This is a genomic window from Novosphingobium ovatum, from assembly GCF_009909235.1.
Classification (GTDB): domain Bacteria; phylum Pseudomonadota; class Alphaproteobacteria; order Sphingomonadales; family Sphingomonadaceae; genus Novosphingobium; species Novosphingobium ovatum.
Window position 1 is genome coordinate 344,691 of record NZ_JAAAPO010000002.1, and the last position, 57,671, is coordinate 402,361.

General features: G+C 63.9%; 50 protein-coding genes (2 of these 50 cut by a window edge). 38 read left to right on the top strand and 12 right to left on the bottom strand.

Annotation, left to right across the window (positions count from 1 at the left end; all coding sequences use genetic code 11):
- The 3 genes from GTZ99_RS05775 to GTZ99_RS05785 all read right to left on the bottom strand — a co-directional run.
- A protein-coding gene (locus GTZ99_RS05775; protein WP_320076642.1) for an alpha/beta hydrolase family protein crosses the window boundary here: on the bottom strand, positions 1 to 186 show its 5' portion. It extends 552 nt beyond the left edge of the window; 186 of the gene's 738 nt are visible here — the first part of the coding sequence; its start codon is at positions 184 to 186; the stop codon falls past the left edge of the window.
- 8 nt (positions 187 to 194) lie between these two features.
- Complete coding sequence (locus GTZ99_RS05780) at positions 195 to 455, bottom strand: acyl carrier protein (RefSeq protein ID WP_161717327.1); 261 nt, start codon at positions 453 to 455, stop codon at positions 195 to 197.
- A 72-nt stretch (positions 456 to 527) separates the two neighbouring features.
- Positions 528 to 1,523, bottom strand: coding sequence for a GNAT family N-acetyltransferase (locus GTZ99_RS05785; RefSeq protein ID WP_227711126.1), 996 nt, complete (start codon positions 1,521 to 1,523; stop codon positions 528 to 530).
- 92 nt (positions 1,524 to 1,615) lie between these two features.
- Between GTZ99_RS05785 and GTZ99_RS05790 the strand changes: the two genes are divergently transcribed.
- The 13 genes from GTZ99_RS05790 to GTZ99_RS05850 all read left to right on the top strand — a co-directional run bounded on the left by GTZ99_RS05790 (position 1,616) and on the right by GTZ99_RS05850 (position 19,797).
- Positions 1,616 to 3,220: an acyl-CoA ligase (AMP-forming), exosortase A system-associated gene (locus GTZ99_RS05790; protein ID WP_161717329.1), complete on the top strand. Its 1,605-nt coding sequence runs from the start codon at positions 1,616 to 1,618 to the stop codon at positions 3,218 to 3,220.
- Positions 3,217 to 4,473 (top strand): pyridoxal-dependent decarboxylase, exosortase A system-associated, encoded by a 1,257-nt coding sequence (locus GTZ99_RS05795; RefSeq protein WP_161717330.1) that lies wholly within the window; start codon positions 3,217 to 3,219, stop codon positions 4,471 to 4,473. The genes GTZ99_RS05790 and GTZ99_RS05795 overlap by 4 nt, the downstream gene beginning before the upstream one ends.
- A 452-nt stretch (positions 4,474 to 4,925) precedes the next feature.
- Complete coding sequence (locus tag GTZ99_RS05800) at positions 4,926 to 5,570, top strand: XrtA/PEP-CTERM system exopolysaccharide export protein (RefSeq protein WP_161717331.1); 645 nt, start codon at positions 4,926 to 4,928, stop codon at positions 5,568 to 5,570.
- Positions 5,571 to 5,591: 21 nt separating this feature from the next.
- Positions 5,592 to 7,121 (top strand): XrtA system polysaccharide chain length determinant, encoded by a 1,530-nt coding sequence (locus GTZ99_RS05805; RefSeq protein ID WP_161717332.1) that lies wholly within the window; start codon positions 5,592 to 5,594, stop codon positions 7,119 to 7,121.
- Positions 7,122 to 7,131: 10 nt separating this feature from the next.
- Positions 7,132 to 8,274, top strand: a complete 1,143-nt coding sequence (locus GTZ99_RS05810; protein WP_227711127.1) for a P-loop NTPase family protein — start codon at positions 7,132 to 7,134, stop codon at positions 8,272 to 8,274.
- A gap of 14 nt (positions 8,275 to 8,288) precedes the next feature.
- Entirely contained in the window at positions 8,289 to 10,349 is a 2,061-nt protein-coding gene (locus tag GTZ99_RS05815) for a preprotein translocase subunit YajC (RefSeq protein WP_161717333.1), read from the top strand.
- Positions 10,350 to 10,371: 22 nt separating this feature from the next.
- On the top strand, positions 10,372 to 11,562 hold the full coding sequence (locus GTZ99_RS05820) for an XrtA/PEP-CTERM system-associated ATPase (RefSeq protein ID WP_161717334.1): 1,191 nt from the start codon (positions 10,372 to 10,374) through the stop codon (positions 11,560 to 11,562).
- Between the two features lie 198 nt (positions 11,563 to 11,760).
- Entirely contained in the window at positions 11,761 to 12,606 is an 846-nt protein-coding gene (locus GTZ99_RS05825) for an XrtA system polysaccharide deacetylase (protein WP_227711173.1), read from the top strand.
- The gene (locus GTZ99_RS05830; protein ID WP_227711128.1) at positions 12,603 to 13,703 is read left to right on the top strand and encodes a FemAB family XrtA/PEP-CTERM system-associated protein; all 1,101 of its coding nucleotides are present in this window, start codon (positions 12,603 to 12,605) and stop codon (positions 13,701 to 13,703) included. The genes GTZ99_RS05825 and GTZ99_RS05830 overlap by 4 nt, the downstream gene beginning before the upstream one ends.
- On the top strand, positions 13,700 to 14,941 hold the full coding sequence (locus GTZ99_RS05835) for a TIGR03087 family PEP-CTERM/XrtA system glycosyltransferase (RefSeq protein ID WP_161717335.1): 1,242 nt from the start codon (positions 13,700 to 13,702) through the stop codon (positions 14,939 to 14,941). Before GTZ99_RS05830 ends, GTZ99_RS05835 begins: the two co-directional genes overlap by 4 nt.
- Entirely contained in the window at positions 14,934 to 16,541 is a 1,608-nt protein-coding gene (gene xrtA, locus GTZ99_RS05840; protein WP_227711129.1) for an exosortase A, read from the top strand. The genes GTZ99_RS05835 and xrtA overlap by 8 nt, the downstream gene beginning before the upstream one ends.
- Before the next feature lie 2 nt (positions 16,542 to 16,543).
- Entirely contained in the window at positions 16,544 to 18,454 is a 1,911-nt protein-coding gene (locus tag GTZ99_RS05845) for an XrtA/PEP-CTERM system amidotransferase (protein ID WP_161717336.1), read from the top strand.
- A 380-nt stretch (positions 18,455 to 18,834) separates the two neighbouring features.
- Entirely contained in the window at positions 18,835 to 19,797 is a 963-nt protein-coding gene (locus GTZ99_RS05850; protein ID WP_227711130.1) for a crotonase/enoyl-CoA hydratase family protein, read from the top strand.
- Positions 19,798 to 19,848: 51 nt separating this feature from the next.
- Here GTZ99_RS05850 and GTZ99_RS05855 read toward each other — a convergent pair whose 3' ends face one another.
- The 5 genes from GTZ99_RS05855 to GTZ99_RS05875 all read right to left on the bottom strand — a co-directional run bounded on the left by GTZ99_RS05855 (position 19,849) and on the right by GTZ99_RS05875 (position 25,131).
- Positions 19,849 to 20,169 (bottom strand): YbjQ family protein, encoded by a 321-nt coding sequence (locus GTZ99_RS05855; protein ID WP_161717337.1) that lies wholly within the window; start codon positions 20,167 to 20,169, stop codon positions 19,849 to 19,851.
- A gap of 47 nt (positions 20,170 to 20,216) precedes the next feature.
- Complete coding sequence (gene zapE / locus GTZ99_RS05860) at positions 20,217 to 21,341, bottom strand: cell division protein ZapE (RefSeq protein ID WP_161717338.1); 1,125 nt, start codon at positions 21,339 to 21,341, stop codon at positions 20,217 to 20,219.
- Positions 21,342 to 21,573: 232 nt separating this feature from the next.
- Positions 21,574 to 22,002: a hypothetical protein gene (locus tag GTZ99_RS05865; protein ID WP_161717339.1), complete on the bottom strand. Its 429-nt coding sequence runs from the start codon at positions 22,000 to 22,002 to the stop codon at positions 21,574 to 21,576.
- Between the two features lie 513 nt (positions 22,003 to 22,515).
- The gene (locus GTZ99_RS05870) at positions 22,516 to 23,298 is read right to left on the bottom strand and encodes a succinate dehydrogenase iron-sulfur subunit (protein ID WP_161717340.1); all 783 of its coding nucleotides are present in this window, start codon (positions 23,296 to 23,298) and stop codon (positions 22,516 to 22,518) included.
- Positions 23,299 to 23,643: 345 nt separating this feature from the next.
- Positions 23,644 to 25,131, bottom strand: a complete 1,488-nt coding sequence (locus GTZ99_RS05875; protein ID WP_161717341.1) for a carotenoid oxygenase family protein — start codon at positions 25,129 to 25,131, stop codon at positions 23,644 to 23,646.
- Positions 25,132 to 25,241: 110 nt separating this feature from the next.
- Between GTZ99_RS05875 and GTZ99_RS05880 the strand changes: the two genes are divergently transcribed.
- Positions 25,242 to 25,886 (top strand): hypothetical protein, encoded by a 645-nt coding sequence (locus GTZ99_RS05880; protein ID WP_161717342.1) that lies wholly within the window; start codon positions 25,242 to 25,244, stop codon positions 25,884 to 25,886.
- 80 nt (positions 25,887 to 25,966) lie between these two features.
- Here the strand turns inward: GTZ99_RS05880 and GTZ99_RS05885 are convergent, their stop codons facing one another.
- Entirely contained in the window at positions 25,967 to 28,771 is a 2,805-nt protein-coding gene (locus tag GTZ99_RS05885) for an Rne/Rng family ribonuclease (RefSeq protein ID WP_161717343.1), read from the bottom strand.
- Positions 28,772 to 29,617: 846 nt separating this feature from the next.
- On the opposite strand from GTZ99_RS05885, the gene GTZ99_RS05890 reads away from it, so the two are divergent.
- From GTZ99_RS05890 to GTZ99_RS05915, 6 genes are all read left to right on the top strand, one after another.
- Complete coding sequence (locus GTZ99_RS05890; protein ID WP_161717344.1) at positions 29,618 to 30,556, top strand: N-acetylmuramoyl-L-alanine amidase family protein; 939 nt, start codon at positions 29,618 to 29,620, stop codon at positions 30,554 to 30,556.
- A gap of 71 nt (positions 30,557 to 30,627) precedes the next feature.
- Positions 30,628 to 33,300, top strand: coding sequence for a penicillin-binding protein 1A (locus GTZ99_RS05895; RefSeq protein WP_406818581.1), 2,673 nt, complete (start codon positions 30,628 to 30,630; stop codon positions 33,298 to 33,300).
- Between the two features lie 72 nt (positions 33,301 to 33,372).
- Complete coding sequence (locus tag GTZ99_RS05900; protein WP_227711131.1) at positions 33,373 to 33,945, top strand: peroxiredoxin; 573 nt, start codon at positions 33,373 to 33,375, stop codon at positions 33,943 to 33,945.
- A gap of 570 nt (positions 33,946 to 34,515) precedes the next feature.
- Positions 34,516 to 35,643 (top strand): peptide chain release factor 2, encoded by a 1,128-nt coding sequence (gene prfB / locus GTZ99_RS05905; RefSeq protein ID WP_161717345.1) that lies wholly within the window; start codon positions 34,516 to 34,518, stop codon positions 35,641 to 35,643.
- Positions 35,644 to 35,764: 121 nt separating this feature from the next.
- On the top strand, positions 35,765 to 36,634 hold the full coding sequence (locus GTZ99_RS16785; protein WP_227711132.1) for a class I SAM-dependent methyltransferase: 870 nt from the start codon (positions 35,765 to 35,767) through the stop codon (positions 36,632 to 36,634).
- Positions 36,635 to 36,652: 18 nt separating this feature from the next.
- A complete protein-coding gene (locus GTZ99_RS05915) occupies positions 36,653 to 38,059 on the top strand; it encodes an NAD(P)H-dependent flavin oxidoreductase (RefSeq protein ID WP_161717346.1) in 1,407 nt (468 codons plus the stop codon).
- A gap of 75 nt (positions 38,060 to 38,134) precedes the next feature.
- Here the strand turns inward: GTZ99_RS05915 and GTZ99_RS05920 are convergent, their stop codons facing one another.
- Together GTZ99_RS05920 and GTZ99_RS05925 are read right to left on the bottom strand one after the other, a co-directional pair.
- A complete protein-coding gene (locus tag GTZ99_RS05920; protein WP_320076643.1) occupies positions 38,135 to 38,833 on the bottom strand; it encodes a pentapeptide repeat-containing protein in 699 nt (232 codons plus the stop codon).
- Positions 38,830 to 39,882 carry a 2-hydroxyacid dehydrogenase gene (locus tag GTZ99_RS05925; RefSeq protein ID WP_320076644.1) on the bottom strand — a complete coding sequence of 351 codons (1,053 nt, stop codon included), beginning with the start codon at positions 39,880 to 39,882 and terminating at the stop codon, positions 38,830 to 38,832. The genes GTZ99_RS05920 and GTZ99_RS05925 overlap by 4 nt, the downstream gene beginning before the upstream one ends.
- Positions 39,883 to 39,987: 105 nt before the next feature.
- Between GTZ99_RS05925 and GTZ99_RS05930 the strand changes: the two genes are divergently transcribed.
- Positions 39,988 to 40,482 (top strand): SH3 domain-containing protein, encoded by a 495-nt coding sequence (locus GTZ99_RS05930; RefSeq protein WP_161717347.1) that lies wholly within the window; start codon positions 39,988 to 39,990, stop codon positions 40,480 to 40,482.
- 48 nt (positions 40,483 to 40,530) lie between these two features.
- Here GTZ99_RS05930 and GTZ99_RS05935 read toward each other — a convergent pair whose 3' ends face one another.
- Positions 40,531 to 41,724, bottom strand: a complete 1,194-nt coding sequence (locus GTZ99_RS05935) for a thiolase family protein (RefSeq protein WP_161717348.1) — start codon at positions 41,722 to 41,724, stop codon at positions 40,531 to 40,533.
- A 301-nt stretch (positions 41,725 to 42,025) separates the two neighbouring features.
- Between GTZ99_RS05935 and ndhC the strand changes: the two genes are divergently transcribed.
- The 17 genes in view from ndhC to GTZ99_RS06020 are tightly spaced (at most 40 nt apart) and all read left to right on the top strand, a layout consistent with a single transcriptional unit that may run on beyond the window.
- Positions 42,026 to 42,400, top strand: coding sequence for an NADH-quinone oxidoreductase subunit A (gene ndhC / locus GTZ99_RS05940; RefSeq protein ID WP_161717349.1), 375 nt, complete (start codon positions 42,026 to 42,028; stop codon positions 42,398 to 42,400).
- A complete protein-coding gene (locus tag GTZ99_RS05945; protein ID WP_227711133.1) occupies positions 42,397 to 42,951 on the top strand; it encodes a NuoB/complex I 20 kDa subunit family protein in 555 nt (184 codons plus the stop codon). The genes ndhC and GTZ99_RS05945 overlap by 4 nt, the downstream gene beginning before the upstream one ends.
- 13 nt (positions 42,952 to 42,964) lie before the next feature.
- A complete protein-coding gene (locus GTZ99_RS05950; RefSeq protein ID WP_161717350.1) occupies positions 42,965 to 43,594 on the top strand; it encodes an NADH-quinone oxidoreductase subunit C in 630 nt (209 codons plus the stop codon).
- Positions 43,595 to 43,599: 5 nt separating this feature from the next.
- Entirely contained in the window at positions 43,600 to 44,805 is a 1,206-nt protein-coding gene (locus GTZ99_RS05955; RefSeq protein WP_161717684.1) for an NADH-quinone oxidoreductase subunit D, read from the top strand.
- Complete coding sequence (locus GTZ99_RS05960) at positions 44,802 to 45,152, top strand: nuclear transport factor 2 family protein (RefSeq protein ID WP_161717351.1); 351 nt, start codon at positions 44,802 to 44,804, stop codon at positions 45,150 to 45,152. The genes GTZ99_RS05955 and GTZ99_RS05960 overlap by 4 nt, the downstream gene beginning before the upstream one ends.
- On the top strand, positions 45,152 to 45,820 hold the full coding sequence (locus GTZ99_RS05965; RefSeq protein ID WP_161717352.1) for a complex I 24 kDa subunit family protein: 669 nt from the start codon (positions 45,152 to 45,154) through the stop codon (positions 45,818 to 45,820). Before GTZ99_RS05960 ends, GTZ99_RS05965 begins: the two co-directional genes overlap by 1 nt.
- Before the next feature lie 3 nt (positions 45,821 to 45,823).
- A complete protein-coding gene (nuoF, locus tag GTZ99_RS05970; protein WP_161717353.1) occupies positions 45,824 to 47,116 on the top strand; it encodes an NADH-quinone oxidoreductase subunit NuoF in 1,293 nt (430 codons plus the stop codon).
- Complete coding sequence (nuoG, locus tag GTZ99_RS05975; RefSeq protein WP_161717354.1) at positions 47,116 to 49,137, top strand: NADH-quinone oxidoreductase subunit NuoG; 2,022 nt, start codon at positions 47,116 to 47,118, stop codon at positions 49,135 to 49,137. Before nuoF ends, nuoG begins: the two co-directional genes overlap by 1 nt.
- Positions 49,134 to 50,183, top strand: a complete 1,050-nt coding sequence (gene nuoH / locus GTZ99_RS05980; protein ID WP_161717355.1) for an NADH-quinone oxidoreductase subunit NuoH — start codon at positions 49,134 to 49,136, stop codon at positions 50,181 to 50,183. The genes nuoG and nuoH overlap by 4 nt, the downstream gene beginning before the upstream one ends.
- Positions 50,180 to 50,668: an NADH-quinone oxidoreductase subunit NuoI gene (nuoI, locus tag GTZ99_RS05985; RefSeq protein ID WP_161717356.1), complete on the top strand. Its 489-nt coding sequence runs from the start codon at positions 50,180 to 50,182 to the stop codon at positions 50,666 to 50,668. The genes nuoH and nuoI overlap by 4 nt, the downstream gene beginning before the upstream one ends.
- A gap of 12 nt (positions 50,669 to 50,680) precedes the next feature.
- Positions 50,681 to 51,298 carry an NADH-quinone oxidoreductase subunit J gene (locus GTZ99_RS05990; protein ID WP_161717357.1) on the top strand — a complete coding sequence of 206 codons (618 nt, stop codon included), beginning with the start codon at positions 50,681 to 50,683 and terminating at the stop codon, positions 51,296 to 51,298.
- Positions 51,299 to 51,310: 12 nt separating this feature from the next.
- A complete protein-coding gene (nuoK, locus tag GTZ99_RS05995; protein WP_161717358.1) occupies positions 51,311 to 51,616 on the top strand; it encodes an NADH-quinone oxidoreductase subunit NuoK in 306 nt (101 codons plus the stop codon).
- Between the two features lie 6 nt (positions 51,617 to 51,622).
- Positions 51,623 to 53,665 (top strand): NADH-quinone oxidoreductase subunit L, encoded by a 2,043-nt coding sequence (gene nuoL, locus GTZ99_RS06000; RefSeq protein WP_161717359.1) that lies wholly within the window; start codon positions 51,623 to 51,625, stop codon positions 53,663 to 53,665.
- A 40-nt stretch (positions 53,666 to 53,705) separates the two neighbouring features.
- Positions 53,706 to 55,292, top strand: coding sequence for an NADH-quinone oxidoreductase subunit M (locus GTZ99_RS06005; RefSeq protein WP_161717360.1), 1,587 nt, complete (start codon positions 53,706 to 53,708; stop codon positions 55,290 to 55,292).
- On the top strand, positions 55,292 to 56,758 hold the full coding sequence (nuoN, locus tag GTZ99_RS06010) for an NADH-quinone oxidoreductase subunit NuoN (protein ID WP_161717361.1): 1,467 nt from the start codon (positions 55,292 to 55,294) through the stop codon (positions 56,756 to 56,758). The genes GTZ99_RS06005 and nuoN overlap by 1 nt, the downstream gene beginning before the upstream one ends.
- A gap of 4 nt (positions 56,759 to 56,762) precedes the next feature.
- Positions 56,763 to 57,473, top strand: a complete 711-nt coding sequence (locus GTZ99_RS06015) for a biotin--[acetyl-CoA-carboxylase] ligase (protein ID WP_161717362.1) — start codon at positions 56,763 to 56,765, stop codon at positions 57,471 to 57,473.
- Positions 57,474 to 57,504: 31 nt separating this feature from the next.
- Positions 57,505 to 57,671, top strand: partial view of a type III pantothenate kinase gene (locus GTZ99_RS06020; protein ID WP_161717363.1) — the beginning only. The gene runs 613 nt beyond the window's last position; only the first 167 of its 780 coding nucleotides appear in the window; it begins with the start codon at positions 57,505 to 57,507; its stop codon lies off the right edge, out of view.

The following is a 57,671-nucleotide window of genomic DNA, read 5'->3' on the forward strand; positions in this document are numbered from 1 at the left end:
CAGGCGGCGCATGCGGTTTGCCTCGTCAAACAGCGCCGGGATCACCAGCACCTGCGCGCCGCGTTCCAGCCCTACCGCTGCCGCCAGCCGCAGCGCCAGTTCATCGCGCGTACCGCCGCCGGGCAAAGGGCAGGGCCAGCTTTCGATCATCTCCAGCGTGGTCGCACCCATCGCCCAATCTTCCACGTTTAAGGTCAGCCGCCGCGCCGCGCCGTGACAAAGGTCAGCAGCGCGCCATAGCTCTCCAGCAGATCGCCATCGACATCCTCGTCATCAATGACGATATCCAGACGGTCCTCGATTTCGGTCAACAGGCCCGCCACCGCCATCGAATCCAGTTCGGGCAAATGGCCAAACAGCCCGGTGTCGGCGGTAAAGCCATCTGCCTGTCCGGGCTTCAGCCCCAGAACGTCGGTCAGGATCTGGCGCAGTTGCGCATCGGTCTCGTTTTGCATAGCCCCTCTTTGGGTATCGGATTGTTGTTGTGCCGCCGGTCGCATATCCGGCGGGCGAACAGGGATTTGGCTCTAGCCCTGCTGCTTCGCCCCCACAAGCCGCTTTGCCCATGATCTGGCGCAATGCACAGCCAGCCGGGGCCATTGGCCGGGTTGGTCCAGTCGCACCATCTCCAGCCGATAGCGGGGGCGCTGCTCCTCCATCCAGTCGCGCTTGTACGGATCATCGCCGGTGCCAAAGTCGACCATGGTCACCCCATCGCCGTCGATCACATGGGCAAACAGTGCCGCCGACAGGCTGGTGCCGGGGGACACAGGCTTGGCGCTTTCGACATAGGCCAGCTTGTGGATGAAGGCGGTGCCGCCCTCGACGCTCCACAATTGCGCCGCCAATGGCGTGCCGGGGGCCACGCCCTCCTGCGTGCCGTCCAGCGCATGGGCCAGCCCCAGCCGCAACCGTCCGGCCGCGCCCTCTGCCCGGGCAAAGTCGCGCAGGAAGGCCATCGCGCCTTCCTCGGGCTTCCAGCTTTGGGCATAGACGGCCTCATATTCGGCCCATGCCGCGTCCGAAAAGGCCGTGTGGATGGTGCAGGCGACCTTCTTGGCCTTGCGCTTCAACGTGGTGCGCAGCGGGCCGGGGCGCGCGGCCAGATAGGTGGCATAGTCGCGCCCGCGCAGATGCAGGATATGGTTGGTGTCATCCACCACCATGCGCACAAGCCAGCCCGCCCCGCGAAAACCTGCGGCAATGGCGCTGGCGCTGCCGTCCTCGTCCGGGACATGGGTCAGGGTGATGCGCCCCGTCCGCCGCGCCAGATCGCGGGCCAGTGCCTGCAACAGCGCCGCCCGGTCGGGCGTGCCGCTCACCACCGGGGCCACGCGGAACGTGTACCAATTGGCCAGCGCCGTCAGTTCCCCCTGACCTTGAGCCAGCGGCAGCGCCAGCGCGCCCGCGCCATTGCGCGCCACGGCCAGCACCGGGCGCATCGCGCAATGGGCCTGCAACCCCGCCCACCAGTCCAGCCGGTCAAACGGCGCGCCCGCCGGCGCGGACAGCCATCCGGCCAAATCCTTATCGCCTTGGACTTCGTTAAGGTCGGCATGGTAGGTGAGCGAAATCAAGGCAGAGACTTTCTGTGCATTGGGGTGCGATTTTAAACATGTGTGCAGCAACTGTTGCTCAACCACTCGACCATCTGACCCAGCGGGGCGATGGTGAAGCGCCAGCTTTGGTGCTGCGTTCAGGTGTGCTTACCTATAATGACTTAAGGATGCGTGTCGGTGCGCTGGCCGCGTGGCTGGTGGCACAACTGGGCACAGACCGCGTGGCGGTGCCGGCGGCCGGTGGCGCCCATGCGATGGCCGGGCCGCGCGTCGCCACCTGGGCGGCCAAGGGCGAGGTGACATGCCTGATGCCTTTGGCCACGGCGCGGGCAGGGGCTGTGCATGTGCCGGTGAACCCTTTGCTGAAACGCGCACAGGTAGGTCATATTCTGGCTGACAGCGGCGCGGTGTTGCTGATCGCCACGGCGGCGCGTCTTGCCTCGCTGGAGCCGGGCGATATCCCGGATGGCTGCGCCGTTATGTCCGAGGAAGAGGCATTGACCGCCGCCTCCGCGTTTGCGCCGATCGGGCCGTCCGATGCCGATCCCGCGCATCTGGCTGCGATCCTCTACACCAGCGGCTCGACGGGTAAGCCCAAGGGGGTGATGCTGTCGCACGCCAACATGTGGCTGGGGGCGGAAAGTGTCGCCACCTATCTGGGGCTGGGGCCGGATGACCGGGCGCTGGCGGTGTTGCCGCTCTCGTTTGACTATGGGCAGAACCAGTTGCTCTCGCACTGGTATGCCGGGGGCAGCGCGGTGCCGCTGGATTATCTGACCCCGCGCGACGTGGTCAAGGCGATCGACCGCCATGATGTGACCACGCTGGCCTGCGTGCCGCCGCTGTGGGTGCAATTGGCCGAACTGGAATGGCCCGATGCGGTCGCGGCCAAACTGCGCCGCCTGACCAACAGCGGCGGGGCGCTGACGGTGGATCTGGTCCATCGCTTGCGCGGTGCTTTCCCGCAGGCGCGGCTGTTTGCCATGTATGGCCTGACCGAGGCGTTCCGTTCGACCTATCTGGACCCCGCCCTGATCGACACCCACCCCACCAGCATGGGCAAGGCGATTCCCTATGCCGAAATTCTGGTGGTGAATGACGATGGCGCCATCGCGGCCGACGATCAGGAGGGCGAACTGGTCCACACCGGGCCGCTGGTGGCGCATGGCTATTGGCAGGACGAGGTCCGCACCGCCGAACGCTACAAGCCCGCGCCCGATGGCAGCCATTATGGCGGCATGGCGGTGTGGAGCGGCGACCGGGTGCGGCGCGATGCGCAGGGGTTGTTGTATTTTGTCGGGCGGCGCGATGCCATGATCAAATCGGCGGGCAACCGTATCAGCCCGCAAGAGGTCGAGGACGCGGCCATCGCCACCGGATTGGTCGCCGAAGCGGTGGCGCTGGGCCTGCCGGACGCGCGGCTGGGCCATGCGGTGCATCTGGTGGTGCGGGCGGCCCCTGGCGTGGATGGCGCGGCGGACAATCTGCCCAAGCGGTTGAAGGCGGATCTGCCCAATTTTATGCAACCATCTGTGATCCATTGGAAAAGCACCATGCCCATCAGCCCCAACGGCAAGCTGGACCGGACCGGTCTGTATCAGGAACTGTTGGCCGAACTGACGGCAATCGCGGATGACACCGCCACGGAGCATGACGCATGAGCGCGCCTGAAACCAAGAGCAAGTCCAAGCCGTTGGGGCCGATTCCGGCCGGTTTTGGCGTGGCCGATGGCGTGATGACCATCGCCGGTACCAAGGTGACCGACATCATCGCCCAGCAGGGCGGGCAGACGCCGCTGTTCGTCTATGACCGGGCGCTGATCGCGCGGCGGGTGGCCGATCTGCGCGCCGCGATGCCGCCCCGGCTGGCGCTGCATTACGCGATGAAGGCGAACCCATTTGGTCCGCTGCTGCGCGAAATGGCCGGCCTTGTCGATGGCTTTGACATTGCCAGCGGGGGCGAATTGGGCATGGCGCTGAACGCGGGGCTGGACCCGGCGCGCATCAGCTTTGCCGGGCCGGGCAAGCGGGACGTGGAATTGCAGGCTGCGATCAGCGCGGGCGTGACGCTGAACATCGAATCCGTGACCGAGGCCGAACGCGCCCTGACCATTGCCGAGCGTATCGGCATCAATCCGCGCATGGCGATCCGTGTGAACCCCGATTTTGGCTTGGCCGGATCGGGGATGAAGATGGGCGGGGGGGCCAAACCCTTTGGCGTGGATGCCGACCGCGTGCCCGCACTGGCCCGCGCGATTGTCGATACCGGGGCGCAATGGCGCGGTTTTCACATCTTTGCCGGGTCGCAGGCGCTGTCGGCCGATGCCGTGATCGAGACGCAGGCGCAAACGCTGGAACTGGCCGCAAGGCTGGCGCGAGAGGCGGGCGTTGGCGTGCCGCATCTCAATCTGGGCGGGGGGATGGGCATTCCCTATTTCCCCGGCGATACGCCGATTGACGCAGGCGCGGTGGGCGCGGCGCTGGCTGACCGTTTCGCCGCGCTGCCCGATGAATTGGCCGATACCCATTTCGCGATGGAAATGGGCCGCTATCTGGTGGGAGAGGCGGGCGTCTATCTGACCCGGATCGTCGATGTGAAGACCAGCCATGGGGAAACCTATCTGGTGACCGATGGGGGCCTGCACCATCAACTGGCGGCCAGCGGCAATTTCGGCACGGTGGTGCGCCGCAATTACCCTGTCGCCATCGCCACCCGCTTTGACGCGCCCGCCACGGATGAGGCCAATGTGGTGGGCTGTCTGTGCACCCCGCTGGACCGTTTGGCCGACAAGGCCTTGTTCCCGCCAGCGCAGGTGGGTGACATCGTGGCGGTGTTCTGCGCCGGGGCCTATGGCGCCAGCGCCAGCCCGGCCACCTTCCTGGGGCAGGGGCCGGCCGGCGAAGTGCTGGTCTAAGCGCCCGCACAGTCCCCCCCTATCGTCCAAAGTCCCGAATCGGTACGCCCGTCCCCGCGTTTCACGTGGGGCGGGCAGGGCGCGCCGGCCTTTGCCCCGGCATGAAACCACACGCGGGCGCCGCGCGCAGCGTTAACCTGCCTGCCCGTGGTCCTACGCGTCTGACGCCCATCGCGCGTTAACCATACCGCAACGCCAGATCGTTGATTTGCCATGGCCCATCGGCGCGAAAATGCGCCGTGTCAGGCGCATCCGGGCGTCGTGTTAACGGGTTTGGCCCGTGCCGTCCCGCTTTGGGACCGCCCCTGAAATACCCCCGTTTCCTCCGCAAAATGCCGGAATGGCTAACAGAATGTTTACCCTTATCGGCCATAGCAGACACTGAACTGCCGTATCTCCCGCCCGAAAATCCCTTTCGTGCGCGCGGTCCGGCGCCGTCGAGGAAGCTACCCATGTCGAGCAAAACAGTCGTACGTCTGCTTGCGGGGGCCGCACTGGCAAGCGTTGCGATCACCGGCAGCGCCGAGGCCAAGCGTGGGCCCCAACTGCCGCCGGCCAATTTCGTGGCCCTGCAGGAAGGTCCGGGCGAAGATTACATTATCGGTCCCATGGACGAACTGACCGTGTTCGTCTGGCGCAACCCGGAATTGGGTGCGCGTGTGCAGGTGCGTCCCGACGGCCGCATCACCACGCCGCTGATCACCGACATGCCCGCCGTGGGCAAGACGCCCAGCATGCTGGCGCAGGATATCCAGCTGCAACTCTCGCAGTTCATTCAGGATCCGCTGGTCTCGGTGATCGTCAACCGCTTTGCCGGCACGTTTTCCGAACAGATCCGCGTGGTGGGTGCAACGGGCCGTCCGGCCTCGATCCCCTATCGCGCCAACATGACCATTCTGGACGCGATGATCGCGGTGGGTGGCATGAACGAATTTGCCTCGGGCAACCGCTCGAAACTGATCCGCTTCGACAAGGGCACCGGCCAGCAGAAGGAATATTCGCTGCGTCTGGGCGACCTGTTCAAGAAGGGTGACGCGCGGGCCAATGTCCACCTGATGCCGGGCGATGTGATCATCATCCCTGAAAGCATCTTCTGATCCACAACGGGGGACCCTATCATGAATACCCTTTACGATGACCTGAGGGCCTCCCTCCACGGTATCTGGCAGCGCCGCTGGTTGGCGCTGGCGGTGGCGTGGGTGGTGTGTGTGCTGGGCTGGCTGGCGGTGACGATGGTCCCGAACAGCTATGAGTCGAAAGCACGCATTTTCGTCCAGATGTATGACCCGCTCTCCTCGTCGGTGGGCATCGGCGATGCCGATCGCAAGGCCTCGATCGAGAAGGTGCGCGACACGCTGACCAGCTCGCAGAACCTGGAGAAGGTGATCCGCTCCACCCGCCTGTCGGACGGCGTCACCAGCCGCAAGCAGATGGACGGCGCGATCGGCGGTCTGGCCAAGGCGATCAAGATCACCGCGGATCAGGACAACATCTTTACCATCACTGCCACCGCGCGTTCGATGCGTCTGTCGGATGCCGAAAACGCCCGCCTGTCGCGCGATGTGGTGCAAAAGCTGATCGACATCTTCCGCGAAGGCAACATCGTCGGCAATCAGACCGAAATGAAGCAGACGCTGACCTTCATGGATCAGCAGCTGTCGGTCCGCCAGAACGAATTGCAGGCCGCCGAACAACGCCGTCTGGCGTTCGAGGCGCAGCATCCCGAACTGGCGCAGGGCGGCATCTCGATCCTGCAGCGCATGGAACAGGGCCGTCAGGCGATCCGTGGTCTGGATTCGGACATCATCGCGGCGCAAAGCGCGCTGGCGGCGATCAACGCCCAGATCAGCTCTACCCCGCAGACGATCGCGGCGACCGGCCCGGCTGGTGGCCTGCGCGGACAGCTCTCGCAGATCCAGGCGGATCTGGCGATGATGCGCGCCCGTGGCCTGACTGAAAACCACCCCGACGTGATTGCCGCGCGCAATCAGATCGTCGCCCTGCGCGCCCAGATCCGTCAGGAAGGCTCCAGCGGCGTCCCCAGTGGCACGCCCAACCCGGCCTATGCCAGCCTGGAATCGATCCGCGCCGAACGTGGTGCCGCCCTGCAAGCCTTGCAGGCCCGCCGCGTTGCCGCCGAAACCGAGCTGAACCAGACGACCGCTGCCCAGCTGTCCAATCCGCAGCTGATGCAGGAAGCCCAGAACATCATCCGCGACTATGACGTCCTGAAGCAGCAGTATGACAAGATGCTGAAGGACCGTGAAGACCTGCGCCTGCGTGGCCAGGTGGTCTCGGTGCAGGGTTCGGCCAAGGTTGACGTGCTGGATCCGCCGGTGCTGCCGCGTGGTCCGGTTGCGCCCAACCGTCCGCTGCTGCTGTTCATGGTGCTGGCTGGCGGGATCGTCGCTGGTCTGGGTGTGGCCTTTGTTGCGGGCGAACTGCGCTCCAGCTTTGGCACCACCAGCAAGCTGGAAAAGGCCACTGGCCTGCCGGTTCTGGGGGCGATCTCGCAGTCGCTCTCGCCCGCTGGCCGCGCTGAACAGGCACGCAAGACCCGCAACTTCTATGCCGCATCGGCGCTGCTTGGCGGCTTGTTCGCCCTGCTGATGGCCATGGAATTCATCCAGCGCGGCATGATCGCGTGAGGAGGCTGAAATGATCGAACCGAACAAGATCCCGACCCAGCCGGCCCAGCCCGAAGAATCGCACAACTCGTTGATCGAGCGCGCGATGCGGGCCTTTGACCGCCAGCAGTTCGTGCCGCCCAGCGCGCCCAGCGAATTGCTGCCGCCCTCGCTGACGCCGCAGGCCCAACCGCCTGTGGCCCAGCCCGAGGCCCCCGCGCCGCAGGCATACGCTCCGGCTCCGGCTCCGCAGGCTTATGCCCCGGCGCCCCAGCCTGCCCCGCAGGCCTATGCGCCGCAGCCTGCCCCGCAGGCCTATGCGCCCCAGCCCGCGCCCGCGCCGATGATGCAGCCGCCGGTGGCCCCGCCCGCCTATGCCCAGCAGCCGGCCTATGCGCCGCAGCCGGGCTACGCGCCGCAGGCTCCCGCCTATGCGCAGCAGGCCTTCCACCGCATCAACCATCAGCGTCTGGCCGAAGAAGGCATGCCCGCACCGGGTTCTGCCGCCAACGCCCAGACCGAAGAGTTCCGCATCGTCAAGCGCGCCTTGTTGCAGAACGCCGAAGACCTGCGCCGTCAGGGCGCGGGCACCACGGCCAACCGCATCATGGTAACCTCGGCCCATCCGGGTGAGGGCAAGACCTATTGCGCGATCAGCCTGGCGCTGTCGATCGCGGCGGAAAAGGACGTCGAGGTGCTGCTGGTCGATCTCGACATGGCGCGCTACTCGGTGCTCTCGACGCTGGGCCTGCCCAATGGTCCGGGCCTGATCGACGCGATTGCCGATCCGCGTGCCGATGTGCGCAACTTTGTCATGGCTACCGACATGCCGGGCCTTTCGGTGCTGTCGGGCGGGCGTCCGACCGCGTCGGATGCCGAATATCTGGCCTCGGCCCGTGCGGGCGCGGTGCTGGATCAGCTGCTGGCGGACAAGCCGAACCGGATCATCCTGTTCGACACCCCCCCGGCGCTGGCCGCCTCGCTGCCGGCCGAAGTGGCCAAGCAGGCGGGTCAGGTTGTGCTGGTGGTGCTGGCCGACAAGACCAACGGCAGCGCGGTGCAGGATGCCGCCTCGCTGTTGTCGGCCTGTCCCAACGTACAATTGCTGCTCAATGCCGTGCAGTTCAGCCCCAGCGGTCGCCGCTTTGGCAACTATCACGGTTATCGCGGGTAAGGATCATGCGGGTGATGACCCAAAAAGCACACAATATGCAGCGCGGTGGCCGGGGTCTTGGCCACTCCACCGCGCTGGCGGCGGCTCTGGCGGTGGTGGGGCTGTTCGGCCCTGTCGCCCCGGCGCTGGCACAGCCGACGGCGGCCACCTCGACGGGCACCGTGGGCAATGTGCTTGCCTATCAGGCCATCACCCCGGATCTGTCGATCCGTGATCTGCAACCGTCCCTGACGGGCGATGATGGCTCGCACCGCGATGTCACCGGCCAGACCACGACGATCACCAATCCCGACCCCTATCAGGCGTACACCTATGACGTGGACGTCACCTATTCGCAGGTCGATCCCAATACATCGGCCCGCAGCGGCACCCGCCGCGAAGGCCCGCAGTCGCGCAGCCGCTATTACGGCTCTGCCTTCAGCGGCCAGAATTCCGATCTGACCGGCGCAGAAACCACCAGCGACGAGGAATTCCGCTCGACCCGCGGCAAGGGCAGCCTGCGTTCGCGCCGTCTGGGCGTGTTCGACCAGGGCACCGCCGACAAGCGCCGCTTCTCGGTCAAGCCTTATATCGACGCATCGCAGGTGGTGCAGGCATTCCTGACGCCCGACGCTGATGTCATCACCTATTCGGTGCTGGCCGCGGGCGCGGATGCGACGATCAACGGCCGCAACAATCAAGGCGTGATCTCGGCGCGCTATGAACGGCGCATCGGCTGGAACCGCAAGGATGACGGCAACGGCATCACCGGCATCGCCCGCCTGTCGTCCTCGCTGGTGCCTGATACGCTGCGCATGGACTATGGCGCCTATGCCAACCGCACCTATGCCACGGCCAATGGCGCGGCCTTTGGCGCCAGCGGCGCGCGGTCCGACACGCTGACGCAGATTTATTCGCTCTATGCCGGGCCAACGTTCACCACCCAGACCGGGGCGGTGGCGATCACCGGGCATTACCACGCCGGCTATACGGCGGTGGATTCGGGCTCGACCGTCAGTTCCGGCCTGTCGACCAGCACCACCGACATTCTGGCCCACAGCACCGTGCAGGACGCCCGTCTGGCGATCGGTACGCGCGCGGGTGATGCGCTGCCGGTGGGTCTGGGTCTGGACGGCGGCTTCTATCAGGAAGACGTCTCGAACCTGGATCAGCGCGTGGCCGACCGCCACATCCGTGCAGAAATCAGCATCCCTGTGGGGGCAGATGTCGCGCTGGTCGGCGGCGCGGGCTATGAAAGCACGCAGGTGTCCAGCCGCAACGCCGTCACTGACAGCAGCGGGGCGATCGTGCGCGATGCCAATGGCCGCATGCAGACCGACTATTCGCAGCCGCGCTATCTGGCGTTCGACAGCGAAGGGTTGATCTGGGACGCGGGCGTTGTCTGGCGCCCCTCCAGCCGCACCAATTTCGAAGCCCATGTCGGCCGCCGCTATGGCGAGGTGGGCGTCTATGGCTTCTTCAACTATCAGCCGGACGAGCGCCACGCCTTCAACGTGGTGGTTTATGACGGCATCACCGGCTTTGGCGGGTCGTTGACCAATTCGCTGTTCAACATGCCCACCCAGTTCACCACGGTGCGCGATGCGATCACCGGCAACCTGACCTCCTGCGTCTCCTCGATGCAGGGCGGCAACTGTCTGGCGGGCGCGCTGGGCTCGGTCAACTCGACGCTGTATCGCGGGCGGGGTGTGTCGCTGTCCTATGGTCTGGATCTGGGCCGCTGGCGCACGGGTCTGGGCGCGGGCTATGACCGCCGCCGCTATATCACCTCGGCACAGACCGTGCTGGCCGGCATCAATGGCAAGACCGACCAGTATTACTGGGTCGCCGCCTATTTCGGCGGGCGTCTGTCGGAACGGTCGATCTTTGACGCGACGCTGGATGCGTATCACTACAAGAGCGGCCTGACCACGAACAGCGACATGAACGCGATCCGTGCGGTGGCTTTGTACCAATACTATCTCTCGCGCCATCTGACGGCTTCGGCGTCTCTGGCCATCGACGGCATCATGCGGCAGGACGTGCAGGACGCATGGAGCACGTCTGGCTCGGTCGGTATGCGCTACACTTTCTGATCCCCTTGGGGAGGGCATTGCAATGTTTGATGATTTCTATGGTTTCAGCGGTCGTCCGTTCCAGCTCACCCCGGACCCGGCGTTCTATTTCGAGAGCCTGACGCACCGCAAGGCGCTGTCCTATCTCGGCTATGGTCTGGCGCAGGGCGAGGGCTTCATCGTCATCACCGGCGAGGTGGGCGCGGGCAAGTCGACGCTGGTGGCGCATCTGATGGCCACCATCGACCGGCTGCGCCTGACCGCCGCGCAGATCGTCACCAGCAAGCTGGATGGCGAGGAACTGGTGCATGTGGTGGCGCAGGCCTTTGGCCTGTCGATCGCCTCACATGACAAGGCCACCGCGCTGGGCGCCATCGAGGCCTTCCTGCACGAGGAGGCCCGCGCCGGCCGCCGCTGCCTGCTGGTGGTCGACGAAAGCCAGAATTTGGCCATCGACGCGCTCGAAGAGTTGCGGATGCTGTCAAACTTCCAATTGGGCAGCCAGCCCCTGTTGCAGATCCTGCTGCTGGGCCAGCCCGAATTCCGCGACAGCATTCAGGGCCACCCCGGCCTTGAACAGCTGCGTCAGCGCGTCATCGCCGCCCATCACCTGGAGGCGATGGAGCCGGGCGAGGTCGAGCCCTATATCCTGCACCGCCTGCGCAAGGTGGGTTGGGACGGCAACCCGGCCTTTGACCAGCGCGTCTTTGCCGAGTTGCACAAGGCATCGGCGGGCGTGCCGCGCCGCATCAACCAGATCGTCAACCGCCTGCTGATCCTTGGCGCGGTCGAACAGCGCAAGCGGATCGATGGCGTCATGCTGGCGCAGGTGCTGGCCGAACTGACCGCCGATGGTGGCTTGCAACTGGCCCCGCCGCCCGCGCCTGCCGCCGGTGTGGCCGCGCCGGTGTCGCTGGCCGCTGTGCCCGACGCGCCCGCGCCCACCACCCGCGCGCAAGTTGGGGCGGCCAGCATGGCCAGCTTTGAATCCGCGCTGGCCGAACGCGACATGCAGATCGCCGAATTGCAACAGGCGGTGATCGAGCTGGCCAATCAGGACGAGGCCGCGCAGGCGTCCGGCGATCCGGCCCACCGCGCCGCCATCGACGCGCTGCACGAGCGGCTGGCCGGGCTGGAAAGCCGCCTGATCGAACAGGACCGCACCATCCGCCACACGCTGACCATGCTGATCGAATGGATCGAGCGTGAGGACGCGACCCGCGCGGCGGCCTGAGTGACCTGATCCCGGCGGGCGCGCATCCGTGCCGCCCGCTGCCTGATTTTCCCGGCCCGTGACGGGCAGAGCCATATGCCGGGGGCCAGGCGCACCGCCGCCCCCGCAGGAGCGACGATGATGAAGCACGCCATCCCCCTGACCGAGGCGTCCACGCCCCTGAACGCCCCCGTCCGCAATGCCCCCGTCCGCAATGCCATGTCTGTCGATGTGGAGGACTATTTCCAGGTCGGCGCGTTTGAAAAGGTGGTCAGCCGTGACCAGTGGGATGATCTGCCCTGCCGGGTGGAGGCCAACACCGACCGGCTGATCGACCTGTTTGCGCAATTGGGGATCAGCGCGACCTTTTTCACGCTGGGCTGGGTGGCGGCGCGTTATCCGGCGCTGATGCGGCGGATTGTGGACGCGGGGCATGAACTGGCCAGCCACGGCTGGGACCACGCCCGCGTGTTCACCATGGACGCCCAGAGTTTTGCCGCCGACATCGACCGCGCCGCCCGCACGCTGGAGGACGCCAGCGGTCAGGCGATCAAGGGCTATCGCGCGCCCAGCTTCTCGATCGACGCGCGCACCCCTTGGGCGTTCGAGGTGCTGGCCGAACATGGCTATACCTATTCCAGCAGCGTCGCGCCCATCGCGCATGACCATTACGGCTGGCGCGAGGCGCCGCGCTTTGCCTTTCGCCCTTTGCCTGATGCCGATCTGATCGAAATCCCCGTCACCACGGTGCAATGGGGCGCGCGGCGCATGGCGGCGGGCGGGGGCGGGTTCTTCCGCGTGTTGCCTCAGGCGTTCAGCCATTGGGCGATTGACCGGGTGAACCATGTCGATGGGCGTCCGGCGATTTTCTATTTCCACCCGTGGGAAGTCGACGAAAACCAGCCCCGCATTCCCGGAGCCCCGCTGCGTTCGCGCCTGCGCCATTATACAAATATTGACCGTATGGAGGCTAAGCTGCGCAAATTGATCGAGACTTATGCGTGGGGGCGTATGGACGAGTTGGTAAAGCGGGAAACCGCGTTGGCGCAGGTGTGGCGGGCATGAACGCGCCTTTCCCGTTTGACACGGTGATTGCCGCTCGCCTGGCCGCACCGATGGTGCGTCTGGCGCGGCTGGATGATGCGGACGAATGCGCCGCGATTGACGATTTTGTCGCCCGCAACGCCGAAGGCACGCCATTCCACCGTCCCGTGTGGATCAAGGCGGTGGCCGCCAGCACGGGCAACCCGGCCGCTGGCATTGTCGCCCTGCGAGAAGGCGTGATTGTCGGCTGGTTGCCATTGAACGCCATCCATTCGCCGATCTTTGGCCGGTTGCTGGCCTCCAGCGGCTTTGCCGTGGGCGGGGGCGTGCTGGTGGCGCCGGGCGAATGCGCCACGCCCCTGTTTGCCGCCGCCGAGGAAATGGCCGTGCGCCACGCCTGTGCCAGCGCCGAATTGCGCGGCGGGCCGTTGCCCGATGGGCGCGAGGGCTGGACGATCAAGACGCAGAGCCATTGCGGTTTCATCCGCCCGCTGGCCGACAGCGACGAGGCCGAACTGAACGCCATCCCGCGCAAACAGCGCGCCGAGGTGCGCAAGTCGCTGGCCAATCCGCTGGAGGTGAGCGTGGGCGTCAGCGAACGCGACCGCGCGGCCCATTACGCCGTCTATGCCGCCAGCGTGCGCAATCTGGGTACGCCGGTGTTCCCGCGCGCGCTGTTTGACGCGATGCTGGACGGGTTTGGCGATGACGCGGATATCCTGACCGTCTGGCACGAAGGCGTGCCGGTCTCCAGCGTGCTGTCGATCTATCACGGCGGGGCGGTGATGCCCTATTGGGGAGGCGGCATATGGGACGCGCGGCGGCTGCGGGCCAATGACCGGATGTATTACGCCCTGATGCTGCACGCGCGCGCGCGCGGCTGCACCCATTTCGACTTTGGCCGGTCAAAGACCCATTCGGGGCCCTATGACTTCAAGCGCAACTGGGGGTTTGAACCCGCGCCGTTGTCCTATGGCGTCTATACCGCGCCCGGCGCGCCCAAGCGTGATGCCGATCCCACCAGCAGCGGCAATTCGCGGCTGGTCGAGATCTGGAAGAAGCTGCCTTTGCCAGTGGCGACCATGATCGGGCCGTGGATCGCGCGGGGGCTGGGGTGAGCGCCAAGGACATCCTGTTCCTGGCGCATCGCATTCCGTTTCCGCCCGATCGCGGGGACAAGATCCGTTCGCACCATATCCTGCGCCGTCTGGCGCGGATGGCGCCGGTGCATGTCGCCTGTTTCGCCGATGATCAGCACGACATGGCCGAAGAGGTCGAACTGGCCGCGATGGCGCATTCCTATCGTCTGGTCACCCGGTCAAAGCCGCTGGCGGTGGCGGGCATGCAGGCACTGTGGCGCCGCGCGCCGATCAGCCTGACCGCTTTCCACGATCCGCAACTGGCGCGTTATGTGCGCGATTTGGTGGACAGTGGCCGGATCGGGGCGATCTATGTCTTTTCGGGGCAGATGGGCCAATATGTGCCCGCAGGCTTTACCGGGCGGGTGGTCATGGATTTCGTCGACGTTGATTCGGCCAAATTCGATGCCTATGCGCTGGAACGGTCGGGGCTGATGGGCCATGCGTACAAGCGCGAAGGCCGCCTGTTGCGCGCCGAGGAAGCGCGGTTGGCCGCGCGCGCCGATGTCAGCCTGTTGATCACCGAGGCCGAGGCCGCCCTGTTCCGTCAACGCTTGCCTCATGACGTGGCGGCGGTGGCCGATGTGCGGGTGCTGGGCAATGGCATCGATGCCGATCATTTCGATCCGATGTCCGTCCGTCCGGTGGGCGCCTTGCGGGATATGCCGGGGCCGCGCTTCATCTTTACCGGCCAGATGGATTACCCGCCCAACGTGGCCGCCGTGCTGCGGGTGGCGCAACGGATCCTGCCACAGATCCGCCGCGAATTGCCCGAGGCGACATTCCACATCGTTGGCCGCGCTCCTACCGAGGAGGTGACGGCGCTGGATGGGCGCGATGGCGTGCATGTCTGGGGCCGGGTGGACGACATCCGCCAATGGCTGCGGGCCAGCGATATTGCGCTGGTGCCGCTGGAAATCGCGCGCGGCGTCCAGAACAAGGTGCTGGAGGCGATGGCGATGGAGCTGCCGGTGGTGGTATCCAGCGCCGCGGCCACCGGTATTCCGGCGCAGCCGGGTGTGCATCTGGCGGTGGCCGACCATGACGAAGATCTGGCGCGGCTGGCCGTGGCGCTGGTGCGCGATCCACGCCGGGCGGCCACCATGGGCGTGACGGCGCGACGGTTGGTGGTCGATCGGCAAAGCTGGCAGGGCGCGCTGATGCCGCTGGCGCAGATCATGGCGCCATCGGCCTTCCATCCGCGCGACGATGGCTGACCGCTGGCCTGCCATGGGCGCTCAGGCCTTGCCCGCGCGGGCGGGGGGGCTGCCCGAGGAATGGCGCGCGCCGCTGGTGCAACTGGCGGCGGTATGGGCCGGGCTGATCGCGCTGTTCTGGCCCGAATGGCGGGCGATGGCGCATCAATGGTGGGACAGTTCCACCTATAACCACATCCTGATGGTCCCGGCGATCGTCGGCTGGCTGGTGGCGCAACGGTTGCCGGGCCTGTTCGCGCTGCGCGCTGCGGCGTGGGGGCCGGGGTTGGCGGGACTGGGGGCGGCGCTGGTGCTGTGGGTGCTGGGCGCCTTTGCCGGCTTTGCCCAGGTGACGCAGATCGCCGCTGTGGCGATGCTGATGATGGCGGTGCCGATGGTGCTGGGGCCGCGCGTGGCGGCGGGCGTGCTGTTTCCGTTGTGCTATATGGCCTTTCTGGTGCCCTTTGGCGACGAGCTGGTACCGCTGTTGCAGACCATCACCGCCCATATCACCATCGCTTTGGTGCATGTCAGCGCGATCCCGGCACAGATCGACGGGGTGTTCATCCATACCCCCGCCGGCCTGTTCGAAGTCGCCGAGGCGTGCAGCGGGGTCAAGTTTCTGGTGGCGATGACCGCCTTTGGCGCGCTGTGCGCGCATGTCTGCTTTCTGGACTGGCGGCGGCGGGCGGGGTTCATGGCGCTGTGCGTGGTGGTGCCGGTGCTGGCCAATGGCGTGCGGGCATGGGGCACGGTCTATGCCGCGCAGATCTGGGGCCGCGAGGTTGCGGGCGGGATTGACCATATCATCTATGGCTGGGTGTTCTTTGCCATTGTCATCGGGTTGATTTTGGCGGCGGGCTGGCGGTTTTTCGACCGGCCGGCGGGCGCGCCGATGCTGGATCTGGGGGCGGTGCAGGGCGCGCGGGTTCTGGATTGGGCCGAAGGCTTTGTTGTGGCGCCCACGCGAGTGCTGGTGGGCGCTGGCGCACTGGCGCTGGCGGCGGTGGGCTGGGTGGCGGTGGCCGACCGGCTGAGCGCGGACATGCCCGATGCCATTACTCTGCCTGACGTGCCGGGATGGCGCCGGGAGGAGTACACGCCGCGCATCTGGTGGGAACCGCGCGCGACCGGCGCCGATCACCGCCTGCTGGGCCGCTATGCCGATGCGCAGGGCCATGTGGTCGACGTGTTCTATGGCCTGTACGCCGCACAGGGTCCGGGCAAAAAGGCGGGCGGCTTTGGCGAAGGGGCACTGACCCCCGACAGCAGCTGGTCATGGCGCAGCCCTGGCCCCGACATGGCCGACGCCAAGACCGACCTGTTGCTGGCGGGCGGCCCGACGATGCGTCTGGCGGCCACCACCTATCGCACCGGCGATCTGGCCACGGGCAGCAATCTGCGGCTGAAACTGGCCAATATCACCGATCGGCTGTTGCTGCGGCGGCGCTCGACGATGGTGCTGATCGTTTCGGCGGTGGAGCCGGGCGCGCGGGGCGAGGGGGGCATTACCCGCCCGGCGGCGGAATCGATCGCCGCGTTTAGGCAATCGACAGGTTTGATCGGCAATTGGATGGATGGGATCGCGCGGATCGGGCATGACCGGGCGACAGGGGACTGAATATGTGTGGTTTTGCCGGTATCTTCCATCTGACCAGCCCAAAGCCGGTTGACCCCGCGCGGGTCGAGCGCATGTGCGATGCCATCGCGCACCGCGGCCCGGACGGCTTTGGCGTGTGGACGGCGCCGGGGGTGGGGATGGGGCATCGCCGCCTCTCGATCATCGACATCGCCGGATCGCCCCAGCCGATGGCCAGCACCGACGGCCGCGCCATGTTGCTGTTCAACGGCGAGATCTACAACTACCGCGAATTGCGCGCTGAACTGGCGGCGCAGGGCGCGGTGTTCCACACCGATGGCGATTCCGAAGTCATCATCGCCGCCTATCAACGCTGGGGCGCCGATTGCGTCAGCCGGTTGGCGGGGATGTTCACCTTTGCCATCTATGATCTGGACCGGCGCGAGATGCTGATCGTGCGCGACCGGCTGGGGGTGAAACCGCTGTTTTACGCCAGCCTGCCCGATGGCAGCCTGATCTTTGGCTCGGAACTGAAGGCGCTGACCGCGCATCCCGGCCTGCGCCGCGAGATCGACCCGTTGGCGGTGGAGGACTATCTGGCCTGGGGCTATGTCCCCGATCACCGCTGCATCCTGAACGGGGTGCAGAAATTGCCCGCCGGTCACCTGCTGGTGCTGCGCCATGGTGAGCCCGCCCCCGCGCCGCGCCAGTGGTGGGATGTCAGTTTTGCCGACCGGCGCAAGGGAAGCGCCGCCGACCACAGCGCCGAATTGATCCATCTGATGCGCGATGCCGTCACCAGCCGGATGGTGGCCGATGTGCCATTGGGCGCGTTTCTGTCAGGCGGCGTGGACAGTTCCAGCGTCGTCGCCCTGATGGCCGAGGCTAGCGCCAACCCGGTGCGCACCTGCTCGATCGGCTTTGACGTCAAGGCCTTGGACGAAAGCGCCTATGCCGAGCGGATCGCGCGGCAATTTGGCACCAACCACGTCAACCGCACCGTCAGCCCCGACGATTTCGAGGCGGTGGACCATCTGGCGTGGATGTTTGACGAACCCTTTGCCGATGCCAGCGCATTGCCGACATGGCGGGTGTGCCAATTGGCGCGCGAATCGGTGACGGTGGCGCTGTCGGGGGACGGCGCGGATGAGGCCTTTGCCGGATACCGCCGCCATGTGTTCCAGCACCGCGAGGACCGGGTGCGTTCACTGATTCCCGACGCCATCCGGGGGCCGCTGTTCGGCACGCTGGGGCGGCTGTACCCCAAGGCCGATTGGGCGCCGCGCCCGTTGCGGGCCAAAACCACGCTGCTCTCCTTGGCGGGCAGCAGCATGGACGCCTATGCCAGCGCGATCTCGGTGACGGGGCCATTGGCGCGGGCGGGGCTCTATTCGCCTGAATATCTGCGCCTGCGGGGTGATTACCGGGCGGAACAGCCGTTTATCGACTGCATGGCCAATGCGCCGGCGCGATCCGGGCTGGACCGGGCGCAATATGCCGATCTGAAATTCTGGCTGCCCGGCGACATCCTGACCAAGGTGGACCGCGCCAGCATGGCCGTCAGCCTTGAGGCGCGCGAGCCTTTGCTGGACCACCGGCTGATCGAATTTGCCGCCACCCTGCCAGAGGGTGAACGTATCCATGGCACGCAGGGCAAATGGCTGCTCAAGGACACGATGCGGCGCTATTTGCCGGACGACATCCTGTTCCGCCCGAAACAGGGCTTTGTCACCCCCATCGCGCAATGGTTTCGTGGGCCTTTGGCGGGCGCGGCGCGTGCGATCGCTGCTGACACGCGCAATGGCGGCGGGGCGCTGGCGCGTACCGGCTGGTTTGATGCCGCCCGCCTGTCCGCCATCGCCGAGGCGCATATTGCCGGGACGTCGGACTATTCGCGGCTGTTGTGGCAATTGTTGATGCTGGACCGGTCGCTGGGCCGTCTGGGACTGGCCTGATCCGTATTTTTTCGAGTCGGCCTGCCCTGTGTGGGTAAAGGCCGACTTTTGCCTGCGTCCCGTCCAAAAAATACCCTTTTGCCTCCGATTTGGTGGTGTTCCCCCGCTTGGGGGTAGACACCTATGCGCGCCGCATAAGGACATTGCCGAAAATTAACCGAGGCGATTTTCTGCAAATCGCCCAGGCGCAAATCGGCGAAAAACTCCTTTTCCTTTGAAAATCAATAGGAAATCCGTGCGCCAAAGTGAAACAGGGCATGGTTAACATACGTAAAATTTCTCTTTGCCAGCGGCCCCGCAAATTGCTTTAAATTCAATGAAATTCGCGAGGGACAGGCTGTGGGGGCGCTGCTTCGCGGGTGCGACTTGGAGGGTCGTATATGGATCGTTTGGCTGCTGGTTCTACCCAGCAAGACGTAAGTGGTTCCATGGGCGAGGGGTTGGCTTTGCCGCTCCCCGTGCAGGAAGAGGCATGGCTGGACAGTTCGGCGCGGCGGTTGGCCGTTCCGGAACGTCTGCTCAATCTGGCCGAGCTGGATGTGTTGTATGATGACGCCGCGCGCGCCATCTGGACCTTTATGCGGCCCTATGGCCGTCCCAGCTTTACCCCGCCGATGCTGGGCGATTTCGAACTGTGGCAGGACCTGATCGGCCGCCATTTCGGCCCTGGCCGCCTGCCGCTGGATTACCTGATCCTGGGCAGCCGCAGCCCCGGCGTGTTCTGCTTTGGCGGCGATCTGGACCTGTTCCAAAAGCTGATCCGGGCGGGCGACCGCAATTCGCTGGCCCATTATGGTTATCGCTGTGTCGAGATCCTGCATCGCAATATGCTGGCGATGGACCTGCCGATGCTGACCATCGGTCTGGTGCAGGGGCAGGCACTGGGCGGCGGCTTTGAGGCGCTGCTTTCGTTTGACGTGATCATCGCCGAACGCGGATCGACCTTTGGCCTGCCCGAGGTGATGTTTGGCCTGTTCCCGGGCATGGGGGCGCACGCCATCCTCTCGCGCAAGTTGGGCACGGCGATGGCGGATCGCATCATCCTGAGCCAGAAGACCTATACCGCCGAGGAAATGTACGAAATGGGCATCGTCGCCCATCTGGCCGAGCCGGGCGAGGGCGTGGCCGCCGTGCGTGACTTCATCGCCAAATCGGCCCGCCGCCACAGCGGCATGGTCGCGGCGAAAAAGGCGATGCGGGTGGCTGCCCCGCTGGAAGTCGACGAATTGCGCCGCATCGTCGACATCTGGGCCGACGCCGCGCTGCAATTGAGCGAAAGCGACCTGCGGTTGATGACCCGTCTGGCCGGGGCGCAGGCCCGCAACCACGGCAAGGCGGCCTGATTTTCGCTAATGGCGGGGCTGCCTGATCGCGGCCCCGCCTGGGCGGGTGGTTCAGATCGGCTCGATCCGCACCGCCGTGCCATAGGCGACGACTTCGTTCATCATCTGACCGATCGCGCCCGAATCAAACCGCATCATGATGACCGCATTGGCCCCCATCGCCGCCGCATTGGTGGTCAGGCGGGCCATCGCGTGTTGGCGCGTTTCCTCGACCAGCACCGACAATTCCTTGATCTCGCCGCCGAAAATGGTGCGCAGACTGGCCATGAAATTGCCCGCCAGCCCGCGTGAGCGCACCACCACGCCAAACACCTGACCCAGATGGGCGGTGATGCGGTGGCCCGCGATATTTTCCGAAGTCACGACCAGCATGCCCTTGAACCCCCATGTTGCCAATGGGGGCAGGCTATCACGCCGGTTCAGTCCTCACCATGGCCCAGCGCCATGTAATCCTGCGACTGCATTTCGGTCAGGCGGCTGATGGTGCGGTCAAATTCAAACCGGCCATCGCCCGCCTCATACAGGTCATCGGCGCTGGCGTCGGCCGTCACGAACAGCTTGACCTTGTGTTCGTACAGCGCGTCGATCAGCGTGACGAAACGGGCCGCCTCATTGCGGTTTTCCGGCCCCATGCGCGGGATGCCCACCAGAATAATGGTATGATAGGTCTGGGCAATCGCCAGATAATCCGATGCGCCGCGGGCCTGTTCGCACAGCTTCTTGAAACTGAACACCGCCACGCCCTTGAGCGTTTTGGGCACATGCAACAGCCGCCCGCCGCCCACGTCCAGATCGGCGCTGGGCACATGGGCCGCGTCCTCGGGCGGATAGTCGGTCAGGCGAAAGAACACCTCGCGCACACGGGCGGTGGCCGCGTCCCCCAAAGGCGTGTGCCAACTGTCGATCCCGCCCAGACGTTGCAGCCGGTAATCGACCGGGCCATTCAGCGTCAGAACATCGAGTTCACTTTCAATCAGGGCGATAAATGGCAGAAAATGCTCACGATTAAGCCCGTCCTTGTACAGTTCGGACGGCGCCCGGTTGGAGGTGGTGACGATCGTCACGCCGCAATCGCGGATCAGCGCGGTGAACAGGCGGCTCATGATCATCGCATCGGCTGAATTGTTCACCACCATCTCGTCAAAGGCCAGCACGCGCAGGCCATTGGCAATGCGCGCGGCCACCTGCGGGATGGGATCGCCGCTTTCGGTGGCGCGCACCTCGCGCAGGATGCGGTGGACCTCCAGCATGAAGGCATGGAAATGGACGCGGCGCTTTTCGGTGATGGTCAGGCTGTCGTGGAACAGGTCCATCAGCATCGATTTGCCACGGCCCACGCCGCCCCACATATAGACGCCGCGCGCGCGCGGTGGCGCCTTGCCAAACAGGCGGCCCAGCAGGCCGGTGCCCCCGGTGGGCGCCTGCAACTGCGCCTGCAATTGCGACAGGCGGGCGGCGGCGGCGGCCTGTTCGGCATCGCTACGCAATTCCCCCGCTTCGTTCAGCGCGTGATAGCGGGCAAGTACGGAGGCGGTATCGGTCATGGCATCGGATCCGAAAGGGCAGGGGCCAAAAAGGTGGCAGGGCGGGAGGGACGCGCAGCCCCTACCGCGCTTTGCTGCATCGCGGCAAGTGGCGTTTCGGGCAGGGGTAGCGCGCAGCGCGCCCCAGGCCACACAACGCGCGTCTTGCGGCCTCCATATTGTAGTCATTTATAACAAAACCGGGGGCGCATGGCCCCCGGTCTGTTGTCGCATGGGCAATGTGGCGCCGCGATCAGTTGTCGCAGGTAAGACGCACCACCCGGTCGCCATCACGATCGACCGAGGTGTTCATTTTCATGGTGGTATAGGTCGCCCCGCGCCACGTCACTTCCGGCCCGCCACCTTCCCAGCGCAGCGTGCGGCGGTCGTCGGTGGTTTCGGCATACATGTACAGGTCGTGGTCATCCATCTGCGTCAACTTCTCGCCGTCCGAGTTGTTGACATAACTGCCTTCGCCCGGTTCGTACTGGTACCAGGCATGCGGGTGCCAGTTGCGCCACCCATCAGCATGATGGACCAGTACCTGCAACGGGCGGTTGCAGGCGTTCTTGATATAGATCTTGCGTCGCGGCGCTGCATCGGCCGCCGTTGCCGCAAACAGGCTGGCGCCGATGCCGATCAGGCAGGCGGTCAGCGTGGCCTTAGCGAATTTTTGTGCCATGGTTCCCTCCAGTTCACATCAGACCAGCGGCGCGGCGCTGCTCGATACGATGGGTATAAGGCTACGGAATTTGCGCGAAGCTGAACAGATCTAAAAAGCGCTATTCTGATTGCACAAAAGGATGCTGTGTGCCTGACTAGTTCTGTATTTCTACGGTTTCGGGTGTAAATTGCAAGAATTTCGGACGTTTCCGCGTTCGCGCTATTCAACTGCCGGTGATTGGTGGATAACGTATTTCTCCACAATGCGGTCAGGGCGGCGGGGCATCCCGCAGCAGCGCATGTGGCACAGGTTGGGCGGGGCTAACGCAAGAACGCCGCATGACCATGATGCCATTCCCCGTTCCAGTACACCGTTGCCCGCCCAGTGGCGCTTTGGTTTTCTATGGCAAAGGTATAATGCGACCGCCTGGCTGTCCAGATTGCGCGCTTGCGGCACGAAATGGCGGGCTGTGAGCAACAAAAAAACCGGCCAGCGCACAGCCGACCGGTTTTAATGGAAAAACGACAGTAATCAGATCGCGCGTTCGGCCTGCATCTTCTTGATTTCGGCAATCGCGCGCGCCGGCGACAGGCCCTTGGGGCAGACGTTGGCGCAGTTCATGATCGTGTGGCAGCGGTACAGGCGGAAGGGATCTTCCAGCTCGTCCAGACGCTCACCAGTCATTTCGTCGCGGCTGTCCGCCAGCCAGCGATAGGCCTGCAACAGGATCGCCGGGCCCAGGAACTTGTCCGAGTTCCACCAGTACGACGGGCACGAGGTCGAGCAGCAGGCGCACAGGATGCACTCATACAGGCCGTCCAGCTTCTCGCGCTGTTCGGGCGACTGCAGGCGTTCCTTGCCCGAAGGCGTGGTCGACACGGTTTGCAGCCAAGGGCGGATGCTGGCGTATTGCGCATAAAAGTGCGTGAAATCAGGGACCAGATCCTTGATCACTTCCATATGCGGCAGCGGGGTGATGCGGATATCGCCCGACAGATCCTCGATCGCGGTGGTGCAGGCCAGACCGTTGCGGCCGTTCATGTTCATCGCGCAGGAACCGCAGATGCCCTCGCGGCACGAACGACGGAAGGTCAGGGTGCTGTCCTTCTCGTTCTTCATCACCAGCAGCGCGTCCAGAACCATCGGGCCGCAATTGTCCAGATCGATCTCGAACGTGTCATAGCGGGGGTTTTCGCCGCTGTCGGGGTCATAGCGATAGACGGTGAACTTCTTCACCCGCGTGGCGCCCTCGGCCTTGTGGACCTTGCCAGCCTTGCTGATCTTGCTGTTGGCGGGGAGAGAAAAGGTGGCCATATCCGCTAACTTTCCGTGCTGTTTGCCCATGGGCTTTGGCGGCGAACCGGGGGCACAGGGCGTCCCGATTCAGCGCGCTGGTATCGCCCGCGTTGCTGCCCTCATACCGCCCATTTTCGCAGGGGCAAGACCCATGTTGCGATGCCGCAGGGTTTGCGCGCCCGCCCTGCGGCCAATCGGCATCAAAACCGGGCCGGTGCGGCATGGTGGCCACAGGCCTAAACCACCGGAAAAGCGCCCAAACCCATGGGGGCGGGGCGCTTTTGTGCCGAAAAATCCGGGGCCGGGCCGCGCAGGCCGCGCCCCGGCCGTGCTGCCCTGTCCTTTGGGACAGGGCGGCGGATTTCAGGCCGTTTCCAGTTCCTTGGAGCGGGTGGCGGCCTCCAGCTTGGCTCCCGGCACCCAATTGCCATGCAGCCCCTGACGCAGGCGGATCGGCAGCTTGATGCGGCAGATCGGCCCCTTGGTCACGTCCAGCGCGTCAAACAGGCACAGGTCGGAATAGTTGGTGATGTGGTTGTCGACCAGCGCGATCAGCCAGCCATCGCCCTCGGCGGCATCGGCGCTGCGCGGGATGAAGGCGGGTTCCTGAAAGGCGCTGTCGGGCCCGCACCACCAGCTTTCCTCCTGACCCGTGGCCAGATTGTAATGCGTCAGCGAATTGATGACGCCCGCAAAGGGCCCCGCCGGACCATTGTAAGGCTTGGAAAAATCATAGGTGATCTGCCAGCCATGGCTATAGGCCTTGCCAGCATAGCGGTCATCGATGCGCGGGAATTCGCCCGGCGCCTGACCGATGCGGGTGATTGACTGCACCACGTCCTCGTTGCTGGCCAGATCGACGGTGACGCGCGAGAGGAACGTCACCATCTCCTTGACGTCATAAGGCGTGCCGTCACGGTTGGGGAAGAAAGGCAGCGAGCCGGTCTGCGAGACGGGCAGGTCCAGATGCACCTTGGTCCCCTCTTGCGTCGCGTTCATCACATGACAGCCGCACACCGAAGGCTCCTGACGGAACCAGCGCATGTCGCTGCCATCGCCATCGCGGCGCATCACGCCGATATAGAACGGCAATTCGCGGTCATACCAGAAATGGGGGCGGTTCTGCTCCAGCGTTTCCCAATCCGACGAATAGGGCGAGACGTTGAAGACGGCATAGTCCTGCGTGATGCCAAAGTCGTGCAGCATGGTGTAATGCGGCACTTCGAACGAGGCCTTGCGGACGATCTTGCCTTCGGGGTCGATCTCGAAATAGGCGCATTCGCGGGTGAGGGGGCCTGCCAGGGAATAGCCAAAGCCGCAGAAATTGCCGGTGTCAGGGTCGATCTTGGGGTGGGCGGTAAAGGCGCTGATGTTCAGATCGCCGTCAAAATCGGTATAGCCCTGCGTTTCCAGCGTGTTAGGGTCCATGATCAGGCATGGGCTGTCCTCTTTCATGGCGAACAGTTTGCCCGCGTGGACCAGCACATTGGTATTGGCGGTGCCACGGATCTGGCCCTTGACGGACTCCTCATCGGTCAGCGGGTTGCGATAGGCGCCAAACAGCGCTTTTCCGGCCGCGTTCTCCAGCTTCCACTTGTCGGTCTGGGCATAGCGTTGCTTGAAATCCACGCGGCCGTTCTTGAAACGGAACTGGCTGACCATGCCATCGCCGTTGAAGAACTGATCGTCCGCGAATTTGGGTGCGAACTGAGGGTCGGGATGGACGCGGAAAAACGCGCCGTCCAGCGCGGCGGGGACTTCGCCCTCGATCTCCAGATCGCCGATGTCACCTTGCAGGCGAATCAGGCGCAGCACCGAGGTAAAGCCGGGGTTTTGCGGGAAATGGGCCATTGCGTCCTCTCCTTATCATAACAATTGTTAGCATTATGACGGGCTGGCACATGGGCGGCATTGATCTGAGTCAAGCGGCGAAACGGTGGAGCGGTACATGTCACAGGTAGATGCGCGACATTTTGGATCAAAGGGTGATTACTGATGGGTTATGGCGAAAATATACAAAACCTGAAAATATAATTCGTCAATTTGTCCTATATTTTTGCATAAAGTGGTCATTCTGTCGCGGTTGTGGTGTTATTTTATGTGGATACAAAAATCACGCAATTATGCATAACAGGAGATATTCCATCATCGCAAAGATGATTGTCTTGCTTTCGGCGGCTTCGATGGCTATGAATTCGGCTCCGGTACAGGCCGAGGATTTTGCCGGTGCTTTTGTGCGCCAGGCTGACAAGCCCGAAGTGATGTGGCAATATGCGCCGGACCTGTATTGCCATGTTCAGAACGAAACGCAGATGGCGCTGTTCGGCGGTTTCGGCAAGGTGAAGGTCGTGCCCAAGATGGCCATGGCTGGTCGTTCGACGGGCGATTGCGGTTGGCCGAACGGTTTTTACCGCCGCGACAATGAAACGCCCGTTTTCAAACTTTCGGGCGTTGGCCTGGTTCCCGCGATTGGTCCCAATATCTGCCATGTTGTCAATGAAACGCAGATGGCCTTGTTCGGTGGCTTTGGCAAAGTGCAGCCCGTGCCGCCGACCTCTGACATTGCCCGTGGGCGCGGCGGCATGACCGAATGCGCCAATCCCTGATTCGTTCGCCTGATTAGGCAAAAGAAAGGGCCTCCCGGTGTGAACCGGGAGGCCCGTTTCATTTGGCCATCAGCGCCGTATCAGGCGCCAAAGGTGCGCTGCCACCAGCCCTTGCGGGGGCCATCGCCGTCGCCTTCACCCTCGCCCGCAGGGGCATCGGCGGCGGGCGCTTCGGCCGCAACTGCGGCTTCGGGCGCGGCCTCGGCCTCAACCTTCTTCTTGCGCGGGGCGCGCGGCTTGGCCGGAGCCTTGCGGGCCTTGGCCTTGGGCTCGGCAGGCGCTTCGCCTGCCTCACCTTCTGCGGCGGGTGCATCGGCGCTGGTCGCCTCGTCACTCACCACATCGGCCTTCTTCTTGCGCGGGGCCCGCGGCTTGGCCGGGGCCTTCTTGGCCTTGGGTGCGGCGTCGGCGGTTTCCACCACTTCAGCCGCGACCTCAGCCTCGTCGCTCACCGCATCGCCGGCCTCAGCCTCAGCGGCAACCACGTCGGCTTTCTTGCGGCGCGTGCGCTTGGCTTTGGGCTTGGGCGCTTCTTCGACCACGGCTTGGGCGCTGGCTTCCGCGGCGACTGGCTCTTCGCTCTCGGCCTCGGCCTCGGCGGGTTCGCCATCATCGGCGGCCTCACCGGCCACGGCGCTGTCGCTGGCCTCACCACCTTCACCACGGCCACGGCCACGGCGACGACGGTTGCGGCGGCGACGCTTGCGCGGGCCATCCTCACCACCTTCGCCCTCGGTCGAGCTGTCCTCGGCGGCGGCATCGTCACCGGCCTCGTCACCCTCGGCGCCGGCGTCCTCGGACTCGTCACCCTCGTCCTCGCCGCCCTCGCTGGCCTCACCGTCCTCGCGGCGGTCGCGGCCACGGCCACGACGACGCTTGCGACGCTTGCGGCGGCTGCCGTTGCCATCGCCCTCGGCCTCACCCTCGGCGCGGTCTTCGCGCGCTTCGGCCTCTTCCTCGGCGTCCTCTTCGTCCTCGATATCCTCGGGCAGGTCGTCATCTTCTTCTTCGATGATGGCGATCTTGTCGAACTTGGGGACGAATTCGTTGCGCGGCCCCGACGAGACAACGCGCATCTTGGCGCCCTCGTTCTCGCCCTCGGGGATCACTTCGACGGTGACGCCGTAACGGTCCTCGATCTCGGCCAGATCGGCGCGCTTGGAGTTCAGGACATAGACGGCGGCTTCCTGGCTGGCGAACAGGGTGATGACGATACCCTTGCCCTTGGCGGCCTCGTCCTCGATCAGGCGCAGCGCGGCCAGACCCGAAGACCCCGCCGTGCGGACCAGGCCCGAACCATCGCAGTGCGGGCACGAGCGCGTCGTGGCTTCCAGCACGCCGGTGCGCAGGCGCTGGCGGCTCATCTCCATCAGACCGAAACTGCTGATACGGCCGACCTGAATGCGGGCGCGGTCGTTCTTAAGCGCTTCCTTCATGGCCTTCTCGACCTTGCGGACGTTCGAGCCATATTCCATGTCGATGAAGTCGATCACGACCAGACCGGCCATGTCGCGCAGGCGCAACTGGCGGGCGATCTCGCGTGCGGCCTCAAGGTTGGTGGCAACCGCCGTCTGCTCGATGCCATGTTCCTTGGTGGAACGGCCCGAGTTGATGTCGATCGAAACCAGCGCCTCGGTCGGGTTGATGACGATATAGCCACCCGACTTGAGCTGCACCACCGGATCATACATCGCGGTCAGCTGATCCTCTGCGCCGAAACGCTGGAACAGCGGCACCGGGTCGGCATATTGCTTTACCCGGCGCGCGTGGCTGGGCATCAACAGCTTCATGAAGTCGCGGGCCGAGCGATAGCCATGCTCGCCCTCGACCACCACTTCCTCGATATCGCGGTTGTAGATGTCGCGGATGGCGCGCTTGATCAGGTCGCTGTCGGAATGGATCAGCGCGGGCGCGGCGCTCTTGAGCGTCGTTTCGCGGATGTCGTCCCACAGGCGCGCCAGATAGTCAAAGTCGCGCTTGATCTCGGTCTTGGTGCGCTGAAGGCCGGCGGTGCGCACGATGCAGCCCATGCTCTTGGGCAGGCTCATCTCGGCAATGATGCTCTTCAGCCGCTTGCGGTCGGCGACGCTGCTGATCTTGCGGCTGATGCCGCCGCCGTGGCTGGAATTGGGCATCAGCACGCAATAGCGGCCCGCCAGCGACAGATAGGTCGTCAGGGCGGCGCCCTTGTTGCCGCGCTCTTCCTTGACCACCTGCACCAGCAGCACCTGACGGCGGTGGATCACGTCCTGGATCTTGTAGCGGCGGCGCAGCGCCATGCGCTTGGCGCGCAGTTCTTCGGCTTCCTTGGCGTGGCCCGCGCTGCGGCCCTGACGGCGGCGGCGATTGCGGCCACGGCTGTCACCATCGGCCTCTGCGGCTTCCTCGGCCTCGTGGTCGCCTTCAAAGCCGTCCTCGACATGGCCCGCCTCGATCGTGGCGACGCTGTCCTTTTCGGACGTGTCGACCTCGATCAGCGAGGCGTCTTCGACCCCGCCGCCGGCAAAGTCATCGGCCAGGCCTTCGCCCAGATCGTCGTCGCCGACGAAATCTTCCTCACCCTCGGCAACGGCGCGCAGGGCGGCCTCTTCCTCGGCGTGGGCAGCTTCCTCTGCCAGCAGGGCCTCGCGGTCCTCCTTGGGGATCTGATAATAGTCGGGATGGATTTCGCTGAAGGCCAGAAAACCGTGGCGATTGCCACCGAAATCCACGAATGCGGCCTGCAACGAAGGTTCAACCCGCGTTACCTTGGCCAGATAAATATTCCCCTTGATCTGCTTGTGATCAGCAGAGTCAAAGTCGAATTCCTCAATACGATTGCCCTTCAGCACCGCCACCCGGGTCTCTTCCGCGTGGCGCGCATCGATCAGCATGCGCGTGGTCATTACTATATCTCCGGCCACACAGGGTCGATGGCGAAGCCGCAAAGGCACTGCGCATCCCGTCTGTGTGGCGATTGTCATGAGGATCGCGCGGGCAAATTCCAGACCCAAAGGTCCGTGCCGGCGCGATTATGTGGGAACACTCCGGGCGCAAATGCCGCGATGGCGGCGTCCGGGCGGCGTTTTTCGTGTCTGCAGGAACGATCAGGCGCGATACGAGTGTTCGCGCATGGGGCCGGATCGGCAGGGTCCGTCGTGCCGCTAAGGGCAGAGGAGCCGCCGGGAACCACCCGTGGGCAAGGCCAGACATGTCCGGATATGTGCCAAGGCGCAGAGCGGGCGCGACTGTGTCGCGATCCTCTGCGCGCGCCGTCCACACAGCCTGGCCCCCTTGGGGCATCGGGCGTTGGAACGGCAAACGGCTCATCATACCTGCATCAACCTGTCACATCCGGATCCATTCCGGACGTTGACGGAGCGAATTTTTGTGCCATCCGCGCCCTGCCGGTCTCCTCGCCAAACCTGACCTTTCCGAAAGACCGGCGGTTCCTTAAAGGTCTTAAGGCGTACACGGTGCGGCGGTATCAGGGGCGCAGGCCCAACGGGTGCGATGGGATGGCTTCATCCCGTCATCGCATTGCCTAGCACCCAATATGCCCATCGGCAAGTTTATTGCGCTCCCCGGTTTTTTGCTGAGTTTGCCGCCTTTTCGTCGTTGATGAGTGTCAATTGGACATTCTTGTCGTTTGGGACGCATTTTCGGTGATTGCCTCGTTCAGGGACAACGCTTAGGGTTCGGGGGGAAGGGCCGCGCTCTGGGGTGCGCGCCGATGTGGGGCAGGCGGCTGGATGGCTTATACGCCGGATGACTGGGCAGCGCAGGACGAGGGTGACGGGCAGGGCGGCCGGTGGGGCGGGCGCGTTTTGCTGGCGTTGTTCGTGCTGTTGGCGCCGGTTGCGGTGTTGGCCGCGATGGTGGCGGTTGACCGGGCGATGGGCTCGGCTTCGTCATCGGGCAACTATGCCGCACGTTTCGCACTCCCCCCCAGCAAGGCCGAGATTGACCTGCCCAGGATCACCGGCAGCGATGACCCCACCCGCCCGCTGGTGGTGATTGACGCGGGGCACGGTGGGCATGATCCGGGCGCGGGCGAGATGCCGCATGTCGAGAAAGAGGTAACGCTGGCGCTGGCGCTGGCCTTGCGTGACCGGCTGGTGGCCGATGGCGGCATCCGCGTCGCGCTGACCCGTGACAATGACCGCTATCTGTTGCTGGAGGACCGATCGGGCATTGCGCGGCGGATGAAGGCGGATCTGTTCGTCTCGATCCACGCCGACAGCACCGAGGTGGGCAACACCGCCAAGGGGGCCACCATATATACCCTGTCGGCGCGCGGGACGAGTGAGCAGGCCGAAAAGCTGGCCGCGTCTGAAAACCGCGCCGATACCGTCAACGGCGTGTCGCTGGCGCGGACCAGCGGGCAGGTCAGCGCCATTCTGGTCGATCTGGCGCAGCGCCATTCGGGGCGGCTGTCGGACGAATTCGCCCGGCTGATCCTGCGCGAGGGCGAGGGGCGAATCGCCTTTCGCGAAAAGGAGCCGCAGTCGGCCGCCTTTGTCGTGCTGAAATCGCCCGATGTGCCTTCGGTGCTGTTTGAAAGCGGATATATCAACAATCCCGAGGAGTTGGCCCGCCTGCGTTCGGACAAGGGGCGCGCCGCCTTTGCCGAGGTGACGGCCCGTGCGATCCGCGTGTTCTTTGCCCGGCAATCGACCGATCAGCCGTGACGCTGTCCGTGCCGGCGCATCGCGGAACACTCTGGTAAGCCGCCGCGCAGCCGTGCTAGGGCGATGCCACGATGGCCGATCTTGATCCAGACAATCTGAAGCTGCGCATTCGGCGCAATGCGGGCAACCTGTGGACGCGCGTGCGCGACCTGTCGGCGCGGGGGCGTGACGCCACCGTGGCGGGGGCGGGGCGCGCGGCCGGGTGGGCCGATGGCCACATCAGCCAGTCGCCGCGTCTGTCGCGGTGGCGTGATGTGGCGGCCGATCGCTGGGTGGCGCTGCGGGCGTGGTTCGCGCGCGGCTGGGCCTCGGGCTGGAAATTCCGCGCGTTGGCGGGCGGCGCGGGCGCGATGCTGGCGGTGCTGTTGATCGGCTATGTCGCGGTGATCCGCAATCTGCCCGATGCCGACCGGTTGCTGACCTATCAGCCGCGCATGCCCACGATGGTGCGCGGCGGCGATGGGGCGATCGTCTATTCCTATGCCCGCGAACGGCGCGTGCAATTGCGCTATGTTGATTTTCCCAAACCGCTGATCAACGCCTTCATTTCGGCCGAGGACAAGAATTTCTTCAGCCATGGCGGGGTCGATTACATCGGTCTGGCGCAGGCGGTGGTGGACTATGCGTTGAAGTATGGTTCGGACGAGCGCGCGCGCGGTGGTTCGACCATTACTCAGCAGGTGGCCAAGAACATCCTGATCGGCAACGAATATTCCGTCAGCCGCAAACTGCGCGAGATGATCGTCGCGCGCCGGATCGAAAGCGTGCTGACCAAGCAGCAGATCCTGGAACTCTATTTGAACGAGATTCCGCTGGGCCGGCAAAGCTTTGGCGTGCAGGCGGCCGCGCGTGCCTATTTCAACAAGGACGTGGGCGACCTGCAACTGCATGAGGCCGCGTTTCTGGCGATCCTGCCCAAGGCGCCCGAGGTCTATGGCCGCGCCCGCGCCGCCGAAAAGGCGATGGCGCGGCGCAACTGGGTGCTGGACCAGATGGTGCGCAACGGGCACGTGGATGCCGCCACGGCCGCGGCCGCCAAGGCGCAGCCGCTGGGCATCGTGCCGCATCACGCCGAAAGCTATGACCCGGCGGTGGGCTATTTTGTCGAGGAAGTGCGCCGCCAGTTGATCGACCAATATGGCGAAAACGCCGAGGCCGGGCCCAACAGCGTCTATGATGGCGGGTTGTGGGTGCGCACCTCGCTGGACCTGACGTTGCAGAACGCGGCGCAGGACGCGTTGCGTTCGGGCCTGTTGCGCTACGCCGCGGGCAAGGGTTGGCACAAGCCGATCGCCCATGTCGACATTGCCGAGGAAGGCTGGCGTGGCCAATTGGCGATGCTGAACAAATCGGTGAACTATGCCAATTGGCGCGTTGGGCTGATCCTGAAAAAGGCGGGCAGCAATGGCCAGATCGGCTTTGTCGATGGCAGCATGGCCAGCCTTGTGGGCATTCCCGATGGCGCGCGCCGGGGCGATGTGGTGGCCGCGGCGCCTGCGGGGCCGGGCGCCTATGCCCTGCGCATCGTACCCGAAGTGTCGGGCGGCATGCTGGTCGAGCAGCCCGGTTCGGGCCGGGTGTTGGCGATGGCGGGCGGGTTTGACGCCGGGCTGGACGCCTTTAACCGCGCTACGCAGGCACAGCGCCAGCCCGGTTCAACGATCAAGCCGTTTGTTTATGCTACGGGTCTGGACAATGGCATGACGCCAGCCAGCATGGTGGCCGATCAGCCCTTCTGCGTGTTTCAGGGCGGCAATCTGGGGCAGAAATGCTTCCGCAACTTTGACAATCGCGGCATGGGCGGCATCCACACCATGCGTTGGGGGCTGGAGCAGTCGCGCAACCTGATGACCGTGCACATCGCCAATGATGTCGGCATGGACAAGGTGGTCAAGACCATCTCGCGCGTGGGGATCGGCGATTATCAGCCCTATTTCTCCTTCGCGCTGGGGGCGGGGGAAACGACCGTGGCGCGCATGGTCAGCGCCTATGCCACGCTGGCCAATGCGGGCATGCAGCGGGCGCAGACGCTGATCGACTACATTCAGGACCGCAATGGCAAGGTGATCTGGCGCGCCGACAACCGCAAATGCCCGGCCTGCAACATGGTGGACTGGGATGGTAAGCCGATGCCGCGTCTGGGCGGTACGGGGCGTCAGGTGCTGGACGCGCGCACCGCCTATCAGACGGTGCATATGCTGGAAGGCGTGGTGCAGCGCGGGACGGCGGTGACGCTGCGCGATCTGGGCCTGCCGCTGTTTGGCAAGACCGGCACCACCAGCGGGCCGACCAACGTGTGGTTTGTGGGTGGTTCGCCCAATATCGTGGGCGGCGTCTATATCGGTTACGATCAGCCGCGCAGCCTGGGTGGTTGGGTGCAGGGCGGCACCTTTGCCGCGCCGATTTTCAAACAATTCGTCATGGCATCGCGCGCGCGGTGGGATCACACGCCTTTTGTCGCGCCGGCCGGCGTCAGCATGGTCAAGGTCAACCGCGTGTCGGGCCAGCGGGTGTTTGGCGGTTCTCCGGGCGATGACCCCAAGGCGGATGTGATCTGGGAAGCGTTCAAGCCCGAAACCCAGCCCACGCGCGAGACGCGCTCCGACCAATTGGCGGCGCGGCGCAGCGAGTTGCTGGACGCAATCCGGCGCGGCTTTACCGCAATGGGTGGGCGCGGTGGCGCACCGCGCCAGCCCGAGGCCGGGCAGGAGGACTTTGTGGTCGAGCAGGGCGGGGTGTACTGATCCCCGCCAGTCGGTAAACGGTTCACTTCTGGCCACTGGACTTTGGCGGCGCGCAGGGACAGTCTGCGCGCCATGACACGCCCCCACACCTCGCGCTTTGCGCGCTTCGCCCCCGTCATGGCCGCTGCGGCGGCTGTGGCTGTTGCCGCAACCCCCGCCCATGCCGAACTGGCCGTGGGTTCGCGCGCGCCGCAATTCGCGACGCAGGGCGCGCTGGGCGGCAAGACGATCGACTTCAACCTGCAGAAGGCCCTGAAAAAGGGGCCGGTGGTCGTCTATTTCTACCCCAAGGCGTTCACGCAGGGCTGTACGCTGGAGGCCCATGCCTTTGCCGAGGCGATGCCCGATTTCGCCAAGGCGGGGGCCAGCGTGATCGGCCTGTCGGTGGATGATCTGCCCACGTTGCAGCGCTTCTCGACCGAGGAATGCCGCGATGCCTTTCCGGTGGGGATCGCCACACCCACTATCGTCAAGGGCTTTGACGTCGAGCTGACCATCCCCGGCCGTCCCGCCGCCCTGACCAAGCGCACGTCATATGTCATCGGCCGCGATGGCAAGGTGAAGCTGGCCTTTACCGACATGGACTTCAAGGACCATGTGGCCAAGACGCTGGCCACCGTGCGCGGGTTGAAGCAGGGCCGCTAACGCGGCGCCGCAACTGCGATTGGACCATCTCGCCGCCTCCGCCCCGGTTTGTATCAGGGGCGGGGGCGGTTTTGCGTATGCGGGCCGGGCGGGGGGCGTGTTAACACTTTGCCCATCGTCGATCCCGAAATGAAACAGGCCGGAATGGCCGGTTGCGGGCTTCAACGAATGACGTAAGAGGACTGCATGCCCGGTTGATCCAAACCCTTCCCATTCGGGGGCGGACCAATCAGGAGGCTGAAACCGCCATTTCCCCGGCGGCGCAGGTTTCCACGCAGGGCATGGCATGATGATCCGCTCCCATTCACGGATCGTGATGCCAATATGCCGAAGCAGGGGCCCTGTTCATGGTCTCGGGCCCCTTCGGTTCTCTCCTTGGCGCCGTCCCATCGGCGCGCCGCCGGCAGCGTTTCCCATTCCGCGCCGGCGATGACCCAAAGGAGAGGTCCGGCATATCGCAAATGCCCTGAAATGACGTATCGGCCCGGTGTTCCCATCACCGGGCCTTTACTTTGTCCGCAATCCGTCTAACGCGCCGTGGTTCAGGATTTTTGGCAAAGGGTGTTTGCGATGCGTGCCGAAGGGCAGGCCCATATTGACCGGATCGAAGCCGCGCTGGCGCTTGTACGCAAGTTTCTGGACTGGGAGCGTGCGCTGCGCCGCTTTGACGAGCTGAACGCGCGCGTCGAGGACCCCAAGTTGTGGGACAACCCCAAGGAAGCCGAAAAGGTGATGAAGGAGCGCCGCCGGCTGGAAGCCAGCATCGGCGCGGTCAACACCATCAGCGCGGAAATGCGCGACGCGATCGAGTTCATCGAGCTGGGCGAGATGGAGGACGACGAGGCCACCATCGCGGACGGTCTGGCGAGCCTGGCCGCGCTGGCCGAGCGGGCTGACACCGACAAGGTGCAGGCGCTGTTGGCGGGCGAAGCCGATGGCATGGATACCTATATCGAAATCCACGCGGGCGCGGGGGGCACCGAATCGCAGGATTGGGCTTCGATGTTGCTGCGCATGTACACGCGCTGGGCCGAAAAACGCGGGTTCAAGGTCGATCTGATCGAATACCAGTCGGGCGAAACGGCGGGCATCAAATCCGCCACCATCCTGTGCAAAGGCGAGAACGCCTATGGCTATGCCAAGACCGAGAGCGGCGTCCACCGTCTGGTCCGCATCAGCCCGTATGACAGTTCGGCCCGCCGCCATACCTCGTTCAGCTCGGTCTGGGTGTACCCGGTGATCGACGACAGCTTTACCGTCGAGGTGAACCCGGCGGATCTGCGGATCGACACCTATCGCGCATCGGGCGCGGGCGGTCAGCACGTCAACACCACCGATTCGGCGGTGCGTATCACCCACGTCCCCAGCGGCATCATTGTGGCATCGCAGGTGGATCGCAGCCAGCACAAGAACCGCGAAATCGCGATGAACATGCTGAAGGCCCGGTTGTATGAGGCCGAAATGCAGCGCCGCGAAGCCGCCGCCAGCGCCGAACATTCGGCCAAGAGCGACATCGGCTGGGGCCACCAGATCCGTTCCTATGTGTTGCAGCCTTATCAGATGGTCAAGGATCTGCGCACAGGCGTGACCAGCCCGACGCCCGACGATGTGCTGGATGGCGCGCTGGATCCGTTCATGGCCGCTGCGCTGTCGCAAAAGGTGACGGGCGAAAAGGTGGCGGTGGACGACGTCGACTGATGTTGGCGTCCGTTCCAAGCGACAGGGCGAGCGCTGGGAGCGATGAACCGATTGACCCTGCCGCAGGGCAGGCTAACATGCCGGCGAGGCGCGCAGACGCGTTGGGCAGGCAATTGGGGCAATGGAACAGGCGGTGATCGGACAGGCAGCACAGGGCGAGGGCGTCACGCCGCCACGCTCTTGGCGTGTCCGTCCGGCATGGGCCGCATCGGCGCTGGTGGTGATCGGCGCGTTGGGCTGGGCCTTGTGGCCGCATTGCACGGTCGAGGGTGAGGGCAAGGGCTCTGGCCGGTTGAGCCAGTTGTGGTGGCCCGGCTGTGGGGCGTGGAACCGCCCGGTGACCGGCGACCTGTCTTTCCCCACGCCCGCCCGCCAGCCTCAGGCGCCCGGTGGCGATGACTCCATCCCCAACCGTGAGGCAGAAGCCCGTCTGGCAATGCAGTTGGCTGAGTTGAAACCCGGCATGACCGTGGCCGATGTCGGTGCGGGTGAGGGCTATTACACCCGTTTGCTGGCCCCGATGGTTGGCCCCAAGGGCCGCGTGTTGGCCGAGGATATTGACGAGACGGTGCTGCGCAAGCTGGGGCTGCTGGTCCAGAACGAGAAGCTGGACAATGTCGCCATCCGCCACGGCACCGACACCAATCCGCGCCTGCCCAAAGATAGTTTTGACCGGGTGTTCCTGATCCACATGTACCATGAGGTAAAGCAACCTTATGGTTTCCTGTGGAATATCTGGCCCGCGTTAAAGCCGGGGGGCAAGGTGGTGATCGTTGACCGGGACCAGCCGACCGGCCGCCACGGTGTGCCGCGCAACCTGTTGCAATGTGAATTGCGCGCCAGCGGCTTTCGCAATACCAAATCCGTTCTCATTCCGGGGACAAACGTTTACTACGCCGAGTTTCAGACGCAGGAGATGCGGCCTAAACCGTCGCAAATCGCCGCTTGCCAAGAGGGGCCATCCGTCGCATCCTCTGTGCCAGCGGGTTGATGGTGAAAGAAAGTTAATATGAGTTTCAAGGGGTTGAAGCCGATCCTTTATGGCGGCCGCGAAGTTTGGCCGTTGGTCGAAGGAGGCAAGGGTGTGGCTGCGACCAACCATGCCAGTTCTGGCGCATGGGCAGCGGCAGGCGGCATCGGCACGGTTAGCGCGGTCAACGCCGATAGCTATGATGCCGATGGCAATGTCATTCCGCAGATCTATCACGCCGCAACGCGCACTGGGCGGCACGAGGAACTGATCCGCTATGCCATCGACGGCGCGGTGGAACAGGTCAAGCGGGCCTATGACATTGCCAGCGGGCGCGGCGCGATCAACATCAACGTGCTGTGGGAAATGGGCGGCGCGCAACAGGTGCTGGAGGGTGTGCTGGAGCGGACCCGCGGGCTGGTTGCCGGCGTTACCTGCGGCGCGGGCATGCCGTACAAGCTGGCCGAGATCGCCGCGCGCTTCGACGTGCAGTACCTGCCGATCGTCTCGTCGGGCCGTGCCTTCCGGGCGCTCTGGAAACGCGCCTATCACAAGGTGTCGGAACTGATGGCGGCCGTGGTCTATGAGGATCCGTGGCTGGCCGGTGGGCACAACGGTCTGTCCAATGCCGAAGACCCGACCCAGCCGCAGGATCCCTATCCCCGCGTCAAGCAATTGCGCGAGACGATGCGCGCCGAGGGCGTGCCCGACAGTGTGCCGATCGTCATGGCCGGTGGCGTGTGGTATCTGCGCGAGTGGGAGAACTGGATCGACAACCCGGAACTGGGCTCGATCGCATTCCAGTTCGGCACCCGCCCGCTGTTGACCGAGGAAAGCCCCATCCCGCAGGCGTGGAAGGATCATCTGCGCACGCTGGAGCCGGGTGATGTGCTGTTGCACAAGTTCTCGCCGACCGGTTTTTATTCCTCGGCGGTCAAGAACCCGTTCCTGAACAGCCTGGTGGACCGCAGCGAGCGCCAGATCCCCTATTCCAAGGTGGAAGCGGGCGATCACACGGTGCAGCTGGACGTGGGCGTCAAGGGCAAGAATTTCTGGGTGACGCCTTGCGACCGTGAACGCGCGCGGCAGTGGTTTGGCGCGGGCTTTATCCATGCGCTGCGCACGCCCGATGACACGCTGGTGTTCGTCACCACCCCCGAGCGTGAGGAAATCCGCAAGGATCAGGCCGATTGCATGGGCTGCCTGTCGCATTGTGGCTTCTCGTCGTGGAAGGACCATGACGATTGGACCACGGGCCGTCTGGCCGATCCGCGCAGCTTTTGCATTCAAAAGTCGTTGCAGAACATCGCCCATGGCGAAGACATCGACCAGAACCTGATGTTTGCCGGGCACGCGGCCTATCGGTTCAAGCAGGATCCGTTCTATTCCAATAACTTCACCCCCACGGTGAAGCAGTTGGTGGACCGCATTCTGGCCGGCGACTGATCGCAGGGACAACGCAAGAAAAGTGGGCGGGAAGGGGATGCCTTTCCCGCCCCTTTTCGTGTCCGGCGTGGGTGGTCAGATGACGCGCAGCCCCAGTTCGCCCAGCAGGTCGGCGGCCTGTTCGCGGGCGATGATCGCGCCGCGCAAGCCCCGCGCATCGGCCAGTGTCAGCCCCGACAGGTCGGCCCCGCGCAGGTCAGCGCCGTCAAACCGCGCGCCTTCGCGAAAGGCGTTGCGCAGCGAGCTGTCGACAAACACCGCTTCGCGGAAGTCGCATTTGCGGATGTCGGCCTCGGACAGGTCGATGCGGATCAGGCGCAAGCGGCGGAATGACAGGCCGGGCAGGCGGGCATAGGCCAGCACCACCTCCTCCATGTCCAGTTCCAGCGTGCGCAGGTCGGTCAGGTCCGCGCCCGACAGCTTGGTCCGTTCAATTCGGCAATCGGCCAGATCGGCACGGCGCAACACCGCATTCGACAGGTCGCAGCCCAGAATGCGCCCGCGTGATAAATCCGCGCCCACCGCGGACAATCCGCCCGCGCGGCAGGATTGGAACCTGGCCCCCGACAGCCGCGCCCCATCCAGCCGCGCGCCGCGCAGGGCACAGCGTTCAAACACCCAGCCTTCCAGCGCCATGCCGCCCATTTCGGCGGCGGTCAGATCGCAGTCGATCAGATGCGCGGGCACACCGGGCGCAGCCGCGATCAGTGCGTCCAACGCGGCGCGGTCCAGTTCCTGCCCCTCGATCTGGCGCATGTCGGCCACTGCCGTCACGCCCAGCCCTCCAGCACCTGATCGGGTGGGCGATGCCCATCGGCCCAGAACCGTATATTGGCGATGACCTTGGCCCCCGACGCCTCGCGCCCTTCGATGGTGCAGCTGCCCATATGTGGCATCATCACCACATTGGGCAGGGCCGACAGGCGCGAATCGGGGGTGGGTTCATGCGTGTAGACATCCAGTCCCGCGCCGCCCAACCGGCCATTTTCCAGCGCGTCGATCAAGGCCGCCTCGTCAATCAGGTCACCGCGCGCGGTGTTGATGACATAGGCGTCCGGCTTCATCGAGGCGATGCGCGCGGCGGACAGGATATGGTGCGTTTCGGTACTGGCCGGGCAGTGCAGCGAGAGGATGTCGGCCTGCGCAATCATCTGGTCCAGATCCGCCTCGTACCGCGCGCCCAGCATGTTTTCCAGCGCGGCGGGCACGCGGTGGCGGTTGTGATAGACCACCTCCATGCCAAAGGCGCGGGCGCGGTGGGCGACGGCCTGACCAATGCGGCCCATGCCGATGATAGCCAGCCTGCGCCCGCCGATGCGGTGGCCCAGCAGGGTGGAGGGCGCCCAGCCGCCCCATTCACCCGCGTGCAATTGGCGCACGCCTTCGGCAAAGCGGCGCACGGCCGAGATGATCAGCGCCATCGTCATGTCCGCCGTGTCGTCGGTATAGACGCCGGGGGTATTGGTGACGATCACCTTGTGCGCGCGGGCGGCGGACAGGTCGATATGTTCTATCCCCGCGCCGAAATTGGCGATCAGGCCCAGGCGGCGGGCGCCCGGCGTGGCAAATACCTCGTCCAGCATGGCGCGGTCGATGCGGTCGGACAGGCAGGGGACCAGCACATCGGCCTCACGCATGGCCGCGATCAGTTCGGCGCGGTCCATCTGGTGATCGTCGGTGTTCAGCACCACGTCGAACAATTCGGCCATGCGCGCCTCGACCTGCGGCATCAGATGGCGGGTGACGACCACGCGCGGCCGCCCTTCCACCCGGCGGGTCGATAGAGCCGGAGCATGGGGTTTGGGGTCCTGCTTGTCGTTCACGTGCCTTCGCGCCTCTCGCTTATCCACAAACGGCAGTATGCGTCGCCCCCAAGGGTGGTCAAGCGGCCTTGATGCCCGGGGCTGCCTGCGGGTACAATGCCGGCCATGAAGCGTAAAGTGTTCCAAGCTCTGGCCGGTGTGCTGGCGGCAATGTCGCTGGCCATGCCCATGTCCACTCTGGCCAGCCCCAAGGTGTACAAGACGCCTTTCTGGGGCAGCCTGACCGATCCCAAGGTGAACATGCGCCTGGGGCCGGGTGAGGATTACGGCATCCGTTTCGAGTACCACCGCAAGCTGTTGCCGGTCCGGGTGCTGCGCATCTGGCAGGGCTGGGCCTTTGTCGAGGACCCGGATGGCGCGAAGGGCTGGATGCTGCTGAAATTTGCCGTCGGGCCGCAGACCGCCGTGGTCAAGGGCAAGCGGGGCGGGGTTGCGCCGGTTCATGAGGCGCCCGATGCCGGATCGCGCGTGCTGTGGCGTCTGGCGCCCGGCGTGGTGGGACGCGTTTCGTCGTGTGAGGACGGTTGGTGCCGGTTTGATGTCGAGGGGCGGGTTGGCTTTGTCCGCAGCGTCTCGCTGTGGGGGGCGACAGCGCCCTGAGTGCGGCGGCGGATGGGGGCTGCCCCACCCGCCGCGCCGTTATCTGTATCAGGGCAGTTCGACGGCGATGGCCGTCCCTTCGCCGCCGCCGATGCACAGGGCCGCGACACCCTTCTTCAGCCCGCGCGCCTTCAACGCGGCGATTAGCGTGACGATGATGCGCGCGCCCGAACAGCCGATCGGGTGGCCCAGAGCAGTGGCGCCGCCGTTGACGTTAATCTTGTCATGCGGGATGCCCAGATCGTGCATCGCGAACATGGCGACACAGGCAAAAGCCTCATTCACCTCGAACAGGTCAACATCGGCGATGGTCCAGCCCGCCTTGTCCAGCACCTTTTGGATGGCGCCGACAGGGGCAGTGGTGAACAGGCGCGGGTCATGGGCGTGGGCGTCCATTGCCACTACAGTAGCCACAGGCGTCAGGCCCTGCGCCGTCGCCACGCTGGCGCGCGTCAGAACCATCGCCGCCGCACCATCCGAAATGGACGAGGACGAGGCAGCCGTGATCGTGCCATCCTTGGCAAAGGCGGGCTTGAGACCGGGGATCTTGTCCGGGCGGCCCTTGGCGGGGGCTTCATCGGTGTCGACCACCACCTCGCCTGCGCGGGTCTTGATCGTCACGGGGACGATCTCATCCTTAAAGCGCCCCTCGGTCACCGCAGCCTTGGCGCGGGCCAGCGACTCGATCGAATAGGCGTCCATGCCCTCACGCGTCAGGGCGTAATCATTGGCGGTAATCTGGGCGAAAGAGCCCATCGCCGCGCCTTCATAGGCGTCTTCCAGACCGTCCAGGAACATGTGGTCATAGGCCGTGTCATGGCCGATGCGCGCGCCAGAGCGGTGCTTTTTCAACAGGTAGGGCGCGTTGGTCATGCTTTCCATGCCGCCCGCGATGGCGATGTCGATGCTGCCTGCGGCCAGCGCCTCGGCGGCCATGATGACGGTCTGCATGCCTGAACCGCACACCTTGTTCACGGTGGTGGCCTGCACCGACTGCGGCAGACCAGCCTTGATCACGGCCTGACGGGCAGGGGCCTGACCCAGACCAGCGGGCAGAACACAGCCCATATAGGCGCGCGTGACGGCGCCACCCTCGATCCCGGCGCGTTCGACGGCCGCCTTGACCGCGGTGGCGCCCAGATCGGTGGCCGACACATCAGCCAGCGCGCCCTGCATCGCGCCCATCGGCGTGCGCGCATAGGAAAGGATCACGATCGGATCGGCGGCGGAAAAATGGGCCATGTTCAAGCTGCCTCTTGCATGAAGTTTGGGAAAAACGTGATTTGTGTGGCTCGGCCGACAGATAGTGCTGCAATGCGGCAATGGCAATGCATACGCATGCCCGATCCACCCCAGACCCCGCGATTATGGCGCAATTGCGACACTTGCGTGGGGCGCGGCGCAAAGTTTTCAAGGGGCGTTTACGCTGATTTGCCTGTGGATGCGGGCGCTTGGTCGCAAAACTCGTGGGTCTCCCCACTTGCGCGGACGGCTGCATCGGACTAGGGGCCGCAAAAGCCACTGTTAATATGCGAGTCAGCTCTTGGTCGACCTGTCGCAATACCTGCCGATTTTGATTTTCCTGGGCGTCGCCCTGGGTCTTTCCACGGCCTTCGTTTTCCTGCCGATGGCAGTCTCTCGTCTCACCGGCTCGTACAAGCCCGAAGCGGACAAGCTCTCAGAATATGAGTGCGGGTTTCCGACTTTCGAGGACCCGCGTAGCCAGTTCGACGTGCGCTTCTATCTGGTAGCGATCCTGTTCATCATTTTTGACCTGGAAGCAGCCTTTCTGTTTCCCTGGGCAGTCAGCCTGAAGCACACCGGTTGGGCCGGTTGGTGCGTGATGATGGTGTTCCTTGCCGAACTCATCATCGGGTTCATCTATGCCTGGAAGAAGGGAGCTCTGGACTGGGAATGAGCAACATCAATCCTCTTGAGCCCGTCATGGCGGCCAATGGCCGCCTGATCCAGCCTGATCAGGCCTTTTTCAAGGACCTGAGCCAGGAGGTTTCGGACAAGGGCTTTCTCGTCACCTCCACCGAGGATCTGTTCCAATGGGCCCGCACGGGCTCTTTGTGGTGGATGACCTTTGGTCTGGCGTGCTGTGCCGTGGAAATGATCCACGTCAACATGCCGCGCTATGACATGGAGCGTTTTGGCGCCGCGCCGCGCGCATCGCCGCGTCAGTCGGACGTGATGATCGTTGCCGGTACGCTGTGCAACAAGATGGCGCCCGCCCTGCGCAAGGTTTACGACCAGATGTCGAACCCCAAGTGGGTGATCTCGATGGGGTCTTGCGCCAACGGCGGTGGATACTACCACTACTCGTACTCGGTGGTGCGCGGTTGTGACCGCATCGTGCCTGTGGATATCTATATCCCCGGCTGCCCGCCGACTGCCGAGGCCTTGCTGTACGGTCTGATGCAGTTGCAGCGGAAGATCCGCCGCGTCGGCACGATCGAGCGTTGAGGGGAGGGAGAAGATGACTGTTCTGCATTCCGCCCCCCGCTATGTTGCGGCCGAGGGTCTGGTTGAGGCGTTGGCCGCTTCGCTGGGCGACAAGGCGGTCTCGATCGTCGAGGCCCATGGCGAAGTGATCGTGACGCTGGTGCGTGAGCAGGCCGAGGCCGGCTTGCGCATTCTGCGTGACGCGCATGAATACCAGCAGTTGATGGAAATCGCCGGGGTTGACTATCCCGACCGCGCCGAGCGGTTCGAGGTGGTCTACTGCCTGTTGTCGGTGACCAGAAACCACCGCCTGATCGTCAAGGTGTCCACCGACGAGGCGACCCCTGTGCCCACCGTCACCACGCTGTGGCCGGTCGCCGGTTGGCTGGAGCGCGAAGTGTTCGACATGTACGGCGTTGTGTTCGCCGGCAATTTGGATCTGCGCCGCATCCTGACCGACTATGGCTTTGAAGGGCATCCCTTCCGCAAGGACTTCCCGCTGACGGGCTATCAGGAACTGCGCTACTCGAACGAGTTGCAGCGCGTGGTCTATGAGCCGGTCAAGCTGGCGCAGGACCTGCGTCAGTTCGACTTCATGAGCCCGTGGGAAGGCGCAGATTATGTGCTGCCGGGCGACGAGAAGGCTGAGGGAGGCGCGAAGTGACCGGTTTGACGCTGGAACAGTCGCCGACCACCGGCGACGAGGTCATCACCAACTACACCATCAATTTTGGTCCCCAGCACCCGGCCGCGCATGGCGTGCTGCGCATGGTGACCGAACTGGACGGTGAAATCATCGAACGCGTCGATCCGCATATCGGCCTGCTGCATCGCGGCACCGAAAAGCTGATCGAGCACAAGACGTTCCTGCAGGCGCTGCCTTACTTCGACCGTCTGGACTACTGCTCGCCTCTGGGCATGGAGCACAGCTATGTGCTCGCGGTGGAAAAGCTGTTGAACCTGGAAGTGCCGCTGCGCGCGCAATATCTGCGCGTGCTGTTTGCGGAACTGACGCGCATCTGCAACCACATGCTGAACATCGGAAGCCACGTCATGGACGTGGGCGCGATGACGCCCAACCTGTGGCTGTTCGAGATCCGCGAAGACTGCCTCAATTTCTTCGAACGCGCCTCGGGCGCGCGCATGCACTCGGCGTGGTTCCGCCCCGGTGGCGTGGCGCGCGATGTGCCGCAGGCGTTGCTGGACGATCTGGCGATCTGGCTGGACCACCGTCTGCCTGAACTGTTCGAAGACGCGATGAGCCTGGTGCTCGACAACCGCATCTTCAAGCAGCGCAACGTCGATATCGCCGTGGTCAGCAAGGAAGACGCGCTGGCGTGGGGCTTTTCGGGCCCGATGATCCGCGGCAGCGGCATCGCCTGGGACATCCGCAAGGCGCAGCCTTATGACGTGTACGACCGGGTCGAATTCGACGTTCCGGTGGGCACTTCGGGCGACTGCTATGACCGCATGATGGTGCGTGTCGAGGAAGTGCGCCAGTCGGCCAAGATCATGAAGCAGTGTCTGCGTGACATGCCTCAGGGTCCGGTGACGAGCGAGGACCGAAAGGTCAGCCCGCCCAAGCGCGCCGAGATGAAGAGCTCGATGGAATCGCTGATCCATCACTTCAAGCTCTACACCGAGGGCTTCCACGTTCCGGCGGGCGAGGTTTACGTCGCCACCGAAAGCCCCAAGGGCGAATTCGGCGTCTATCTGGTGTCGGATGGCGGCAACAAGCCGTACCGCTGCAAGATCCGGCCGACCGCGTTCAGCCATTTGCAGGCGATGGATTTCATGTCCAAGGGCCACATGCTGCCCGACATCACGGCCATTCTGGGCGCGATGGACATCGTGTTCGGGGAGTGTGACCGGTGAGCAATCTGGCTACCGCAGAGGCGATGATCGCGGCTTATAACGCGCAGGACGCCGATCTGTACGTCTCGTACATGACCGAGGACGCGTGTGAGGCGGGTTATCGCGGCGCCGTCGTGCGCGAAGGCAAGGAAGGGACCCGCACGGGTCTGGCCGCCGCCTTTGCCAAATGGCCGCAAAACCATGCCGAGATCCGCGAAAAGCAGGCCATCGGCAATTATGTGCTGTTTCGCGAATATGTGACGCGCGGGCCTGCCAGTGACGGTTCGGAACTCGTCGAACCGTTCGAAGTCATCGCCGTCTATTCGTTCGAGGGCGACAAGTGCTCTCGCGTGGAGTTCATCCGCTAATGGCTGATCGTCATCTTTACCCCGACAGCCCCGAGCTGCGCGCGCGCTGGGGCAATTTTGCCTGGACCGAGGCGAACGCCGCCAAGGCCAAGGAAGTCGTTGCGCGCTATCCCGAAGGACGTCAGCGCTCGGCGGTGATGCCGCTGCTGGATCTGGCGCAGCGTCAGGTTGGCGCAGAAACGAACACGCAGGGCTGGCTGCCGATCCCGGTGATGGAATTCATTGCCGCCTATCTGGACATGCCTGTGATCCGCGTGGTCGAGGTTGCGACCTTCTACACCATGTACAACCTGATCCCGGTGGGCCGTTTCCACGTTCAGGTGTGCGGCACGACGCCTTGCATGCTGCGCGGGTCGGACGATCTGATCTCGGCCTGCAAGAAGCGCGGGATGCCGACTGGCGGCGTTTCGCAGGACGGTCTTTGGACCTTCACCGAGGTGGAGTGCATGGGCAACTGCGCCTCGGCGCCGATGGTGCAGATCAACGACGACAATTACGAGGATCTGACTGCTGAGCGTCTGGACGCTGTGCTGGACGCGCTGGCCCGTGGCGAAACGCCCAAGGCTGGTACGCAGGAACCGGGCCGCCACACGGTGGAACCGTCCGGCGCGCTGTCGAACCTGACGGCGATGGTCAGCGAAAATCACGATTATCGGGGGGAGTGGTAAGTCATGGCCCTTCAGGACAAGGATCGCATTTTCACCAATCTCTACGGCTATCAGTCGTGGAGTTTGGATGCGGCCCGCGCGCGTGGCGATTGGGACAACACCAAGGCGCTGCTGGAACGCGGGCAGGACGCGATCATTCAGGAAATCAAGGACTCCGGTCTGCGCGGCCGTGGCGGTGCGGGCTTCCCCACCGGCATGAAGTGGAGCTTCATGCCCAAGGAAAGCCGTGACGGTCGTCCCAGCTTTCTGGTCATCAATGCCGACGAATCCGAGCCGGGTTCGTGCAAGGACCGCGAAATCATCCGCCATGATCCGCACAAGCTGATCGAGGGCGCGCTGGTTGCCGGTTTTGCGATGCGCGCACGCGCGGCGTACATCTACATTCGCGGTGAATATATCCGCGAAGCCGAGACGCTGCAGGCCGCTGTAAACGAGGCGTATGCCGCGGGGCTCGTGGGCAAGAACGCCAGCGGTTCGGGCTATGACTTTGACGTCTTTGTCCATCGCGGCGCTGGCGCCTATATCTGCGGCGAAGAAACCGCGATGATCGAGAGCATCGAGGGCAAGAAGGGCCAACCCCGTCTCAAGCCCCCGTTCCCGGCGGGTGCCGGCCTGTATGGCTGCCCCACCACTGTGAACAATGTGGAATCGATCGCGGTGGCGCCGACCATTCTGCGTCGTGGCGCTTCGTGGTTCTCGTCCTTTGGACGCGAGAACAACAAGGGCACCAAGCTGTTCCAGATCTCGGGGCATGTGAACAAGCCCTGCGTGGTCGAGGAAGAGATGTCGATCCCGTTCAGCGAGCTGATCGAGAAGCATTGCGGTGGCATTCGCGGCGGCAAGGACAATTTGCTGGCGGTGATCCCCGGCGGTTCGTCGGTGCCGCTGGTTCCGGCTGAACAGATCTGGGACGCGCCGATGGACTTTGACGGTCTGCGCGCTGTCGGTTCGGGTCTGGGCACGGCGGCGGTCATTGTCATGGACAAGTCGACCGACATCGTGCGCGCCATCAGCCGTCTGTCCTACTTCTACAAGCATGAGAGCTGCGGCCAGTGCACGCCGTGCCGTGAGGGCACCGGCTGGATGTGGCGCGTGATGGAACGTCTGCGCGAAGGCGATGCCAGCGTGGACGAAATCGACATGCTGTGGAACGTGACCAAGCAGGTCGAAGGCCACACGATTTGTGCCTTGGGTGACGCGGCCGCTTGGCCGATCCAGGGCCTGATCCGCCATTTCCGCCCCGAGATTGAGCGTCGCATTGCCGAAAAGGGCGCGATGCGGGAGGCTGCTGAGTAATGCCTAAGGTTAAAGTCGACGGCGTTGAGCTCGAGGTTCCGGCAGGCGCGACCGTCCTGCAGGCCTGCGAGTTGGCCGGTAAGGAAATCCCGCGCTTTTGTTATCACGAGCGTCTGTCCATCGCCGGCAATTGCCGCATGTGTCTGGTTGAGGTGAAGCCAGGACCGCCCAAGCCGCAGGCGTCTTGCGCCCTGCCGGCGTCGGAAGGTCAGGAAATCCGCACCGACAGCGAGATGGTCAAGAAGGCCCGCGAAGGGGTGATGGAGTTCCTGCTCATCAACCACCCGCTGGATTGCCCGATCTGCGATCAGGGTGGCGAGTGCGATCTGCAGGACCAGTCGGTGGCCTATGGCCGCGGCTCTTCCCGTTACCACGAGCACAAGCGCGCGGTGACCGAGAAGTACATGGGCCCGCTGATCAAGACGGTGATGACGCGCTGCATCCACTGCACGCGCTGCGTCCGTTTCAGCGAGGAAATCGCCGGCGTGGACGAGATTGGCGCGCTGTATCGCGGTGAAGCGACGCAGATCAGCACCTATCTGGAAAAGGCCGCCAAGCACGAGATGTCGGCCAACGTCATCGATCTGTGCCCGGTCGGCGCGCTGACCTCGCGGCCTTACGCGTTTGAAGCCCGTCCCTGGGAACTGAAGAAGACGCTGTCGATCGACGTGTCGGACGCCATTGGCGCCAACATCCGTGTCGATGCCCGTGGCCGCGAAGTCCTGCGTATCCTGCCGCGCATCAATGATGATGTGAACGAGGAGTGGATCAGCGACAAGGGCCGCTATATGGCCGATGGTCTGGGCAAGCGTCGTCTGGACCGTCCGTACATCCGTCTGGATGGCAAGCTGGTGCCGGTCAGCTGGGCAGAGGCGCTGGCCGCCGTTGCCAAGATCGCGCCGGGCAACAGCGTTGCTGCCGTCGCTGGCGACATGGTTGATGCCGAAACGATGTTTGCGGCCAAGAAGCTGGTCAATGCGCTGGGCGGTTCGCTGCTCGAAGGGCGTCAGACCGGGTTGGCGTATGACTGTTCCAACCTTGCGGCGGTGAATTTCAACACCACGCTGAACGGGATTGAGACGGCTGATGCCATCCTGATCGTGGGCAGCCACATCCGTTGGGAGGCCCCGCTGCTGAACGCTCGCCTGCGCAAGGCGGTGAAGCGTGGTGCCAAGGTGTTTGTCATTGGGCCCAAGTGGGACACGACCTTCCCGGCCGAGTTCCTGGGTGAGGATGCCGATATCCTGAACCTGCTGCCGGCGCATGTCTGGGCGGCGCTGAACGGCGCGGCGCGTCCGGCGCTGATCATCGGCGGTGCGGCGCTCGCCAAGGGTGCGCTGGAAGTTGGCCTGTCGATTGCCGAGCAGCTTAAGCTGGTCCGTACGCTGGACGATGGCACGGTGTGGAACGGTTTCAACGTGCTGCACATGGCCGCTTCGCGGATGGCCAGCCTGATGCTGGGCTATGCGCAAAAGGGTGGCATTGCCGATCTGGTTGCGGCCAAGCCCAAGATGCTCCTCTCGCTGGGCGCGGATGAGGTGGATTACACCAAGTTCGCCGACAGCATGATCGTCTATGTCGGCCATCATGGTGACAAGGGCGCGCATGCGGCCGATGTCATCCTGCCGGCGGCGGCCTTCACCGAAAAGTCGGGCACTTACGTCAACACCGAAGGCCGCGTGCAGATCGCCGATCAGGCGGTGTTTGCACCCGGTGAAGCGCGTGAAGACTGGACGATCCTGCGTGCCATGGCCGATGCGTTGGGCGTGAATGTCGGTTTCGACAGCTTTGACGAGCTGCGCGCGGCGATGACCGCTGCCGTGCCGGCGTTGGGCGTTGAAGGGCTGGCCGATTACGGCGCGTTGCCCACCGGCGTTACCGGCAAGGCCGCTGGCACTATCGCTTATCCGATCAAGGATTTCTACCTCACCAACCCGGTCGCACGGGCCAGCGAGACGCTTCAGCGTTGTTCGGCTGAGCTGCTGCACGGGGCTGAACCCCAAGCGGAGGCTGCGGAATGACCGCCTTCTTCCAATCTGTCTTTGGCTGGTCGTATGAACTTGCGTGGTTCTTGTCGACCATCGCGGGCATTCTGCTGATTGCGCTGCCGCTGATGCTGGGCGTGGCGATGATCATCTATGTCGACCGCAAGATCTGGGCTGCCATGGCGCTGCGCCGTGGTCCCAACGTGGTTGGCCCGCTGGGTATTTTGCAGTCGTTCGCTGACGGTCTGAAGGTGTTCCTGCAGGAAACCATCGTTCCGACCGCCGCGAACAAGAGCATCTTTGTCATCGGTCCGATCGTGACTTTCACCGTCACGCTGTTGGCCTGGGCGGTGATCCCGTTCAATTCGGGCGCGATCCTGGCCGATATCAACGTGGGCCTGCTGTATGTCCTCGCGATCAGCTCGCTGGGCGTTTACGGCACGATCATGGCCGGTTGGGCGTCGAACTCGAAGTATCCCTTTTTCTCGGCGATGCGCGCTTCGGCACAGATGATCAGCTATGAAGTCTCGATTGGCTTCATCCTGATCTGCGTTGTGCTGTGGGCGGGCTCGTTCAACCTGGGCACCATTGTCGAGGCGCAGCGCGGTCATGTATTCGGCATCATCAACGGTTTCGTTGCCAACCCGCTGCTGTTCCCGATGTGGGTGATGTTCCTGATCTCGGGCATGGCCGAAACGCAGCGTGCGCCCTTCGACCTGACCGAGGCCGAGAGCGAACTCGTCGCAGGTTACCAGACCGAATATTCGTCGATGGCTTTCGCGCTGTTCTGGCTGGGTGAATATGGCAACGTGCTGCTGATGTGCGCGCTGAACGCGACTCTGTTCTGGGGTGGTTACCTGCCGCCGCTTGACATTCCGGTGCTCTATCTGGTGCCTGGCGTGGTGTGGCTGCTGCTCAAGATCTTCTTCTTCTTCTTCATCTTCAGCTGGGTGAAGGCGACCGTGCCTCGGTATCGCTATGACCAGCTGATGCGTCTGGGCTGGAAGGTGTTCCTGCCTGTCTCGCTGCTGTTCGTTGTACTGGTCAGCGGCTATCTGATGTATACGGGGCATTTCGCATGACCGTCGGACAGCTCATCAAGAGCTTCACCCTGTGGGAGTTCGTGAAGGCGCATTGGTTGACCTTGAAGTATTTCTTCAAGCCCAAGGCGACGATCAACTACCCCTTTGAAAAGAACCCGCTGAGCCCGCGTTTCCGTGGTGAGCACGCCCTGCGCCGTTATCCCAACGGCGAGGAACGCTGCATCGCGTGCAAGCTGTGCGAGGCGATCTGCCCGGCGCAGGCCATCACGATCGAGGCCGCACCGCGTGGCGAAGACGGCAGCCGCCGCACCACGCGCTACGACATCGACATGACTAAGTGCATCTTCTGTGGCTTTTGCCAGGAAGCGTGCCCGGTTGATGCCATCGTCGAGGGGCCGAATTTCGAATACGCGACCGAAACGCGTGCCGAACTGCTGTATGACAAGGCGAAACTGTTAGCCAACGGGGACAAGTGGGAGCGTGCTATTGCCGCGAACCTTGAAGCCGATGCGGCCTATCGGTAAGGGGCGGGCATCATGATTGAAGTTATTGCCTTTTACCTGTTCGCCGGACTGGCGATCGTGGCTGGTTTGAACACCATTCTGGCGCGCAACCCGGTCCATTCGGTGCTGTGGCTGATCTTGGCGTTCTTTAACGCCGCTGGTCTGATGGTACTGTTGCAGGCCGAGTTCATCGCGATGCTGCTGGTCATCGTCTATGTCGGCGCGGTGGCGGTGCTGTTCCTGTTCGTGGTGATGATGCTGGACATCGATTTCGCCACGCTGCGCGCCGGTTTCATCCGCAATTTTCCATTGGGTCTGGGCATCGCGCTGGTGCTGCTGGCTGAACTGGTGATGGGCGTCGGTGCCTATCATGCCGGTGGCCTGCAACTGGGCGTGGCCGATGGCCATGGCGCGGCGATCGCCGGCGCCAGCAATACCGCTGCGGTGGGGGCTCTGCTGTACAGCCGTTACCTGTTCCTGTTCGAAGCGGCGGGCTTTGTCCTGCTGGTGGCTATGATTGGCGCGATCGTGCTGACCCATCGTGAACGTGGTGACGTGCGCAGCCAGAACATTTCGCGTCAGGTTGCGCGCCGTCCGGACGACGCCATCGTCAATGTCCAGCCCGAAGTGGGCAAGGGCGTCCAGCTGTAAGGGGAGGGGACTATGATCGGCATTGAACATTATGTCGCCGTCAGCTCGATCCTGTTCGTGCTGGGCGTCCTGGGGATTTTCCTCAATCGCAAGAACATCATCATCATTCTGATGGCGATCGAATTGATCCTGCTGGCGGTCAGCCTCAACATGGTGGCTTTCTCGCATTATCTGCATGATCTGGTCGGCCAGATCTTTTCGATGTTCATCCTGACCGTGGCTGCCGGTGAATCGGCGGTTGGTCTGGCCATTCTCGTCATCTATTTCCGTGGCCGCGGCACGATCGCGGTTGACGATGTCAACCAGATGAAGGGGTAAGGGGCAGTGCATTCGATCCTCTTCATTGTTTTCGTTCCGCTGCTGGCGGCGATCATTGCCGGCCTTGGTAACAAGGCGCTGGGCAAGGTCCAGGCCAAGGTCATCACGACCGGCGGTCTGCTGCTGGCCTGTGCGCTGTCATGGCCGATTTTCATCAGCTTCCTGACCGGTAGCGCCGAAGCCACGGTTGTTCCCGTGCTCAAGTGGGTGCAATCGGGCGATCTAGCGTTCAACTGGGAACTGCGCGTTGACACGTTGACGGCGGTGATGCTGGTGGTGATCACCAGCGTGTCGGCCCTCGTGCACCTCTATTCGTGGGGGTACATGAGCGAGGAGCCCGATCAGCCGCGCTTCTTTGCCTATCTGTCGCTGTTCACCTTTGCGATGTTGATGCTGGTGACGGCCAACAACCTCGTGCAGATGTTCTTCGGCTGGGAAGGCGTGGGTCTGGCTTCGTACCTGCTGATCGGTTTCTGGTTCCGCAAGCCCAGCGCTGGCGCGGCCGCGATCAAGGCGTTCGTCGTCAACCGCGTGGGTGACCTTGGCTTTATGCTGGGTATTTTCGGGACCTTCCTGGTGTTCGGCACCGTGTCGATCCCAGCGATCCTTGAGGCGGCCCCGGCCATGCATGGCAGCACCATTGGCGCGTTCGGCATGCGTTTCGATACCATGACGGTGCTGTGCGTGCTGTTGTTCATCGGTGCGATGGGTAAGTCGGCCCAGCTGGGTCTGCACACGTGGTTGCCTGACGCCATGGAAGGTCCGACCCCTGTGTCGGCGCTGATCCACGCGGCGACCATGGTGACCGCGGGCGTGTTCATGGTGTGCCGCCTCTCGCCCATGTTCGAGGTCAGCCCGACCGCGATGCAGGTGGTGACGGTGGTTGGTGCGCTGACCTGCTTCTTTGCTGCAACGGTTGGTACCACGCAGTGGGATATCAAGCGCGTCATCGCCTATTCGACCTGTTCGCAGCTGGGCTATATGTTCTTTGCGGCTGGTTCGGGTGCCTATGGCGCGGCGATGTTCCACCTGTTTACCCACGCCTTCTTCAAGGCGCTGTTGTTCCTGGGCGCTGGCTCGGTCATCCATGCGATGCACCACGAGCAGGACATGCGCTATTACGGCGCGCTGCGTAAGAAGATCCCGGTAACCTACTGGGCGATGATGATGGGCACGCTGGCGATCACCGGCGTTGGCATTGTCGACGTGTTTGGTTTCGCGGGCTTCTACTCGAAGGATTCGATCCTTGAGGCTGCCTATGGTTCGGGCACCGGCGTTGGCCATTTCGCCTTCTTCATGGGCATTACGGCGGCGCTGTTGACCTCGTTCTACTCGTGGCGTCTGGTGTTCCTGACCTTCTTCGGCAAGGCCCGTTGGTCGCAGTCGGAGCACATCCAGCATGCCGTTCACGACGATCACGGCCACGGGCATGATCACGCGCACGGTCACGATGATCATCACGGCCATGCCCATGATGATGACGGTACGGCGGGTTATCACCCGCACGAAAGCCCGATCGTCATGTTGTTGCCGTTGATCATTCTGTCGGTGGGCGCGGTGTTTGCTGGTTTCGTGTTCAACCATGCCTTTGTTTCCGAAGGTACGGGTGAATTCTGGAAGGGCAGCCTGGTGTTCCACGAGCACCTGATCCACGCGATGCATGCTGTGCCGCTGTGGGTGAAGTGGGCGCCGTTCGGCGTGATGAGCGCGGGTCTGTTGGGGGCAATCTACGCCTACATCATCAACCCCGGCTTCCCGGCGAAGTTCGTGGCGGTGGTCCGTCCGCTGCACACCTTCTTCTACAACAAGTGGTTCTTCGACGAGCTCTACAACTTCCTGTTCGTGCGCCCGGCATTCGCCATTGGCCGCGTGCTGTGGAAGGCGGGGGATATCGGCTTCATCGATCGCTTTGGCCCGAATGGCGCCGCTGCGGTGGTGGCTGCCGGCTCGGCGCAGGCGCGCAAGATCCAGTCCGGTCTGCTCAACAGCTATGCGCTGTGGATGCTGCTGGGGCTGGTGGCAGCCGTCAGCTACGTTTTGGTTCGGTAAAGCGACACAGCGACGTGGTCGAAATTAAGGCAATCATGCAATGACCGGTTTTCCCATCCTTTCGCTGATGCTGGCGGTGCCGCTTATCGCGGCGCTGGCCTGCCTTCTGGTCTCGGCCGGAACGGCGCGCATGCTGGCACTGTTGGCAACTCTGATCGATCTGGCTTTGGGGATCGTCCTGTGGACGCAATTCCAGATCGACGGCCCCCAATGGCAGTTCACCGAACGCGCCGCGCTGTTTTCGGGCTTTAACTATGCGCTGGGGATCGATGGTATCGCCCTGCTGCTGATCGTGCTGTCGGTGTTTTTGATGCCGATCTGCATCGGCGCCAGCTGGAATTCGATCACCAAACGCGTGCCAGAATATATGGCGGCCTTCCTGCTGATGGAAACGCTGATGATCGGCGTTTTCGCGGCGCAGGATCTGTTCCTGTTCTACATCCTGTTCGAAGCAGGCCTGATCCCGATGTATCTGATCATCGGTATCTGGGGCGGCGCGGATCGCATCTACGCCAGCTACAAGTTCTTCCTCTACACGCTGCTGGGGTCGGTGCTGATGCTGATCGCCATGCTGTGGATGGTGAACCAGGCTGGCACGGCTGATATCCCGACGCTGATGCAGTACAATTTCCCGGTATCTGCGCAAAAGTGGCTGTGGCTGGCGTTCTTTGCCTCGTTTGCCGTCAAGATGCCGATGTGGCCCGTCCACACGTGGCTCCCTGACGCGCACGTGCAGGCGCCGACCGCTGGTTCGGTCATTCTGGCGGGCGTGCTGCTCAAGATGGGGGGCTATGGCTTCATCCGCTTCAGCCTGCCGATGTTTCCCGATGCCTCGGCCTATTTCGCGCCGTTGGTGTGGGGCCTGTCGATGGTGGCGGTGGTATATACCTCGCTGGTCGCGCTGGTGCAGGACGACATGAAGAAGCTGATCGCTTATTCGTCGGTCGCGCATATGGCGATTGTGACGGTCGGGCTGTTCGCCTTCAACCGTATGGGCCTCGAAGGCTCGATGATGGTGATGCTGGCGCACGGCCTGGTGTCGGGCGCGCTGTTCCTGGCTGTGGGCGTGATCTATGATCGTCTGCATACCCGTGAGATCAACCGTTACGGCGGTCTTTCGATCAACATGCCCAAGTACTCGTTGTTCTTCATGTTCTTCACGATGGCTTCGGTCGGTCTGCCGGCCACGGCGAACTTCGTGGGTGAATTCCTGTCGCTGGCGGGCATTTATGAAAAGTCGAGCTGGGTGGCTTTGGTGTCGGGCACCGGGATCATTCTGGGCGCAGCCTACATGCTGTTCCTGTACCGCCGCGTGTGCTTTGGCGATCAGAAGAACGCTGATGCCGCCGCCATGCCGGACATGGATGTGCGTGAGTGGTTGATGATGGTGCCGCTGGCCGCTGCAACGTTGTGGATGGGGATCTACCCCGAAAGCTTCATCGCGCCGATGCGCAAGGATATCGCCACGTTGGAGGCGCGTCTGGCGCCGACCGCGCCCAAGGGGGATGCCGCTGTGACCGCTGGTCATGCCGCGCCTGCTGAGGATGAGCATGGTGAAGGCGGTCACGCTGGTGCCGCGCCGGTGGAACATGGCGCTGAGCACGCCGCCGAAGGGAGTGAAAAGTAATGTCCTGGGCTGTTTCCCTTCGCCTTCTGGCGGCAGAGGATCTGCTGAGCGTATGGGGGCTGGTGCTGTTGCTGGTGAGCGCGTGGGCGCCCGCCAAGGGCCGTGCCATCACTTGGGCGGCGGTTGGCGTGCTGTTCGCTGCGATCGCGCTTGTTTGGCCGAATGTGTCGACGGGTCTGTCCGGGGCTGATGCCTCGGCGTTTTACGCCCAGCTGTCGGTTGATGCCTTTGCCTCTTATGCCAAGGTGCTGATCTATGGCGCCGCTGCCGTCTCGCTGATGGTTGCGCCGGCGTTCTTTGAACGTAATGGCGGTTATCGTGCCGAATACCCCGTTCTGATGCTGTTTGCGGCGCTGGGCATGGGGTTGATGGTGTCGGCTACCGACATGATGACGCTGTATATCGGCCTCGAAATGAACAGCCTTGCGGCCTATGTGATGGCAGCGATGCTGCGCACGGATGGGCGTTCGGCCGAGGCGGGGTTGAAGTATTTCGTGCTGGGCGCACTGGCTTCGGGCATCCTGCTGTTTGGTATGAGCCTGACCTATGGCTTTACCGGTGGCACCGGCTTTGGCGCCATTGCCAAGGCTTTGGCGGCGGGCACCAGCCTGTCGATGGGCGCGACCTTTGGCATCGTGTTCATGATGGCTGGTCTGGCGTTCAAGATCAGCGCTGTGCCGTTCCACATGTGGACGCCCGACGTCTATGAAGGTGCGCCGACCCCGGTGACGACCTTCTTTGCCACGGCGCCCAAGGTGGCGGCGATGGGCCTGACCATGCGCGTGTGCTTGATGGCCTTTGGTGGTCAAGTCGCCGCTTGGCAGCAGATCGTGATGTTTGCCTCTATCGCCTCGATCGTGGTTGGCGCGCTGGGCGCGATCGGTCAGGGCAATATCAAGCGCCTGATGGCCTATTCGTCGATCAACAACGTCGGTTTCATTCTGGTTGGTCTGGCCGCGGCCACCACCGATGGCTCGGCCGCTATGCTGACCTATCTGGCGATTTACGTCGTGATGTCGCTTTGCGGTTTCGTCGTGGTGCTCTCGCTGCGCGACGCAGATGGCAAGTCGGTGGAATCGATCGCCGATCTGGCCGGTCTGTCGCGGACCAAGCCCGGTCTGGCTGCCGCTTTGGCGACAGTGATGTTCAGCTTGGCCGGTATTCCGCCGTTGTTCGGTTTCTGGGGCAAATTCGTCGTGTTTCAGGCTGCCGTTGCTGCCGGTCTGCTGCCGCTGGCGGTGATTGGTATTGCGGCCAGCGTGATCGGTGCTTTCTACTACCTCAAGGTGGTGAAGGTGATGTATTTCGATGAACCCGCCGACAAGGTGACGGGTGAAGTCGGGTCGCTGAACGCGGTTTTGCTGATTGTGACCGGGCTGTTCATCTCGCCGCTGGGCTATTTGCTTACGGGGTGGCTGGGCGCTCTGGCGCGCGGTGCGGCCGTGGCTTTGACCAAGGCTGTCTGACACCTTGCTACAGATTGTTGCGGAAACCGGTTCCACCAATGCCGATCTGGCCGAAAGGCTGCGGGCGGGGGAACCGGTGGCCGAAGGAACCTGGCTGATCGCGGACCGTCAAACGGCGGGGCGCGGTCGGCTTGGTCGTTTGTGGAGTGATGGTGCGGGCAATTTCATGGGCTCGACCGTGGTGTGGCCGGGGGGCGGTGATCCTCACGCGGGCAGTCTGGCGCTGGTCGCGGGATTGGCTACGCAAGCGGCGGTCGCGCCTTATGTCCTGCCGCCGCAAATGCCTTTGCTGAAATGGCCCAACGATGTGATGGTCGGCGCGGCCAAACTGGCGGGTATCCTGCTGGAGCGGGTGGGGGACGCGGTGATCGTCGGGATCGGCGTCAATCTGATACAGGCGCCCGAAATTCCTGGCCGCGCGACGGTTTGCCTTTCCGCGTTTGGCCCCGCGCCCGATCGTGATGGCTTTGCCTGCGCGTTGTCGGAACACATGGCGGCACAGGTGCAGGCTTGGCGGCAACACGGACTGGGGGCGCTGTTGTCGCGCTGGCAGGTTGCTGCCCATCCTCATGGGACCAGCTTGTCCGTACAGCAGCCTGATGGTTCGATCCTCAATGGACAATTTGCCGGGCTTGACGCAACGGGCGCTTTGCGCTTGTCGCTGGCTGATGGCAGGGTACACACCGTACATGCAGGAGATGTGGCGCTGGCCTGACCGGCCGCGCCTCGACAGGTAAGGATCGCAGATGCTGCTGGCGGTGGATGTGGGCAATACCAATGTGGTTTTCGCCCTGTATGATGGACTGGAGATCCGCTCGCGTTGGCGTATTGCGACCGATGCGCGGCGGACGGCCGACGAATATGCTGTTTGGCTCAATCAGTTGCTGGCGATTGAGGGCTATCAGCGCGCCGA

Excerpts from the sequence above, each read along its gene's own strand:
- GTZ99_RS05900 (WP_227711131.1), top strand. The coding sequence starts at position 33,373 with ATGACACGCCCCCACACCTCGCGCTTTGCGCGCTTCGCCCCCGTCATG.
- GTZ99_RS05830 (WP_227711128.1), top strand. The coding sequence starts at position 12,603 with ATGAACGCGCCTTTCCCGTTTGACACGGTGATTGCCGCTCGCCTGGCC.
- GTZ99_RS05780 (WP_161717327.1), bottom strand. The coding sequence starts at position 455 with ATGCAAAACGAGACCGATGCGCAACTGCGCCAGATCCTGACCGACGTT.
- GTZ99_RS05810 (WP_227711127.1), top strand. The coding sequence starts at position 7,132 with ATGATCGAACCGAACAAGATCCCGACCCAGCCGGCCCAGCCCGAAGAA.
- GTZ99_RS05990 (WP_161717357.1), top strand. The coding sequence starts at position 50,681 with ATGATTGAAGTTATTGCCTTTTACCTGTTCGCCGGACTGGCGATCGTG.
- GTZ99_RS05845 (WP_161717336.1), top strand. The coding sequence starts at position 16,544 with ATGTGTGGTTTTGCCGGTATCTTCCATCTGACCAGCCCAAAGCCGGTT.
- GTZ99_RS05790 (WP_161717329.1), top strand. The coding sequence starts at position 1,616 with ATGTGTGCAGCAACTGTTGCTCAACCACTCGACCATCTGACCCAGCGG.
- GTZ99_RS05895 (WP_406818581.1), top strand. The coding sequence starts at position 30,628 with ATGGCCGATCTTGATCCAGACAATCTGAAGCTGCGCATTCGGCGCAAT.
- GTZ99_RS05820 (WP_161717334.1), top strand. The coding sequence starts at position 10,372 with ATGTTTGATGATTTCTATGGTTTCAGCGGTCGTCCGTTCCAGCTCACC.
- nuoH (WP_161717355.1), top strand. The coding sequence starts at position 49,134 with ATGACCGCCTTCTTCCAATCTGTCTTTGGCTGGTCGTATGAACTTGCG.
- zapE (WP_161717338.1), bottom strand. The coding sequence starts at position 21,341 with ATGACCGATACCGCCTCCGTACTTGCCCGCTATCACGCGCTGAACGAA.
- GTZ99_RS05915 (WP_161717346.1), top strand. The coding sequence starts at position 36,653 with ATGAGTTTCAAGGGGTTGAAGCCGATCCTTTATGGCGGCCGCGAAGTT.
- nuoG (WP_161717354.1), top strand. The coding sequence starts at position 47,116 with ATGCCTAAGGTTAAAGTCGACGGCGTTGAGCTCGAGGTTCCGGCAGGC.
- GTZ99_RS05930 (WP_161717347.1), top strand. The coding sequence starts at position 39,988 with ATGAAGCGTAAAGTGTTCCAAGCTCTGGCCGGTGTGCTGGCGGCAATG.
- GTZ99_RS05825 (WP_227711173.1), top strand. The coding sequence starts at position 11,761 with ATGTCTGTCGATGTGGAGGACTATTTCCAGGTCGGCGCGTTTGAAAAG.
- GTZ99_RS16785 (WP_227711132.1), top strand. The coding sequence starts at position 35,765 with ATGGAACAGGCGGTGATCGGACAGGCAGCACAGGGCGAGGGCGTCACG.
- GTZ99_RS05855 (WP_161717337.1), bottom strand. The coding sequence starts at position 20,169 with ATGCTGGTCGTGACTTCGGAAAATATCGCGGGCCACCGCATCACCGCC.
- GTZ99_RS05885 (WP_161717343.1), bottom strand. The coding sequence starts at position 28,771 with ATGACCACGCGCATGCTGATCGATGCGCGCCACGCGGAAGAGACCCGG.
- GTZ99_RS05935 (WP_161717348.1), bottom strand. The coding sequence starts at position 41,724 with ATGGCCCATTTTTCCGCCGCCGATCCGATCGTGATCCTTTCCTATGCG.
- GTZ99_RS05805 (WP_161717332.1), top strand. The coding sequence starts at position 5,592 with ATGAATACCCTTTACGATGACCTGAGGGCCTCCCTCCACGGTATCTGG.
- nuoF (WP_161717353.1), top strand. The coding sequence starts at position 45,824 with ATGGCCCTTCAGGACAAGGATCGCATTTTCACCAATCTCTACGGCTAT.
- nuoN (WP_161717361.1), top strand. The coding sequence starts at position 55,292 with ATGTCCTGGGCTGTTTCCCTTCGCCTTCTGGCGGCAGAGGATCTGCTG.
- xrtA (WP_227711129.1), top strand. The coding sequence starts at position 14,934 with ATGGCTGACCGCTGGCCTGCCATGGGCGCTCAGGCCTTGCCCGCGCGG.
- GTZ99_RS05795 (WP_161717330.1), top strand. The coding sequence starts at position 3,217 with ATGAGCGCGCCTGAAACCAAGAGCAAGTCCAAGCCGTTGGGGCCGATT.
- nuoK (WP_161717358.1), top strand. The coding sequence starts at position 51,311 with ATGATCGGCATTGAACATTATGTCGCCGTCAGCTCGATCCTGTTCGTG.
- GTZ99_RS05965 (WP_161717352.1), top strand. The coding sequence starts at position 45,152 with ATGGCTGATCGTCATCTTTACCCCGACAGCCCCGAGCTGCGCGCGCGC.
- GTZ99_RS05880 (WP_161717342.1), top strand. The coding sequence starts at position 25,242 with ATGCGCGACATTTTGGATCAAAGGGTGATTACTGATGGGTTATGGCGA.
- GTZ99_RS05875 (WP_161717341.1), bottom strand. The coding sequence starts at position 25,131 with ATGGCCCATTTCCCGCAAAACCCCGGCTTTACCTCGGTGCTGCGCCTG.
- GTZ99_RS05850 (WP_227711130.1), top strand. The coding sequence starts at position 18,835 with ATGGATCGTTTGGCTGCTGGTTCTACCCAGCAAGACGTAAGTGGTTCC.
- GTZ99_RS05950 (WP_161717350.1), top strand. The coding sequence starts at position 42,965 with ATGACTGTTCTGCATTCCGCCCCCCGCTATGTTGCGGCCGAGGGTCTG.
- GTZ99_RS05890 (WP_161717344.1), top strand. The coding sequence starts at position 29,618 with ATGGCTTATACGCCGGATGACTGGGCAGCGCAGGACGAGGGTGACGGG.
- GTZ99_RS05870 (WP_161717340.1), bottom strand. The coding sequence starts at position 23,298 with ATGGCCACCTTTTCTCTCCCCGCCAACAGCAAGATCAGCAAGGCTGGC.
- nuoI (WP_161717356.1), top strand. The coding sequence starts at position 50,180 with ATGACCGTCGGACAGCTCATCAAGAGCTTCACCCTGTGGGAGTTCGTG.
- GTZ99_RS06005 (WP_161717360.1), top strand. The coding sequence starts at position 53,706 with ATGACCGGTTTTCCCATCCTTTCGCTGATGCTGGCGGTGCCGCTTATC.
- prfB (WP_161717345.1), top strand. The coding sequence starts at position 34,516 with ATGCGTGCCGAAGGGCAGGCCCATATTGACCGGATCGAAGCCGCGCTG.
- GTZ99_RS05800 (WP_161717331.1), top strand. The coding sequence starts at position 4,926 with ATGTCGAGCAAAACAGTCGTACGTCTGCTTGCGGGGGCCGCACTGGCA.
- GTZ99_RS05945 (WP_227711133.1), top strand. The coding sequence starts at position 42,397 with ATGAGCAACATCAATCCTCTTGAGCCCGTCATGGCGGCCAATGGCCGC.
- GTZ99_RS05815 (WP_161717333.1), top strand. The coding sequence starts at position 8,289 with ATGACCCAAAAAGCACACAATATGCAGCGCGGTGGCCGGGGTCTTGGC.
- GTZ99_RS05865 (WP_161717339.1), bottom strand. The coding sequence starts at position 22,002 with ATGGCACAAAAATTCGCTAAGGCCACGCTGACCGCCTGCCTGATCGGC.